The 57,671-nt window shown below is 38.3% G+C and carries 34 protein-coding genes (2 of these 34 running past the window's edge); 12 read left to right on the top strand and 22 right to left on the bottom strand.

From position 1 onward, the window contains the following. The 3 genes in view from AC1DNH_RS00960 to AC1DNH_RS00950 are tightly spaced (at most 26 nt apart) and all read right to left on the bottom strand, a layout consistent with a single transcriptional unit that may run on beyond the window. Window positions 1-676, bottom strand: partial view of a DUF5000 domain-containing lipoprotein gene (locus tag AC1DNH_RS00960; protein WP_477609532.1) — the 5' portion only. It extends 524 nt beyond the left edge of the window; only the first 676 of its 1,200 coding nucleotides appear in the window; it begins with the start codon at window positions 674-676; its stop codon lies beyond the left edge, outside the window. Between the two features lie 26 nt (window positions 677-702). Continuing rightward, entirely contained in the window at window positions 703-2,706 is a 2,004-nt protein-coding gene (locus tag AC1DNH_RS00955) for a RagB/SusD family nutrient uptake outer membrane protein (RefSeq protein ID WP_477582503.1), read from the bottom strand. A 23-nt stretch (window positions 2,707-2,729) separates the two neighbouring features. Continuing rightward, window positions 2,730-5,963 carry a SusC/RagA family TonB-linked outer membrane protein gene (locus AC1DNH_RS00950; RefSeq protein WP_477609530.1) on the bottom strand — a complete coding sequence of 1,078 codons (3,234 nt, stop codon included), beginning with the start codon at window positions 5,961-5,963 and terminating at the stop codon, window positions 2,730-2,732. Window positions 5,964-5,988: 25 nt separating this feature from the next. Here AC1DNH_RS00950 and AC1DNH_RS00945 point away from each other — a divergent pair, with 25 nt between their 5' ends. Continuing rightward, a complete protein-coding gene (locus AC1DNH_RS00945; RefSeq protein ID WP_477582499.1) occupies window positions 5,989-6,138 on the top strand; it encodes a hypothetical protein in 150 nt (49 codons plus the stop codon). Window positions 6,139-6,870: 732 nt separating this feature from the next. Here AC1DNH_RS00945 and AC1DNH_RS00940 read toward each other — a convergent pair. From AC1DNH_RS00940 to AC1DNH_RS00880, 13 genes are all read right to left on the bottom strand, one after another. Next, complete coding sequence (locus tag AC1DNH_RS00940; protein ID WP_477609706.1) at window positions 6,871-8,616, bottom strand: RagB/SusD family nutrient uptake outer membrane protein; 1,746 nt, start codon at window positions 8,614-8,616, stop codon at window positions 6,871-6,873. A gap of 12 nt (window positions 8,617-8,628) precedes the next feature. Beyond that, on the bottom strand, window positions 8,629-11,718 hold the full coding sequence (locus AC1DNH_RS00935; RefSeq protein ID WP_477625080.1) for a SusC/RagA family TonB-linked outer membrane protein: 3,090 nt from the start codon (window positions 11,716-11,718) through the stop codon (window positions 8,629-8,631). 30 nt (window positions 11,719-11,748) lie between these two features. Further along, window positions 11,749-13,452 (bottom strand): RagB/SusD family nutrient uptake outer membrane protein, encoded by a 1,704-nt coding sequence (locus AC1DNH_RS00930; RefSeq protein WP_477583089.1) that lies wholly within the window; start codon window positions 13,450-13,452, stop codon window positions 11,749-11,751. A gap of 4 nt (window positions 13,453-13,456) precedes the next feature. Continuing rightward, window positions 13,457-16,522 (bottom strand): SusC/RagA family TonB-linked outer membrane protein, encoded by a 3,066-nt coding sequence (locus AC1DNH_RS00925; RefSeq protein ID WP_477610766.1) that lies wholly within the window; start codon window positions 16,520-16,522, stop codon window positions 13,457-13,459. A 458-nt stretch (window positions 16,523-16,980) separates the two neighbouring features. Continuing rightward, window positions 16,981-18,606, bottom strand: a complete 1,626-nt coding sequence (locus tag AC1DNH_RS00920) for a RagB/SusD family nutrient uptake outer membrane protein (protein ID WP_477625079.1) — start codon at window positions 18,604-18,606, stop codon at window positions 16,981-16,983. An 11-nt stretch (window positions 18,607-18,617) separates the two neighbouring features. Further along, entirely contained in the window at window positions 18,618-21,644 is a 3,027-nt protein-coding gene (locus AC1DNH_RS00915; protein WP_477625078.1) for a SusC/RagA family TonB-linked outer membrane protein, read from the bottom strand. A gap of 254 nt (window positions 21,645-21,898) precedes the next feature. Then, window positions 21,899-23,740, bottom strand: a complete 1,842-nt coding sequence (locus tag AC1DNH_RS00910) for a glycoside hydrolase family 35 protein (RefSeq protein WP_477582655.1) — start codon at window positions 23,738-23,740, stop codon at window positions 21,899-21,901. A gap of 107 nt (window positions 23,741-23,847) precedes the next feature. After that, window positions 23,848-24,969, bottom strand: a complete 1,122-nt coding sequence (locus AC1DNH_RS00905) for a glycoside hydrolase family 43 protein (RefSeq protein WP_477582653.1) — start codon at window positions 24,967-24,969, stop codon at window positions 23,848-23,850. A 75-nt stretch (window positions 24,970-25,044) separates the two neighbouring features. Next, complete coding sequence (locus AC1DNH_RS00900; RefSeq protein WP_477609278.1) at window positions 25,045-26,292, bottom strand: DUF2264 domain-containing protein; 1,248 nt, start codon at window positions 26,290-26,292, stop codon at window positions 25,045-25,047. A gap of 16 nt (window positions 26,293-26,308) precedes the next feature. After that, window positions 26,309-27,442 (bottom strand): glycoside hydrolase family 88/105 protein, encoded by a 1,134-nt coding sequence (locus tag AC1DNH_RS00895; RefSeq protein WP_477582649.1) that lies wholly within the window; start codon window positions 27,440-27,442, stop codon window positions 26,309-26,311. Next, a complete protein-coding gene (locus AC1DNH_RS00890) occupies window positions 27,442-29,613 on the bottom strand; it encodes a glycoside hydrolase family 43 protein (RefSeq protein ID WP_477625077.1) in 2,172 nt (723 codons plus the stop codon). The genes AC1DNH_RS00895 and AC1DNH_RS00890 overlap by 1 nt, the downstream gene beginning before the upstream one ends. 15 nt (window positions 29,614-29,628) lie before the next feature. Then, on the bottom strand, window positions 29,629-30,894 hold the full coding sequence (locus AC1DNH_RS00885; protein WP_477611103.1) for a BNR repeat-containing protein: 1,266 nt from the start codon (window positions 30,892-30,894) through the stop codon (window positions 29,629-29,631). Window positions 30,895-31,095: 201 nt separating this feature from the next. After that, on the bottom strand, window positions 31,096-35,091 hold the full coding sequence (locus AC1DNH_RS00880; RefSeq protein ID WP_477625076.1) for a two-component regulator propeller domain-containing protein: 3,996 nt from the start codon (window positions 35,089-35,091) through the stop codon (window positions 31,096-31,098). A gap of 342 nt (window positions 35,092-35,433) precedes the next feature. Between AC1DNH_RS00880 and AC1DNH_RS00875 the strand changes: the two genes are divergently transcribed. Then, complete coding sequence (locus AC1DNH_RS00875; protein ID WP_477609894.1) at window positions 35,434-35,616, top strand: hypothetical protein; 183 nt, start codon at window positions 35,434-35,436, stop codon at window positions 35,614-35,616. A gap of 89 nt (window positions 35,617-35,705) precedes the next feature. On the opposite strand, the gene AC1DNH_RS00870 is transcribed toward AC1DNH_RS00875, so the two are convergent. After that, window positions 35,706-35,987 carry an Rdx family protein gene (locus AC1DNH_RS00870; RefSeq protein WP_029276323.1) on the bottom strand — a complete coding sequence of 94 codons (282 nt, stop codon included), beginning with the start codon at window positions 35,985-35,987 and terminating at the stop codon, window positions 35,706-35,708. A 463-nt stretch (window positions 35,988-36,450) separates the two neighbouring features. Between AC1DNH_RS00870 and AC1DNH_RS00865 the strand changes: the two genes are divergently transcribed. Next, window positions 36,451-36,870: an SRPBCC domain-containing protein gene (locus AC1DNH_RS00865; RefSeq protein ID WP_477581107.1), complete on the top strand. Its 420-nt coding sequence runs from the start codon at window positions 36,451-36,453 to the stop codon at window positions 36,868-36,870. A 53-nt stretch (window positions 36,871-36,923) separates the two neighbouring features. Here AC1DNH_RS00865 and AC1DNH_RS00860 read toward each other — a convergent pair whose 3' ends face one another. After that, complete coding sequence (locus tag AC1DNH_RS00860) at window positions 36,924-38,033, bottom strand: PepSY-associated TM helix domain-containing protein (RefSeq protein WP_477581105.1); 1,110 nt, start codon at window positions 38,031-38,033, stop codon at window positions 36,924-36,926. Between the two features lie 3 nt (window positions 38,034-38,036). Beyond that, window positions 38,037-40,388, bottom strand: coding sequence for a TonB-dependent receptor (locus tag AC1DNH_RS00855; protein WP_477581103.1), 2,352 nt, complete (start codon window positions 40,386-40,388; stop codon window positions 38,037-38,039). 177 nt (window positions 40,389-40,565) lie between these two features. Between AC1DNH_RS00855 and AC1DNH_RS00850 the strand changes: the two genes are divergently transcribed. The 4 genes from AC1DNH_RS00850 to AC1DNH_RS00835 all read left to right on the top strand — a co-directional run bounded on the left by AC1DNH_RS00850 (window position 40,566) and on the right by AC1DNH_RS00835 (window position 44,052). Then, window positions 40,566-41,339, top strand: a complete 774-nt coding sequence (locus tag AC1DNH_RS00850) for an SDR family NAD(P)-dependent oxidoreductase (protein ID WP_477581101.1) — start codon at window positions 40,566-40,568, stop codon at window positions 41,337-41,339. A gap of 591 nt (window positions 41,340-41,930) precedes the next feature. Continuing rightward, entirely contained in the window at window positions 41,931-42,737 is an 807-nt protein-coding gene (locus AC1DNH_RS00845; protein WP_477610583.1) for a phytanoyl-CoA dioxygenase family protein, read from the top strand. A 158-nt stretch (window positions 42,738-42,895) separates the two neighbouring features. Continuing rightward, window positions 42,896-43,585 carry a CDP-alcohol phosphatidyltransferase family protein gene (locus AC1DNH_RS00840; RefSeq protein ID WP_477610582.1) on the top strand — a complete coding sequence of 230 codons (690 nt, stop codon included), beginning with the start codon at window positions 42,896-42,898 and terminating at the stop codon, window positions 43,583-43,585. Further along, window positions 43,585-44,052 carry a GtrA family protein gene (locus AC1DNH_RS00835; RefSeq protein WP_477581097.1) on the top strand — a complete coding sequence of 156 codons (468 nt, stop codon included), beginning with the start codon at window positions 43,585-43,587 and terminating at the stop codon, window positions 44,050-44,052. Before AC1DNH_RS00840 ends, AC1DNH_RS00835 begins: the two co-directional genes overlap by 1 nt. A gap of 803 nt (window positions 44,053-44,855) precedes the next feature. Here AC1DNH_RS00835 and AC1DNH_RS00830 read toward each other — a convergent pair. The 3 genes from AC1DNH_RS00830 to AC1DNH_RS00820 all read right to left on the bottom strand — a co-directional run bounded on the left by AC1DNH_RS00830 (window position 44,856) and on the right by AC1DNH_RS00820 (window position 49,870). Then, entirely contained in the window at window positions 44,856-45,947 is a 1,092-nt protein-coding gene (locus AC1DNH_RS00830) for a phosphotransferase enzyme family protein (RefSeq protein ID WP_477581096.1), read from the bottom strand. 116 nt (window positions 45,948-46,063) lie between these two features. Beyond that, a complete protein-coding gene (locus AC1DNH_RS00825) occupies window positions 46,064-47,416 on the bottom strand; it encodes a Gfo/Idh/MocA family protein (protein ID WP_477581094.1) in 1,353 nt (450 codons plus the stop codon). 126 nt (window positions 47,417-47,542) lie between these two features. Further along, window positions 47,543-49,870, bottom strand: a complete 2,328-nt coding sequence (locus AC1DNH_RS00820) for a beta-galactosidase (RefSeq protein WP_477581092.1) — start codon at window positions 49,868-49,870, stop codon at window positions 47,543-47,545. A gap of 605 nt (window positions 49,871-50,475) precedes the next feature. On the opposite strand from AC1DNH_RS00820, the gene AC1DNH_RS00815 reads away from it, so the two are divergent. The 5 genes in view from AC1DNH_RS00815 to AC1DNH_RS00795 are tightly spaced (at most 39 nt apart) and all read left to right on the top strand, a layout consistent with a single transcriptional unit that may run on beyond the window. Next, on the top strand, window positions 50,476-52,290 hold the full coding sequence (locus tag AC1DNH_RS00815) for a type VI secretion system Vgr family protein (protein ID WP_477625075.1): 1,815 nt from the start codon (window positions 50,476-50,478) through the stop codon (window positions 52,288-52,290). Window position 52,291: 1 nt separating this feature from the next. After that, the gene (locus tag AC1DNH_RS00810; RefSeq protein ID WP_477581088.1) at window positions 52,292-52,459 is read left to right on the top strand and encodes a hypothetical protein; all 168 of its coding nucleotides are present in this window, start codon (window positions 52,292-52,294) and stop codon (window positions 52,457-52,459) included. Window positions 52,460-52,498: 39 nt separating this feature from the next. After that, entirely contained in the window at window positions 52,499-53,311 is an 813-nt protein-coding gene (locus AC1DNH_RS00805; RefSeq protein ID WP_477625074.1) for a hypothetical protein, read from the top strand. Window positions 53,312-53,322: 11 nt separating this feature from the next. Then, window positions 53,323-56,922 (top strand): PAAR-like protein, encoded by a 3,600-nt coding sequence (locus AC1DNH_RS00800; protein WP_477625073.1) that lies wholly within the window; start codon window positions 53,323-53,325, stop codon window positions 56,920-56,922. Beyond that, on the top strand, window positions 56,906-57,671 hold the 5' portion of the coding sequence (locus tag AC1DNH_RS00795) for a hypothetical protein (RefSeq protein WP_477625072.1). Its footprint extends 458 nt past the window's final position; the window shows 766 of its 1,224 coding nt (coding positions 1-766); the start codon lies at window positions 56,906-56,908; its stop codon lies off the right edge, out of view. The genes AC1DNH_RS00800 and AC1DNH_RS00795 overlap by 17 nt, the downstream gene beginning before the upstream one ends.

Raw genomic sequence — 57,671 nt, 5'->3', positions numbered from 1 at the left:
TAGATAAAACCGTTTCGTAAAGTGGCTTTAATGTAGTAAAAAGCGTATCGCTATAGTTTAACCACCGATCTCTAATGGTTATGGCAAATTTTTGGCTTAAAGTGTCTAAGCCCCTAACGGATTGATCGATATCTATAGCGGCGGTATAAATATTTTTTGATGTTGGTATATATTTACCTTTCGATAAAACCAAAACCTCTATGGCCAGATCGGCTTTTGATGGGTTAGTGCCTTTAAAGTTTAATCCGCCAAAATCAGCAACAGCTTTTAAACTTCTGTAAACACCCCAAATTGGGTTTTCCAGTGGTTTAACCTTAACGATAACAGGTTCTGAAGCGGTTTCACTTCTGTTTACACTATATACTTTTACCTCATGCTCATTGGTATCTCCAAATCCTTCTACCAATAAACTATTGCCATAATAAGAAGTTTTCACTTCCATTTGTTGGCCGTTGGCTAAATTGTATACAGCTTTTATATACAATAAATCTTTATCGCTAGGTAAGCTGAAGGTAATGGTTGCATTGCCTGCACCATTGGTAACGGAAACATTGGACACTTTTCCGGGAGGATTGGTATTTTTTTCCAATGGAACAATTTCTTCTTCCTTGCAACTCGAAAAGGCTACTGCTAAACCAAACAGCAACACAAGCAGGTTTCTATTCATTCTTTTCATATTGAATATTTTTATAAAAATTAATACTACCAACCTGGGTTTTGAACCAGTTTAGGGTTAACTGTTAAATCATAAGTTCTTAGTGGCCACAAATAATCACGTGGTGCCACAAAATTCTGGTTAAATATGGTTCTAACACGGTAATACTCTGAAGCCGTTGGCTGATAAACGCTCCATCCTGTGATGGATTGGTTAAACATTTCTGCAGCTCTTTTCCAACGCTTAATGTCCCAGTAGCGGCTACCTTCAAATGCCATTTCAATCAATCTTTCTTGCTGGATAATTTCGCGCATACCGTCTTTTGAAGTGTACTTGCCCGGATTGTTGGAATAAGTGGTCCATGAGGTTTGCACCGTTTGTAGTCCAGCTCTTGTTCTAATTTTGTTTATGTATTCGTAAACATCAGCAGAAGGACTGGCCAGTGTTTCGTTTAAAGCTTCGGCATACATTAAATAAAGATCTGCCATTCTTACCTGCGGCCATGGATAATCGCGATAACTGGCACCGTTGGTACCATTAATCATGTTCCAATCTACCAGTTTCTTGATAAAATAGCCGGTTTCGTTGTACCATCCAAAGTTGTTTGCACCGGCAACCTGATTAGATTTTCCTTCTAAAACAAATGTTCCCTCGTCAGAATTGGTTGGACTATCATATTTGTACCAAACACCACCATCAAAGCCTAAATCGGCATAAAACCTTGGTTCTCTATCAAAATTGATCCTCGCCGTGGTGTAACCTTCTTTAACATAAAACCGCTCACTTTTAACAGCTGTCCTTAGGGTATATTTATTGGTAAAATCGAGGGTTTTATCTTCATTGATCGGCACGCCATTTCTGCTATAAAACATTTCGGCAATTTTTAATGGTGGCGCCAACTGCTGTCTGGCACTACCAACCACCACAGTTGCAGCTAAACGCGGCATAGCAGCTCTTTGCATGTTAAAGGTTCTGCTGTTCGGATTTGCCCAAACATGCTCCAGGTTTACATTGAAACGCTCAGTTACGGCACCCTTAATGGTTAATTGCCTCAAGGTAGTATCTGATAGTTTAAAGGTGGTACCCGGAAACTGATATAATTTAAATCCAGCAGCTTCTGCACCTTCAATTGCTGCTTTGGCAGCATCGGAAGCTCTTTTCCATTTATTGGCATCGTAAGTGGTATTAAACAACACTACCCCATCCTTATCTCTAAAATTACTATAGTCGGTATTGCCATTAAACAGTGGGCTTGCAGCAGTTAACAGCAGTTTTGCTTTTACAGCAAGTGCAATGGGCCTTGTAATACGTCCAAGTTCAGTGCTTTTATCCGTAATAATTTGAGGTAGGTTAGGAATAGCCTGATCCAATAATCCAACTACATAGTTTACACACTCATCAAAAGGCATTCTTTTAACCCTCACGTCTTCTTCAGTAGCACTAATTCCTAAATTGACATCGATAATTGGAATTGGACCGTACATCCTTAAGAGATAAAAATTATAATAAGCTTTTAAAAACTTAACCTCCGCAATCCATCTTTGTCTTTCATCTAAGCTTAAATCTGGTATTTTGCTTAAATCCTGTACGTTTTCCAGAAAAATATTACAGTTTCTAATGGCTTTAAATAAACCATAATTACCATTTGGGTTATCGTTATAGTTGAAAACATTGCCACCACCCTGATAGCGCCCATTCCAGGCATCCAAATACGGATTTTCGGCACCTTGGCTACCCCTGGCCATCCGCCAGCCATAAGAAATAAACTCTCTTTCATCTAGCGAGGTCCATATTTCATCACCAGCCATGAAGCCAGCATTAAGCAGTGGTTCTCCATCTTTTGGAAGAAAGGAATAACAAGTAAACAGGTATTTTTCGGCCTCATTTCTTAGTGTAAAGGCATTATCTATTGTAGCTACGTTATCGGGCACAATATCCAGGTATTTTTTACAAGAACTAATGGATATCACGATAGCGAGTATGGCCAGCGTAAGTTTAGCTAAACCTGGCTTTGCCGTATCTTTTCGAAATAAAATATTGTTGATTTTCATATTTATCTTTTTAAGCTCAATCGTTAGAATGAAACATTTAAACCTAAATTATATACTGTTTGTACAGGATAGCCTAAGCCATTTCCGCCCATTTCGGGATCCCAAAGTTTAAAATTGCTAAAACTGGATAGGTTGGTCGCATTTACATAAACCCTGGCACTATTAAAACCAAGTCTTTTTTGCAGTTTGGTTTGCAGATTATAACCAAGTTCTACACTCTTTAATCTTAAGAAAGACCCGTTACGCATCCACCAGGTAGAAGTACGGGTATTGTTATTTACAAAATTCGGACTTAAACGCGGCCAGAATGCATAGCTATCTCTATTTTGCTCAGACCAGTGACTATTGGCTATTACCTCTAATAAGCCATTTTGTGTAACATTAGGATTGCCAGTTTCATTATTGAGTACGAAAGGTGAAATATTACCTGGATTAATGAAAAACGAAGACCTGGCCGAACCTTGTAAAAATGCAGAGATATCGAAGCCTTTAAAACCAAACGTACCTCCAAAACCATAAACGATTTCAGGACTGGTAGGTAAACCAATAGGCACTTGGTCTACATCACTGATAATACCATCGCCATTTACATCTCTATACTTAATATCGCCACCACCATAGTCTAAACCTGGCACGCCTGCAAACTGCACAGGTGAGTTTTTAGCTTCGGCATCATCAATAAATAAACGTTCGGCAATGTAACCGAATGATTGGGTAGTGGGTAAACCAATATGGTAGCGATAAGCCTCTTTGGTACTAAATGAAGGCTCATCATAAATTAATATCTTATTGGTGGCATAAGTAAAGTTTCCCCTCATTTGTAGGAACATGCCGTTGTGAAACGATTTGTTATAGCTGGCAGAGAAATCGACACCTTTACTTTCGGCTTTATTGGTATTCGCCCGTACAGATGCCTGTAAGCCCATTGAACTTGGAATAAACGTTCTGTCGGTTAAAATGTTCGAACGCTCGTTTTTATAAATATCGAATGTTAAATTCAAGCTATTAAACAAGGTCATATCTAAACCAATGTTGGTTTGTTTAGATTTTTCCCAGGTAATGAATGGATTAGAATAACGCGAAATTGAAATACCATCTCTATAGTATAAACCATCTTCGCCAAAGCTCGAACCAAATGTTCCATTGTTCATGTTTACTTCAGAAAGGTAGAAGAAACGATCGGAATCATTTCCAATCTGATCGTTACCCACCAAACCAAAGGTTGCCCTTAACTTTAAACTATTGATTACGCTTGTAAGTGGCTTAAAATAGTTTTCATTCGAAATAATGTATCCTAAACCGAATGAAGGAAAGAAACCAAAACGGGTATTTTCTGCAAAACGTTCAGAACCATTATACCCAAAGTTGAACTCGGCCAAATAACGGTTATCGTATCCATAAGTAGCTCTTCCTGATACTCCCTGATTACGCGATGGTAAAGATAGCTGAAGACTACCCGGATTTGCAGCCAGATAATTTCTCATGGTTGTAATCAACATCACGCCAACTGCATGTTTCTCTTTAAAAGTACGGTTGTAGTTTGCAGAAAACTCGGCATAAAAAGTCGAATTTAAATCCTTTTTACCTTCCGAGTAACCTAGATATTCGGTACCTACCGGACCAATTGATAATGCACCGCCACCGTTAATCAAGGTGAGTCCGATTGATTTATCTGGCTGCTCAGTAGCCGAATAATAAAAAGGATTGTAAGCGCGGGAAATATCAAAATAAGAATATCTACGGGCATAACTCATCATCCTGGCGGTTAAACCTGGTGTAATAAATTTTAAATCCTGCTTAATTTCTATCTGCGTTTGTAATGTAGAAGCATTTTTATCCTGATAACCTTTTACCATTTCGGCATAAGGATTCATATATAAACCACCTCTTGGTGAAATAGCATTACCAAATAAGGGGTGGTTGCTATAAGGTGATAAACTTGCCGGATAAACCGCAGGAAACATTACCGGATTAGACCAAATTGCCCTGTTAAATGTAGCCCCACCGCCTCCTACAGGACCGGTATAATCGTCAAACTGCCCGTAAACACGGATAATTGCTTCGGTGGTGTTGGTTAAGTTAATATTTACGTTAGAACGGACAGAATAATTTTTTAACTTGATATTACTATTAAAATTATTTAGATCGGCAACTTTTAATACCCCATTATCAATATTGTAAGTACCTGCAATATAGTAGCTCGCCTTAGTACCCCCACCAGAGATATTTATGTTATATCTTTGATTCGTGGTATAATCTTTTATCAATTGTTCTATCCAATTGTTGTTTGGATAAAGCAATTCATTTTCGCCCGCTGCAGTTGCGTCAATTTTAGTTTGGAGATATGGTAATATGGCCAACCTGTTACGGGTAAGCGCAGCTTCATTTGCCAGCTTCATATACGTTACATTATCAGCAAACTGGAAGTTTTTAGTATTTGAGGAAAGTGATGACTCGGCCCTGAACCCAAATTTTGTTTGACCTGCAACGCCTGATTTAGTTAAAATAAGTACTACACCATTTGCACCCCTGGCACCATAAACTGCCGATGCTGTTGCATCTTTAAGTACGTTAAAAGAAGAAATATCATCAGGTTGCAAACGTGCCATATCGTTCTGGCTTGATTCGATACCATCGATCAGGATTAAAGGATCTTGTTTACCTGCACCGAAAGTTCCTAAACCACGGATAAAAAACTGTGCATTATCTGCACCAGGTTCACCGCTTCTTTGATAAGCAATCATACCAGCTACCCTACCCGCCATCATAGTGGTTAGGTTACTTGTTGGCCCTTTAAGCTCTTTAGGATTAATGGCGGTGATAGAACTGATTACACTCGTTTTTTTCTGTGTACCAAAGCCCACCACTGCAACTTCTTCTAATGAATTGGCATCTGATGAGAGGGTTACATTAATTACATAAACGCCTTCGGCATTTTTATCGTAATTGGCAATGGCAACATTTTTGGGTTTATAGCCCACCAGTGAGAACAACAATTTACCTGTTCTTGGCAATTTGATCGTATACCGTCCAAACTCGTCGGTAGATATTCCACGGTTGGTGCCCGAAACTTTTACGTTTACACCCGGCAGACCGCCCACGGTGTCTTTTACTATCCCCCTAACCGTTACATCTGTTTGTGCAGATACTGTTAAGCTAGAAGTTGTAATTACTAAATAGATCAAAAATTTTAAGATTGACCTAAGGGTAATACCCTGCTGGTGTAGCGGGATTTTTTTCGGTAGTTTTTTCTTCATAAAAATGGTTTAAAAATGGTTAGCTATGTCAATATCCGGCCAGATAGATTACCATCATATTGCACTCGTAGAGGCATTAGGCAATCATCCAATCGAAATATTCGTCAGTATGGTTTGGGAAATAGCACAATGCCCTTATCCCTGGCAATTGGTTTTGATTAGTGTGCTTTTATAAAAAAGCATTAATGTTATTTTATTTTGCCAGCGGTTTTAAAAAACGGAATATTGAGTAGATTTAGCTTTCTTCATAATTTTGGGATTAAGGATGAATAATTTGTTAAGGGTAATACTGATTTCGGGCAAACCTTCAATCAGCAATTAGTTCGACAGCAATGGGGTATTTGTTTGTTTGTTTTAATCTTTTCATGATCGGTTAAAGGTTTAGGTTTTGCTTCTAAAAAACAGGATACAGCCGCTCTAAATTTGCTGCATCCATTAATTATTCTAGGTAGTTAATCTGGAATAATCTGGATCGATCTAATATTCTTATACTTGGTTGAAACAAATTAACTATAAAAAAAGCGGTCGTAGTGAGGGGTAATACGGTAATAAGTAGGGGTTAAATTGTTATTTTTAGGCCATTTCCAGTGATTTTAAGACTTTCAAGAAAAATTAAACGTTTAATTGACGTTTAATTTAAAACACATATTCAAATCACTTTCCCTGTTATGGTAAAAATTGGCTTGTACGATCTGCTTTAGATCTGTCTTTTGAAGTGCTTATTTTGATAAGGTGCAGCAATAAACGTTCTATACCGAAGATTATGGCTGAATAGCCATTTAGGCTGTATCCTTGTAAGAAAGGTTCCGGTTAGATGTGCATACTGATTTGCATATAAACAAAAAACTCTCCGAACCTTTCTTTGCAGAAAGATAAGGAGAGTAGTTAATCATTAAATTCAAATAGGTTAATAGCCAGGGTTTTGAAGCATTGAAGGCATCTTCGAAACTTCCGACTGTGGAATTGGCATTAAATAATGTTGTGGATTAAATACGTGCTGACGGATGGTATTCACCACCTGATAGGTATACACATTACCTGTTTTAGTAATATTGATTGCTTTATTAAAACCATTGTTTACATCAACAGCAATTTTCCATCTTCTAATATCATTCCAACGGTGATCTTCATTCATCAGTTCGATGCGGCGTTCGTTCTGAATAACTGCTCGCATTTCATCAACAGACATATTGGCCTTTAAACCATATAAATTATCAGCACCAGCTGTTATACCTGCTCTTTTACGAATGGCTACTAGTTTGGGATATGCCAGTGCTGTTTGTCCGGTTTCGTTAATGGCTTCCGCATAGTTTAATAAAATCTCTGCATAGCGGATTAACGGCCAGCCCCTTTCTGTATTGAAAGAACTGTTGCTTGATATATTTTCGTCGCACATTTTGCGGGCATAATAACCCGTTGTTGTTGGTCCTGTCCCGTTTGAAGTATACCCATCAGTTGCAGCACCGTTATAGGTATTTACCACAATTTTAGTACTGGTTGTGGTACTGTAATACAGCGATTGATTGTAGATAATGGAATAACCAAATCTTGGATCGCGGTTTGTGTACGGGTTTGCTGCATCATAGCCAGAAGTAGGGTCGGTAATTGCTTTTCCATTTTTCATTGGGAAAGCTGTTGCCAGTTGCTGTGTTGGTGTAGAATTTTTTGCACCTCCCCTTGATGGTGGATTATAATAACCTTCAAAATCACGGTTAGACGGTCGGTTAAAGCTGAAAATATACTCAGAATTAACCCGTTTTAAAAACACATTGTAAAAACCATAGCCCGGAGCAGTTACATTATCTTCGAACAAGCTGTAGGTACCTGTATTAATTAATGTTTCAGCAGCGTCGGCTGCTTTTTGCCAACGTGCCACACTATAACTGGGGTAACTTACAATTGGCTTTACAGCTGCCGATGCCTGGGTTATGGCGCCACCATTAAACAAAGGACTGGCGGCATACAATAAAACCCTCGATTTTAGTGCTAAACAAGCTCCTTTAGTTGCCCGGCCATAATCCTGTTCTGCATAATCAGTGGTAATGGGTAAAATATTTGCTGCAGCATCAAGCTCAGCCGTGATGTAATTAACGGATTCGTCAAATGATGACCGGGGAAGATCGATCACATCGGTAATGCCGTAAACATTATCACCTTCAAGCGGAATTCCACCAAAATTGATCAGCAGCAAGTGATAGTACCATGCCCGCAAAAATTTCAATTCGCCGGTAATACGTTTCTTCTTCGCTTCTGAAAGTGGAATAACGGGCAATTTAGATAACATCAGATTTACCCTACGGATATTGGCATACGGGGTTGTCCAAAAATCAGGCAAACTACCCCCACTCCAAAAGTTGGTTGGCGAAAGTGTCCCATTGTACATGATCACTGCATTCTGTGTTGGTCCTGAATAGGCATATTCCGCATCATCGGTAGCCATTTCGGTATTTCCGTGGCTGCTAAAACGCCCTTTTGCAAAACTATAAGACGAACTGCTATAAATCTGGGTAAGAAAACGGATAGATTTTAAACTATCTGAAAACACTGAAGCTTCAGTTTCTCCAGTATCCGCTTTACTATCTAAGAAATCGCTATTTTTTTTACATGCTGCTATTGAAGCACATAAACATATCATTAATATTATTTTTTTCATGTCAATCAATTATCAAAACGTAACACTTAAACCTAAATTGATCATTTTTTGTGGTGGATATTTAATTCTGTCCTGCCCTGAATTCGATTCTGGATCGAATTGATAACGTTTATCCAAGCTCGACCAGGTGAGGAGATTATATCCATTGATGTAGGTACGAATGCTTTGTACTTTTAATCTTTCGGTCAGCTTTTGAGGAAAATTATAACTGAACTCTGCATTTTTTAAGCGGAGATAATTCCCTGATATCATCCAGAATGTAGATGGATAAGCAGAAGGACTGCTTAAACCAGGACTTAAAGAAAGTAATGGATATTGTGCTGCATCTCCCAGTGCTGGTGTCCATGAGTTTTGGTGGATCGAAGTTAAATTTGAGGAAAATGCCTGAATGGCTTCTGCCACCCCACGAACATTAAAGTTGGTTGCGGCCTGAAACAATAAACTTAAACCGAAGTTTTTATAATTGGTTCGAAGTTCCAAACCGTAGTTTGTGTTTGGTAAATTCGGATCTCCATTTATAGACATATCATAACCATCAATTTTACCATCACCATTTAAATCGGCATATTTTAAATCGCCAATTCTTGGTGCAGTTTGAGGAACCGGACTTGAAGCAATTTCAGCTGCCGAAGTATAAAAACCAATCCACTGATAGGTTAAGATCTGGCCGATACTGTTACCTGTAAATGCCTGATAAGGGTAGGCTGGCAGAGGTTCATCACGATAAAGGATTTTATTTTTGGCCAGTGAATAATTTGCCCTCACAGAGAAATCAACATTGCCAATTTTATCCCTGTAGCTCATTTCGATCTCACCACCCTGATTTTGTACTTTACCCAAATTTACCGGTGGCAGGCCCACACCAAAAATTGATGAAACTGTACCTCTTGAAGTTAAAATATCGCTTCTTACATTGTGGAACAAATCGATTGAACCTGTGATCTTGCTTCCGAAGAGACCAAATTCCATCGCTACGTCTGTTTTCTTTTCCTTTTCCCAGGTTACATCATCATTACCCAATGTACCTTCTGAAATTCCGGTTTGTGTATTGTCTGAATAACCAAAAGATGCATTACCTCCATTGCTGTAATTTTGTTGGTAGTAATAGTTAAAACCATCGCCGATGCGGTCGTTACCTACAATACCGTAGGAGCCTCTAAACTTTAAAAAATCGATGAACTTTACGTTATCCTTCCAGAATTTCTCGTTCGATACCACCCATCCGGCAGATGCCGCCGGAAAAAAACCATACTTTTTCTTGCTCACGAAACGATCTGAACCATTGTAAGCCGCATTAAACTGAAATAAATATTTATCATCATAATCATAACCTACACGACCGGTATAACCTTTAAAGTTGTTTGGCACAAAATTGTAAACCGCATTATCATTGTATTTGATTACCGTATTGATATTGGTTAATGCTGTTCCATAAACGTGGTGGCTGTTAAAACTTCTATCGTAATTTAATATGGCCTGGGTAGTTAAATTCCTGATTGTACTGCCCGCCCCATAGCCGATAAAATATCTTCTTACACGATAAATATTCGGATCTCTGGGTTCGTAGGTATTGTTATCTGAATTGTAGATAAAAGATGGAAACTGATCTCTCGTCATACTTCTGGTATAATCGTAGGTACTTGCGTAAGAAAGCACCCCTTTTACCGATAATCCTTTGGTAATAAAATCTAATTTCTGGTTTACATTGGCCACTAAATTCATGTTATTACCGTATTTGCGGTTATAACCATAATGCGTAATCCTTCCTACAATATTATTTTGATTGTAGTTCGGATTCTCGTCTCTTTGCCACTTGCTATAGCCAAAACTTCCATCGGGATTGTAAACCGGATAATTGAATGGAGCTAGCGAAGCGAAACTTACATAATCGTAAAAGATATCGTTATAACCAAAAGCACTACCTATGTTATTGGTATTGGTTACGCCCAAATTACCATACAAATCGATTCTGATATCCATTGTATTGGTGGCCTTAATATCCAGATTTGAACGGTAATTGTACCGGTTATAGTAGAAATTGGAGTTTACACCTTGCTCTTCGCCGTAATTCCGCAACATACCATCCTGATATAGGAAACCCGCTGAAACAAAATACTTTACTTTTTCTGTACCGCCCGAGATATCAAAATTACCTTTTACCTGGCTACTGAAATCTTTGAACAAAATCTTTTTCCAGTCGTTGTTAGGATGTCCGTATGGATCAGAACCATCCTGATATTTCTGTAAATCGGTTTCCGTAAATCTTGGCGCCAAACCATCATTTGCCCTGGCCTGGTTATATAACTTTGCCGATTCGTAAGCATCTAAAAACTTTGGCATAACCGTAGGCTGCATTACACTGTATTCACTTCTAAAGGTAATCTGTGGTGTACCCAGTTTACCTCTACGCGTAGTAACAACCACCACCCCGTTTGCTCCTTTGATACCATAAATCGCTGTGGTTGCAGCGTCTTTAAGGATACTGATGTTTTCTACTTCGTTGGCATCGATGGCTGCAAACTGCTCCGGGCTGTATTCAATATCATCTACAATGATTAAAGGTGTGGTAGAACCGCCATTGTACGAACTGATACCCCTGATAAAAAATGTTGCCCCATCTGATCCTGGCGCACCAGAACGTTGTTGAGAAAAGAAACCAGGCAACCTGCCAACCAAGGTGTTTTGTAAACTGGCAGACGGATTTTGACGGATATCAGCCCCGGTTATGGTACTCATGGACCCTGTTAAGGTTATTTTTTTCTGTTTACCGTAGCCGATAACCACAACCTGTTCTAAGCCCTGTACATCATCTTCTAACTGTACGTTAACGGTTTTTCTGTTGCCAACCACAACTTCTTTCGGAGTTGAGCCAACAAATGAAACCACTATGGTACCGCTTGTTCCCTTTAACCGGAGGGTATAATTCCCTTTCCCATCGGTAACTACCCCATTGGTTGCTAAGCCTTTCTCTTTCACAGAAGCGCCTACTATAGGTCCTGTAGCATCGCTAACAGTTCCCGATACGACCTGGTTTTGTGCCATAACCAAATTGGAGGTTAAAAGCACAAGCAAAACCAGTAAATATTGATATATATATTTCATGTTATGATCTTATATTGGATTTGTACTGATTTACCAACCTTCGTTTTGAAGTAATAGACTGTTTTTGGTTGTTTCTGCATAAGGTACCGGCATGTGGTAAAGTTTATTGGTAAAAACTGAAGTCACTACCGGAATATTCTCGTACGTGAAAGTGTTGTTGGCATTTTTGGTAATCTTAGTACCATTCAATGCTCCACTCAGTACGGTCGGTGCAATTTTCCACCTCCTGATATCCCAGAAACGGTGTTCTTCAAAAGCAAGTTCTACCCTTCTTTCATTCATAATCAGCGTTCTCATACTCTCCTGAGAGATCCCTACAGGAATGCCATAACGCGTGTTTGTGCCGGCTGTTATGCCTGCTCTGGTACGTAAAAGGATAATCTGCTTAACGGCATCTTCTGTTCTGCCTACCTCGTTTAATGCCTCTGCATAATTGAGTATAATTTCGGCATATCTGAAAATGATAAAATTATGCGATTGGTTGGTGTAAGTGCTATTGGTAGCAAAATTCCCCATAAACTTGCGCATGTAGTAACCTGTACGGGTTTGCACCGTTGTTCCTCCTGGTTTATCCAAACCACCCTCGTAGGTTTGCACCCCTCGGTTTAACCAGTTTACGCCGTTATAAAAAATGGTATAATCTAACCGAAGGTCTCTGTTGGTATAAGGCGCCGCCGGATTGTAGCCCGATGCCGCATCGCTAATCGGCAACCCGCTCCGCATGGTAAATGCATTCACCAAATCGGCCGTCGGACTTGTTCTACCATTACTCAATGCGGGTGCTCCATAACCGGATGGTGCATTGGTGGTTTCTATACCCGTATTTACCGCAGCCTGTTTGCTCAGTATAACTTCAGTATTTTTATTGGTTAAAAACACATTGTTAAATACAGGCTGGAGTTGATAATAATTTAAAGCATTAAGTTCTACCGCGGCATCAATTACTTTTTGCCAACGGGTAGCATCGGCTGTTGGATAACCTGTTAAGGCTTTTAATGTTCCATTTGATTCTACACCGCCACCATTATATAAAGGACTTGCCGCATATAAATAAGCCCTGCATTTTAACGCGATTGCTGCTCCTTTAGGAATTCTGCCCCAATCCGAAGTGGTATAATTTGCGCCTGTTTCTAATCTTAAGCTATCTTTAACTGCATCACATTCACTAATGATATAATTTATGCAATCAGCAAAACTGTTTCTTGGCAATTCGAGGTTATCTTCGAGGGTAAAAACCTTATTGCCGATTAACGGAACACCGCCATATCTTTTTAATAATTCGAAATATAACAATGCCCTAATGTACCTGGCCTCTGCTCTCCAATATTGTTTGGTAAGCGCAGCAACCGGCACCACATTAATATTGGCCAGAAAAATATTAGCCGCTCTAATGCCGTAGTAACTGTTACCCCAATAAGGATCGGGATTGTTTAGCGTACTTATCCTGCCATTTGTAAAATATTCTACCTGGGTGTTGTTTCTTGACGGAATGGCATCTCCTGAAGCTGCATCTAAAAAATCGCCGTCTATCCGGTTAAAACCATTTGGCATATAGTTGTATACACTGTTTAAAAAGAAACCTGCCACAGTTCCGTTTTTATCCTGATCATCCCAAACTAAATCTGACTGAATCCAATCGCGAGGTTCGGTTTCTACCTTTTTACATGAAGTAATGGCCATAGCCACCTGAAAACCAAATAGCGCAAGTATGATATATTGTTTAAAATTTTTCATGTGATTAAAGTTTAATGTTGATACCCATATTGATCGATCGCTGGATTGGATAATTGCCATTATACACCTCCGGGTCTACGCGATCGTAAGCGGCTAGTGTTAGCAAATTAGTAGCATTGCCAAATACCCTGATGCTCTGTAAACCAATTTTCTTGGTCCAATAGTCCGGTATCGTGTAACCTACCTCAACATTTTTTAAGCGTGCGTAATTGCCCGAGTGCTGCCAGAAAGTAGAGGTAGCTTCGTTATTGATGTTTGTACCAATCGATAATCTGGGCATAACAGCGGTAGCTGCTGTTTGAGGAGTCCAACGGTCGAGATTTTGTTCCCAAGCCTGTCCAAAACCATTGTTTTGAAAGGCCCACTCCGTATTTCCGTTCAGGTAAATGGTGCGGTTCATTGCCCCTTGTATCAACGCACTAAAATCGAATCCTTTAAATTGAAAGCCTAAATTTAAGCCATAGTAAAACAATGGTTTTGCATTACCGATTGCTGTTTGATCCAGCTGATTGATGATTCCATCTCCATTCAGGTCGCGGTATTTAATATCACCAGGCTGTGCGGTGTATCCTTCCAATTTGGCGCTGTTATTTACTTCAGCGTTATTTTGAAATAAGCCATCAGCAATGTATCCAAAGCGCTGGCCAACGGCCTGCCCTGTTCTGGCCATCCAAGGGAAAGGTTGGTTTACCTCATTTTGATAGAGCACTTTCGATTGTTGCAATCCACCTGTAGCAGCAACGTAATAGCTAAAATCATTCACCGTTTGCTGGAAATTCAGTTTGAAATCCCAACCGGTATATCTGCTCTGGCCAATGTTTTCTAATGGATAGTTCTGTCCGATAAGCGCAGAGTTTTTACCTCTTTGCATCAACAGGTCATAATATTTATTACGGTAATATTCGACAGTAAAACTCAACTTGTTATCTAAAATCGCACCCTGTAAGCCTATATTAAACTTATTTGCTTTTTCCCATGTAATATTCGGATTGGCTAAAGGCTGTTCATAAATACTGGTATTAGAACCTGGAGTAGAACCAAAATAAGTAGCTGTTCCATCAAAATACCTTTGGATGTAAACAAAGTAACCAGGATTATCGTTTCCGGTTTTACCGTAAGAACCATACAGTTTTAAGCTGCTTAACCATTTGGTATCTTTTAAAAAGTTTTCCTTATTGATGTTCCAGGCTAAAGCCATGGCAGGAAAAAATCCATACTTATAATCGCCTGATGGCGGATAATAATTTGATCCATTATATCCAAAAGCCACATCGGCAACATATTTCTCATCGAAATTATACGATGCCTTTCCCGAAATTCCTTGTACCGTATAAGGAAGATCTGAACCTGTAAATGAATTATCGTGGTTAGCGAGTAAAACTGCACTTACGCCATGTTTGTTAAAATTGCGGTCGTAACCAAGTGTTAGCTCCTCATAATCTGAGTGCCCCTGGTAATTAATGCCTGTATAATTGTTTTGTGTACCAATGCTACCATATTGCGTATAAACTTTGGTAGTTGGATTATAGAAAAAACTGGCGAACGATTTATTTCTATAGGTATTCTCAGACAATGTTGCATAAATTGAGGCCTTAGCTTTTAGCCAAAGTCCTTTTGTAATTTCATCAAATGTTCTTTTCAAGAATAAATCGGCCGATACATCTCTTTTATATGTTCCGATATAACCTGAAGAAATAGCTTGGGCATAAACGTTGTTCTGATAAGATGAAGTGGTAGCAAAACTTCCATTTGGATTATAAATTGGGTAGGCGTTGTTCGGTGTACTATAAATGGAACCCAATATTGATTGCGAACCATAACCGGGTTCGTTTCCATTGATTAAACGCCCCATCAGATTAATCCCTGCTGATAGTTTCTTACTGATCTGCAGATCTACGTTAGAACGGATGACATAACTTTTGTAATCGTTGTCGGTATTGTAAGTATTAAGATCTGAAGTCCTGAAAAGTCCATTTTGATCTACATGCTCAACAGCGACAAAGTATTTTCCAAAATCATTACCTCCCGATACATTTAAGGTATAATGATTGAAACGCGAAGTGGGTTTAGTTACCAAATCTTTCCAGTTTACATCGGGGTGGCCTTGTGAGTCGCTTCCGGTTTGGTAAGCCTGTAGGTCTGCTGATGTATAAATTGGTGTTAGGCCATCATTCACCCTAGCCTCGTTGTATAAACTGGCATATTGAAATGAATTTAAGCCTTGTGGGAGTTTAAGTGATTTTTGAAATGCAGTTTGCGCAGTAAATGAAATGGTTTGCTTTGCCTTAGATCCTCTTCTGGTCGTAATTAAAATTGCACCACTTGCTCCTTTTACACCTAACATTGCTGTTGAAACAGCATCTTTTAAAACCGTAATCGACTCGATCTCTTCCATATTAAAAATGGTGAGTTGCCTTGGTATACCGTCGACAATAATTACCGGGTTTTGTCCTCTCAGCGACATCGTGACTGCATCAGAACCTAATGATCCAAGTGAAAGTAAAGAAGCGGTTCCATCAGTCCGGCCTTCGGAGCCTAATCTGCCCGAATTTTGATTGGTATATAAACCTGCTAAACGTCCGGTAATGGCCGATTTTATAGAAGTTACAGGAGTTTTGGTTAAATCTGTTGTATAAACAGCATCAGTTGCCATGGTAGATAACGATTGTTTAACCGTTTGATCATAGAGTATTCTAACTGGTTTTAATGCTGCAACACCTGGGTTTTTGCTGCTCACCATAATCACATTCTGGCCTTTCCTGATCTCAAGTTTTAGCACCAATGCGTTTGAAGTATAAACTTCAATCAGATCGCCAGTGCCATAGCTTAACTCAGCAATACCGTTGAGATCGGTAATGGCACTGGTTTTATTTTTCGTGTTAACAAGCTTAGCGCCTACAAGGGGAAGCTGATTTTCATCAACTAGGTAGAGGGATGGAGCCTTTTGCAGTGTATCAATATTCTGCTTAAAATTCAGGGCAGATTTAGCCTCGTTAGAAGCGTGCACCGGGATGATTTTAAACAGCAATAAAAACACAACCGAAAATTTCAGTAGTAATTTTTTTTGCATACTAAGAGATGGTTGGTTTAAAAAATTCTGCTCAGGTGAGCGGGTTTGTTTAATGGTTATTTTAAAAAAGTATTAGTTAAATGCTTTTCAATTTGCAGGGAAAGATGTTAAATAAAATGTCGTTTGTTTTTGCTCATATCTTATTTGTTTGTTACTTGGTCTAACAAAGTAACCATTAAATTACCCCTCAACTGAGGGGTAATACGGTAATAAATAGGGGTTAAATTGTTATTTTTAGGCCTTTTATGCTATTTTTCTGCTTTTTGGCCAGAAATTAAACGTTAAATAAACGTTTAACTTTAGAAAAGAAAGATCCAATAGTCCATCTTCTTAAAGGGATATTGATTTAACAGATTAACCAGTTTACCTTGCTTTAAAACCGGATGGAAACAAAAACTCTCCGAACCTTTCTTTACAGCAAGATCCGGAGAGTGAATTATTAAGGTAACCCGGATGGTTTAATAGCCCGGGTTTTGAGTCAACACGGCATCTTTATTTAATTGTATTTCACTTAAAGGAATTGGCAATAACAAATTTTTTGTCGTCAAACCTGTAATCGGTTTTGATGCATCGTTCGCGTTTAAACGAAGTGTACGTTCTACTAAAGTTCCGGTTCTCATCAGCGTCATCCTCCTATTTTCCTCTCCAATCAACTCTCTGGCTCTTTCATCAAGAATAAAATCTTTAGTCATTTCAGCTGCACTAACCTGAGCCGCATTTGCCCTTGTTCTAAGTACATTTATTGTTGTGGCAGCTTCAGCTGTTTTACCTTGAGCAACCTGAGCTTCAGCTAACAGAAGGTAAGTTTCGCCCAAACGCATCAAAATGAAATCTTTGATCATCGCATAACCAAAAGTATCATTAGGATCAAAAGCGCCCCATTTGGTTGTACTTGGGCAAATATTGACTAACGTATCAGGACCGGTAAAAGGAACCTGTTTGCCATATCTTGCAGCATATATAGGATTCGGGTCGTTGTAATAATATCTTCTGCGGATGTTGTATTGAGAGTTCCTGATATCGTTACCTTTATACAAACCATAAAGTACCCAGTTGCTTAAGCGCAACCTACCAATCGAACGCCCGCCTAACGAATCGGCCAAAGCCATTCCTGCAATGTTGTAATAAGCAGCACCCCATACCCTTCTTTGCTGTGGATTATCGGTGATACCACCAACTACCGCAGTTGGATTTTCCTGCTCTAACACCCAAATAGCCTCTGTATTTCCCTGAACTCTTCTTTCATTTCCATATTGGAACATGTCTGAATAATAATCTCCTGGCTGGCCAGTTTTAACACCATAACGGTTTCTGATGAGACTAAATTTTCCGCTACTGATAATTGCCTGTGCCTGTTGCTCAGCTAAATCAGGTTTCCCGATTCGGAGATAAACTTCAGCCAAAAGTTGCATGGCCATAAATTTATTTGCCCTGCCATACATTTTGCCTTTGGTATTAGTTTTTACCGATTCAATATCAGGAAGATTTGCTGCAGCAAAAAGCAAATCTGCTACGATGAGGTTGTTTACATCGGCTATTGGTGCCCTTACAAAATCTATTTTAGGTCCTGTCAATGCATGCGTAACCAGCGGTACACCACCAAACAAAGTAGCTAAATTATTATAAGCATAAGCCCTGAAAAACTTAGCTTCGGCACTTACTGAATTTTTACCTGCTGCACTTAAAGTGGTAACACTTGGATTTTCTATACCATCTAAAATAATATTCGTTAAGTTAACCATGATATAGTTTCTATTCCAGGTGCGGCCGGCACCAACATCTAAAGATGTTAATAAAGCGTAGTTATAGTAAGGTATTTCTACACCTTGCTGGTTATTTGTTGCATTTGCAACATCGGTTCCTACCTGCCAAACACTTGGCCAGCCTTGTTGATCGGCCCAGGAGAATATAGTACTGGTATGATTATATAAACCAATTAGTGAGGCTTCAAACCCAAGTGAATCGGTAAGTGTTAATGGTGTATATGAAGAAAATGGTTTCTCATCTAAGTAAGATTTTTTGCAAGATGAAAATGCAATAAATAATATGGATAAAGATGCGAATATGGTTATATATTTTTTCATGATGATGATAATTAACGTAATGAAACATTTAAACCCAGAACGAAAGTTCTTGTTATTGGATAATTATTTGTCCAATCTGCCGCGAATGCCTGCTGATTAGCTCCAGAATTCCCTGATCCTCTACCATAAGTAGTTTGCTCGGGATCCCAGCCTACCCAATTGGTGAAAGTGTGCAGGTTACGGCCACTTGCATAAACGGTTAAACTACCCAGGTGAAGTTTATCTAAAATGTGTTGTGAAAATACATAGCTTAATGTTACATCCTTGATTCTGGTGTAACTCGCATCAGATGCATAACCGTATCCTAAAGTATTATTGTAAGACAAAGCCGGGCGGGTTTGGCTTTGGTTTTCAGGAGTCCAGTAACCGATCTCAGCTGGCGTATTTCTTCTACCTGTTTCATCGCCATAGGTTAAATCAGGATTGTTTCTCGTTATACCCTGCGCAGTTTGAATAAATACGCTTAAATTAATATTTTTATAATGAAAAGTGTTGGTTATACCACCGGTCCATTTCGGGGCGGTTTGTCCAAGAATGGTTCTGTCATCACCAGTAATTTTTCCGTCACCATTTAAATCAGCAAACTTTAAGCTACCTGGTTTTGCTGTTGGATCCTGCTTAGAAACATCTTCGCCCGTTTGCCAAACACCAGTCATTTTGTAATCATATACGACATTGATGGGCTGTCCTATAAACCACCTGTTTCCCAAGTCATCTTTACCATCGCCATACAAATCGTCGATCTTATTTTTATTGGTCGCAAAAACAACCATTGTTTCCCAACGGAAGTCTTTTCCTGCAATGTTTTGAGTATTCAAAGTTAGCTCTAAACCATTATTGGTCGTTTTACCAATGTTTTCTAAAACTCTTGAGTAACCAGTAATAATTGGCAAGCTTCTATTCAGTAACAAACCACTTGTTTTATTCTGGTAGGCTTCTACACTACCTGTAACCCGGTTATTAAGGATTCCAAAATCTAAACCAATGTTTGCCGTTTTGGTGGTTTCCCATTGTAACATGATATTACCCAAATTATTTGGGATAACCCCAATTGTACTTATTCCGTTAAAAGGAGAACGGGAAGAACCTTCAGTGGTGATGGTATTATAAACACCAACAGCTTCATTACCAGTTTTGCCATACGATAACCTCAATTTCAAATTGCTGATAAGTTTAACATTTTTCATGAAATTTTCGTTAATAACATTCCAGCCAATTGCTGCCGATGGGAAAACACCATACTTGGTTGTATTTGCACCAAATACGGATGAACCATCTCTACGTGCCGTTAAAGTAAATAAATAGCGGCTATCATAGGAGTAAAATAAACGGCCCATCTGTGAATTCAGCCCATATCTATCGCGATAAGAACCACTTGTTTGTGTAGCACCTGCCCCTAGGTTATCCAAACCTAATTCATCATTAATAAAGCCGGTAGCACCTGCTGTGGTTGAATTGTATTTACGTTCTTGTGCACTATATAAGGCAGTAAAATCGAAATGATGCTTTTTAATATCCTTAGAATACGTTAAGATATTTTCTATAGTATAACTGTTGGTAGATGCATTAACACTTCTTGCAGTTCCATTATTATCATTTGCTAAGCGCCCTATGTAACTACCTGATCTTTCAGGAAAATAAGTATAACCAGCGTTTAACCTAAATTTAAGACCTGTTAATGCACCAGGAAATTTTACTTCGGCATAACCATTTCCATTAATATTGGTTGTTCTACCAATCTGTGTTGTTTTTAAGCCTAATAATGGATTGGTGTAAAGCAACTCAGGACTCATTGGGAAGATTGTGTATGATCCATTTGCATTATACTCCTGACCATAAGGACTCATTGCGGTAGCGAACAACAAATTTGCCCTTCCACCATCGAAATTGTTACTGGTTAAAAATAGTGATGTACCTACAGTTAAAAAACTGGTAACGTTTACATCTAAGTTTGATCTTAAGCTGACACGATTGAACTGGTATCCTTTTACCACTCCTTTTTGATCTAAATAATCTCCAGAAATAAAATATTTCACGTCAGGGGATCCGCCAGAGATACTTACGTTATGATCCTGAATTTTACCTTGCTGTGTAGCCTCGTCTACCCAATCGATAGTAGTACCTGCATTGTAAGCAGGAAGTTCCCCGATATTTGGAACCGGTCTGGTTTGGGTTTGATTGGTTTGTTTAAGAAAATCAGCATATTTCTGCAGATATTCTGCTCCACTCCGGGGTTCTAAAATATGGGCCATATTATCAATCCCCACATAACCGTTATAACGAATTACGGGTTTACCAGTTGTTCCCCTTTTCGTGGTAACTAAAATTACGCCATTTGAACCATTTGTACCATAAATAGCTGTGGCGCTCGCATCTTTCAAAATCTCTACCGATGCAATATCGTTGGGGTTAATATCGTTTAACGAACCACCTGTTTTAGTTAACGGAACACCATCTACCACTACATAAGGACCTGCATTGGCTGTTATCGAGTTTTGTCCGCGGATTAAGGCACTAGGCTGACTTCCAGGAACAGATGATGTAGTGGTAACATTTACCCCTGCTACTGCGCCTTCGATTGATTGAAGGACATTCGTTACAGGTAGTTGCGACAACCTTGCTTTAGGTACAGAAACAATCGAACCAGTAACATCAGAACGTTTTTGCGTACCATAACCTATTACAACTACATCTTGTAAGTTTTTATCCTTATCCTCTGCAAGGATGATGCTCAATTGCGTGTCATTAGCTACCAATATGGTATTGGTTACATAACCTACAAAAGTAATCACTAAACTTTCTCCTTTTTGGGCTGATATTTTGAAATTTCCATTGGCATCGCTGGCCACCACCTGAGTAGTTCCCTTAACACTAATGGAGGCACCTGGAATGGGGTTACCTCGATTATCTTTTATTTTTCCAGAAATTGAGATTTGAGCAGTTTGTGCAATTGAATCGTTTGATTTACCTAAGGATAGGATTAAAGCAAACAAAAACATTACCGCACACTTAGATGTGGCTAGTAGTTTTCTTTTCATTTTTTAAGATTATTTGGTTAGTTAATAATTGAACCGCGAGAGGAATTCAAAAGGGTAGTCTATCAAAATATTTTATTAAAATATTAATCAGACCTGATGTGGAAATTATGCATGAATGGAGATGGATTGATTACAACAAAGTAACCATAAAATCCTAGTGGAGTGAGGGGTAATACGGTAATAAGTAGGGGCTAAATTGTTACTTTTTGTTAGAATTTGGCTTTTTAACCCCTATTTTGAAGATTTTTAAACGTTTAGTCTACGTTTAATTTTTTTATTGTATTTAAGATTGGTTGATCTATTGCCTTTAAAATATTCTGATCAGGTTTAATCAGTTCTAAAACCGCGATATCATTCTTGCCTTTTTTTAACCATTCTTGAGGGATATATAACGTTTGTTGTGGCCCGATTGCCCAGTATTTTCCTAAGTTGTGTCCATTAACCCACACTACCCCTTTTCCCCAATCGGTCATATCTAAATAAGTATCCGCAACTGTCGAAATTTGGAAAGATCCTTTTTGTAATGTTGGTCCGTTTCCGCTTTGTTTTGAAGGGGCAGCATTAGCAGTATAACCAGCAATATTATTAAAAGGGAAGCCGTACATCGACCAGTTTTTAACTTCGGCACCATCAAAAGTTACCTGTTCGGTAATTCCTTTTTTGTTTTCTAACAGATACTTTCCAAAGTTTACCCTACCCATATTTTCTACAAAAATATCGAGCTGTACTTCGCCTTTCGGGAGTGTTAATGCCAAAGTATTTTGGTTTAACCTACGGTCTAAAATACCTGCTCTTTTCTGGTTAATAAAAATCAGCGCATAATCCCGTAATTGTTTAATCTGAAGTTCGCCTTTTTTACCTCCCTTAATGGTAGTTCGGTAAAGCACATAACCATAATCCTGGCTAAGATCCTCGAAAGTTAAAGGTGTGCTATTTTTCACTGCTTTTGGCAGCGCATTAAACAAAGCTACTTTACTTCCCAGTTTAAAAGGCGCAATTGCGATACTTGGTTTAGCAGCTGGAATTGGCGGTAAATTTTGTCCTGTTGGAAGATGTTTTTCGATCACACTTCTAAACGCCTTGAATTTTTCAGTTGCATTTCCAGCCTCATTTAAAGGCGCATCGTAATCATAACTACTGGTTTGTGGTTCGTAAGGTGAAATATCTTTATAGTTTGCCCCATTCATAAAATCGCGCGTTGTACCGCCATGGAACATGTACATATTGATCGAAATACCTGCTGCTAAAACAGAATCTAACTTTTTGGTGTATTGTGCTGCAGGAACGGTGTGATGAGGTGTTCCCCACCAATCGAACCATGCAGGATACCACTCAGCTATAAAATATGGGCCTTTCCCATTATGGTTCTGATTTACCAACTCCCTAATTTTTGCCGGATTATCGATTCCGTTTACAGCTGGTAGTAATCCGTCTAAATGTCCATCTTTTACATCTGCAGCAGGATCGCAGGTATAAAGCAATCCATCAAAACCTGCTTCGATAAACATTTTTCTGTTGATATCTAAATAATTTTTATCAGCAGCGTAAGAGCCGTATTCGTTCTCTACCTGTACCATAATAATATTACCACCATGGTTAATCTGCAATGGTGCCAACTGTTTGCCTACTTCAATAATATACTTCTTATACTCATCTAAATATTGTTTTTCGGTACTTCTCACCACAAGGCCTTTTTCGTTCTGTAGCCAATAAGGATAACCACCGAACTCCCATTCGGCACAAACGTAAGGACTTGGTCTTAAGATAACCCAAAGGCCTTCTTGTTGGGCGATTTTCACAAATTCGGCAATATTATTATTGCCCGAAAAATCGAATTTTCCTTTTTGTGGTTCGTGCAGATTCCAGAATACGTAAGTACCAATCGTATTTAGCCCCATTGCTTTGGCCATCTTCATACGGGCCCGCCAGGCCTCTTTTGGTACACGGGGATAATGTAACTCCCCAGAAATTATCTGAAAGGGTTTTTCATCCAATAGAAAGGCTGTTTCTCCTAGCTTAAACGTATGTTTAGCTTGCTGGCCAAAAGCTGATAAGGAGAAACATATCGCCACCAACCATAATAATTTTGCTTTCATTTTTTAAAGTTGTTTTAAGATGACCCGAATTTTGGGCAAAAACAATCCCATTTGCGCATTTTTACGCAATTCATCGTCTAGATTTATATAAAAATTTTGTTTTTTCTCTACTTTTTAAACACGCTCAGATCCCATTCATCTGCCCAGTTTATCGAAATTTTATCGTTCTCAAATTTGATTGGCAACCACAAGTAACGGCCATCAATGGCGTTTTTCGGTTCCCATTTATCAGCCATAAAAATAAATTCTCCTTTTTTGCCTGGTGCTGGCAATACATGCGTACTCTGCCCGCCATAGGTTAGCTTAGCCCCTTCGCCCTGGCATGGATTCCCCATATAAGTCCAAGGTCCCCAGATGGAGCTTGCTTTGAACCATCTGGCCGGATTTGGCGCCCATCCTGTACAGCCCGAACCAACCATATAGTAGGTTCCGTTTTTCTTAAACAAAGCTGGTGCTTCTGTTTGCTGCCCCACATAAATTCTGATAAATTTTCCTGTATGCCCTAAATAATCAGGGGTTAACTCAGCCAAATGCAACGTAAAATTTTCTTCTGAAGAGAATATATGATAGGCTTTTCCATCATCGTCTACAAAAACTGTCATATCTCTTGCCATTTGCCCACCGGGTAAATCCCTACAGAAAAAACCATCACTTTTATTGGCCGGTTGCTGGCAATTTACCATATCTTTTTCTGCTGTTCCTGCTGCATAAAAGGGCATTTTCTCCGGATTTGGACGATAACTCTTGATAAAAGTATATGGACCAGTTGGGCGATCGGCTACCGCAACACCCGATCTTGCAGCTGCATAACCTTTGCCTAAAAGTTCTAAGTGAAACCACATCACAAACTTTTTGGTTTTCTTGTTATACACCACTTTTGGGCGCTCCAGGATCGAGCCTTTAGCAATATCACTTTTCAGGTCTTCTGAAACCGGAAGTGCAATACCTTCATCTTTCCAATTGTATAAATCCTTTGATGAGTAGCAATGTACGCCTACCTGTGCCGTATTGCCTTTTTCACCTTCAATCTTATGCTCACCAAACCAATAGTAAATGCCTTTATATTCGACAATGCCTCCGCCATGGGCGTTAATATGAACACCTTTATCATCCTTCCAAAGTTTACCGGGAGTAAAAGAAGTATATGTTTGTTGTGCTGAAACATAACTATTTAGCCCTAAACTGAAGGCGATAAATCCTAAAACAAAACTGATTCTCTTATTCATCATTTTAATCAAATAATTTTTAACGTTACAAAGACGGTAATTTACCCACCTCTTTTCAATTGTATAGCTATCTGCTATTTATTTTAAACTGGCACTGTGATCGTTTTCAAAATTTTCTCCACTCCAGATCTTTTGCGCACTCCATTTCTCTGCTGGGTTGGCCCAAAATGCGTCTGCTTCTGGCAAACCTAATGGCAAAAAGATATTTGAAGCAATGTACGGGCTGCCCTGGTTGTTATAGAAATCGCCCAGATTTGGCTGATCGCCATATAAACCTATCGTTAACCAACCATTTTTATAGGTAGTAGGGCTCTCTAAAGTTTTTTTGATTACGGCGGTTAAAGCGCAACGTACCTGAGCCGGACTTAACTGTTTTGGCAATGCTTTTCTCCAGGCCATATCGGCCAAATGATGAAATGCAGCACCACGATAAATGATGGAGCGACCTGTTGCTGGGTAAGTGCCATCAGCGTTAATTAATCTTTCCTGAATAATAGCATACCGCTCATTGCGCTTCTTAATCTTCTCGAACATCTCTTTATAACTGTTCGTTTTAGCACCAATGATATTGGCCAAAGTAGCCAGATAAGGGTGAATAACATAACTATTATAATAATCGAAGGCAAACGATGTTCCATCTGTGTACATTCCATCGCCGGTGTACCATTGTTCCATTTGCTGCAGTGCATAATCAACACGCATAGGATCCCAACTGTAACCGAATCTGGCCAGAAAGGCTTCGTTCATAGCGGAGAATAATAACCAGTTAGAAAAAGCAGGCTTAAATCTTCTGGTTGTAACGATCGATTTCATCATCAGTTCCTGGTTCTTCTTGTCCAGATTTTCCCATAACCAAGGTGCACGTACCAAAGCCAATGCAACATAAGAAGCATCTACCAGTTGTTGCCCACCGATATCGAAATTCATAAAATCTTTGGCATTAGAATCTAAAGCATTTTTTAGTCCCTGAATGGCCCACTCCCGATACTGTTTCCTTAAAGCTACTTCTTCTGTCGAACCTCCTTCTAACTGCAACCATGGCGCAATACCACTTAAAACCCTACCCAAAACTTCTACATATTGTACTTTAATGCGCTGTTCTTTATTATCAATATGGATAGAAGTAACTTTTGGCATCGCAATACGCAGGCTGTCTTTAGCCAGGTTATACAAAACGGGTTTCACCATCTTATCCATCTGTTGCAACCAAAACTGCCGATCGGTTAAAACCGCGTTTTTGGTATTCTTGGTTTTCTTTTGCGCAAATGCGTAACCACCAGCCAAGACGATCAATAAACCCGTAATTAAAATATTTTTAAGTCTCATTTTTTCCTATAAAAATTTAGTTTTTGTTTGATAAATAGCGGTACATTTCGCAACCAGCCAATAAAAAGGCCCCTACACCAAAATTCGCTGTAGAATTTACATCAACCACCTGCCCCGGAATGGCTTTCTCTCCTATCGGCTGTACATACCCCAGTTTACCGTTAGGTTGTAATGCGGTTTTGGTTAGATATGTCCATGCTTTTTGTGCTGTAGATAAATAGTTTTTTTCTTTTAAATAACCGTTGTTTATCCCCCATAACAAACCATAAGTAAAAAAGGCTGTTCCACTGGTTTCTGGTCCAGGGGCATGTTGCGGATCTAGGATACTTCTGGTCCAATAACCTTCTGCCTGCTGGCTTTTAACAATTGCTTTGGCCATATTCTGGTACTTGCTTAGGTATTCGTTCCGATGTGGATCGTTAAGGGGCAGATCTTTTAACACTTTCGCTAAACCTGCAAACACCCAACCATCGCCTCTTGCCCAAAAATCTTTTTTGCCGTTTACACTTTTATGCTTCGGATAAACATATTTGGCATCCCGGTAATAAAGTTTTTCCTTTTTATCGTACATAATGCTATTTGCATACATAAAATATTCGTACAGCTTATCGAGGTATTTTTGGTCTCCAGTTACTTTATAAAGTTTGGTCATAACAGGCATTACCATGTACAAACCATCGGCCCACCACCAATAGTCGTTATTGGGTGTGCTCATTTCGTATTGCATTACCTCTTTTGCCCTTGCAATTTTATATTCTTCGGGTTTTAAGTGGTATAAATCGATATAGGTTTGAAAACAGATCTGCCAATCGCCAAACAGCACATGCTCATCTGTTTCGCCATATTTATATTTCCAGTTGGATTTATCAGTTGATTTTGCGCCCATCCATTTGTTATAAACGGCCCAATCTTCTGAATATTTACGGTAAGCTTCGTTCTTGGTAATTCCATATACCTCCATATTTCCGGTATGGTAAGCAGCATGATCCCAAAAAGCACGTACTTCGGGTTTATTGTTGCCTTGCCAATAGGTATTTGCGCGGTTGATCATTTCGAGCACTTCCTCTTTTGAAGTTGAAGTTTGTGCATTTACAGCTGTGCTGCTAAAAAACAACAATAAGAAAAGCGCCTTATACAATTTTAAATTCATTAGTGTATTGGTTTAATGCCGTTTACGGTTGGTATTACAGGTTTAATAGTTCCATCAGTATTAAATTCCATTTTATCGATGCAAACTTCACGGTTGTAGCCTGCAGCACTCCCCATTGAGATTCCTTTTGGTCGGGTAAAACGATGGTAAACCATATACCATTCATCTTTTCCGTTAACTTTGATTACACTGTTGTGCCCTGTTCCGTAAATACCTTGTGCTACATCTTTTGCCAGAATCAGATTATTTTCCGGAATGGTTATTTTTCCTATAGGCGAATCAGAAAAGCCATAACGTACCCGATAATTTTCGCTCCGTGTATCATCTTCAGACCATAAAAAGTAATACTTTCCATCACGATAAAAAACTTCGGTACCTTCTCTGAAACCATTGTTTGGTGTAATAACTTTAATCTCATTGGTATCAATCGAAACCATATCTTCATTTAATGGTGCAACGGCCATATACCCATTTCCCCAATATAGATAACTTTTGTTGGTTTTAGGATCATTAAATACATCAGGATCGATCTCCTGACCACCTTTTATTCCTTTTGGTTTGCTTGAAATTAAAGCCTTACCGCTATCTTTGAACGGACCGGCTGGATGATCAGCAACAGCAACTCCAATTTTCTGTGCTGCTGTGAAATAATAGAAATACTTATAAGCGCCGTTTACTTTCTTTTCGATAATGGTAGGTGCCCAGGCATTCTTTTTCGCCCACGAAACATCTTTCTCAAGGTCTAATATTTTACCTTCATCTGTCCAGTTAACGAGATCAGTTGATGAAAAACTTTTAAAATAGGTACCACTCCAGTTGTTAAAACCATCGCTGGTTGGATAGATGTAATATTTGCCTGTTTTATTGGAATATAAAATTTCCGGATCTGCGTAATAACCTTTTAAAACTGGGTTATTGGATACAGCAACACTTACCAAATAAGTTTTAGGTTGTTGATTGGCAATACTTACCTTAATTTTTACAGGGCCTTTAGTAAAATCTAATTTCCCTTTTGGTGCGATACTGATTTGATTAAAGGTATTAAACTGCGGATCAAAGGCTTTTAAATCTGTACCATAATTTACTGGCAGATAAAGTTTTTGGTTCACGGTATCTAAAACAATATTATTTTGGTTGATTGCCTTATTCTGTGCGCTTTGCAAAACAGATTCGACAGTATACCACTGATTGAGCAACCGGTTTAACTCTTGTTGATTAATAGGCAAAATAGTTCCGTGCCTTGGGTGAAAATCCATGGCAATATCTTGATCCACTACACTAAAATTTGCCAGATCTTTACTTTTGGTAAACTGATAGCGGCCTTTCATATATACATCGTACATCAGGATATATTCGTCGCTATGATTCAGTTTAAAAACACCAGCTCCTTCTACAGCCTCTTTTGTCTGTTGTAAATATTTATCCTGCTGCACATAACCTGTGGTGAGTTGATGGGAAACCGCTTTTTTTATGCCATTGCCATTTCCTTCTGTTTTAAAGAATAAATTGTATTTCCCTTTATCGTAAATAATGTCGCCATCAATACAAGAACCATTGGTTGGGCTAAAAAAGAGCTGTTTTGGGGCTGTTTCCAAATCTGTAAAATCAGCATTGGCGTAAGCATAATAAATTTTATCAGGCTCCTCGCCATGCTTCATCGACCAATAAACCATATATTTTTTGGCTGTTTTATCGTAAATGGTCTGTGGAGCCCAAACACGTAGCAGATTTTCGTTATTTGGAAAACGTTTTTGAATATTAACAACTGACGATGTCCAATGGATCAGATCATTTGATTTAAGCAATACCATTGCCCTGTTCGAATTCCAGCCATTGGCCGAAACCATATCGGTAGCCACCATGTAAAAGGTTTTGCCATCCTCGCCACGCAAAATATGTGGATCGCGTATACCTCCGGTACTGCTGATTTTTTCGGAAGAAATGATTGGATTATTATTGTTTAATGCCTTGTAATGGTAAGCATCGGTGCTCACCGCAAAACGGATCGCTTCTTCTGCTTTAGCGTTTCCGGTAAAATAGGCAAATAAATACGCTGTTTTTTCTTTGGGTACCTTAGCTGTTTTTTTGCTTTGTGCCTCTACCAGATTTATTGATAACAAGAACAAAACAACAAGTAGAGAAAAGTTATATTTTATAATGGAATGTTTCATTTTAAGGTTAATTCATTATTTATTTTCTGGTTTCCAATCTAGGGTCTGCACTATTGTGAGTGGCTGGTTAGCCTTTCCTTCTCCATCTACCTGGGTAACATGCTGCAGAAACAGGCTCAAAATCCCTTTGCTTTTCCAAAGTTCGGTATCATAACTGGGTTCCCAATCGCCAAGGCTTTTTTGAGTAAGATCTTCAACCTTCCAATTTCCTGATCCGAGCTCACCATTCAAAGCAATTGAAACCTTATTACCTCGTTCAGCATCCCTAAACAACAATCCCGCAGCATAATATTTTCCATTTGGCCAAACGATAATCTGTGGCCGCGAAATCGGAATCTGTTTGGTACCTCCTCCACTTAAACTAAAAGCCGTTTTTCTAAAGTTAAGGTTGCTTACTTCCCAATGGTCGTCTGTTTTAAAAACCAGGTGATATTGTGGTATGGTTTCGTTCGTATCGCGCCAATAACCTGCAATAAATACCTTGCCTTTGGCATCGGCAAACATCGATGTCTGATTAATCAGCTCGCTTTTTTGCGGGATTTTAAGCGCATATTCTGCATTGGTGGCAGTAATGGGAAGACTATATTTTTCATTGGTAGATTTTAACCAGGTTAAACCTCCATCGGTTGATTTGGCATAACATAAATCATGGTTACTGGCTACATCAGGGCTTTCGCGCCACACCCACGACAAATGGATGGTTCCAACCTGATCTATAGCTACCTGCCAATATGCATTTCGCTGTCCTTCGCCATCGATCATCCCATCCTGTATACGTGTCCATTTTTTGGTCTTCAGACTATAACGGTTTATCATCAGGTTTCCGTTTCCAGAGCCACCATCGCGGTAAAAAAATAAGAGATCGCCGTTTGCCAGCTTATAAAACTCAGGATAACTGACTTTATTTTCCTTTACAGAAAGCATAACTTTTTTATTCCCTAAGGTTAATGAACCTGCTGAAACTGATTTGGCATAATTTAGATTGTTATTATGCTGGCCCCAGGCAATATGAAGGAAACCATCACCATCTACCATAATGCTAATTGATTTATGAGCGTCGGTGGCATCACCTTTATAGGGCGTGGTAACTAATACCCAACGGGTTGAGCCGATTTTGCGTTTGGCCAGTACCACATTTTGTTCTTGATCATAATAAGCAGCATACTGGCTATCTTTAAAGCTGATTAACGAATTTTTACGGAAAATAACAGTATTTACCGAGTTGTTTGCCCAGCCGTTACTGGCAATGGTACTCAGTTGTGTTTCTTGTGCAACACTCATCAGGTTGATACCGATGAATGTGCAGATTAAAAATATACTTTTATTTAGGGATTGATACATTATACGTTTTAGGCTGCTCGGTTTCTTACATTTGGTGAAGCCGAAGTACCGAAATTTTTAAGCTTTACACAGGGGGTTAAATCATACTTTGCAGGGGGCGTTTTAAGATAAACGTATTTAAAAGCCAAAATAGCGTAACTTTTATGTTGTGGCATTAATATTATAGTATTTATGAAAACTTTTCCGGTGTTTCTTTATAAATTCTGACGGTGTTAATTTAAACAGCTTTTGAAACTGTTCTCTAAAGTATTTACTATCATTTATACCTACTCTAAAGGCAGCTTCGTTAATATTTAAATTGGTATTGATCAACAATTCGGCAGCCTTTCTGAGTCTGATAAAACGGATAAAACCATTTATAGACTGACCTGAAGTGGCCTTGATCCTTTTGTAGAGATTAGAATGGCTCATTCCAAGATCAGATGCCAGTGTTTTTACGTTAAAACTGTCTTCCATCAGGTTTTCTTCTATAATGGTAATGCACTTTTGAAGAAAGCCCTTATCCTCCTGAGATACTTTATGGGCATCACTCTTTAAGGTTATTTCATTGTAAAAATAAGACTGAAGGTTGGTCCTGTTTTTAATAATGCTATTAATTTTAGCTGTAAAAAGCTCTTTATCGAAGGGTTTACTGATAAAATCGTAGGCACCAACTTCGATTCCCTTAAGTTTTACCTCCGGACTAGGGTCGCCGGTTAACAGAATTACCGGGATATGGCTCAAGGCAGAATCCTCTTTAATCGCCTTACAGAGTTCGATACCGTTAAGGCCATCCATGTTTACATCAGATATTACGATATCAGGCAAATATTCTTTACAGAGTTTTAGTCCATCTGTACCATTTTCGGCCTTGTAAATTTTGAAATTATCCTGAAAAATATGCTTGATGTAATCAATAATTTCGGGGTTGTCATCAATAACCAAAATCGAATGTAAATCTGAAATGAGCAATTCGAGGTTGCCCACATTCTCGGCATCGTTATTTTCTGCTTCTTCCTCTTGCGCAATGAGCTCATTTACATAGGTTAATTCGTTTTGGAAAACACCGCTTTGCTGCAAGTTTGGCTCCCCAACCGGAATATCGATCAAAAATATGGTACCCATTCCCTGATTGGAACGGAACGAAATTTTCCCTTTATGTAATTCTACAAAGTTTTTGGCCAGGTAAAGACCAATACCGAAACCCATCTTCAGCGATTCGTTCGACATTACTTTATAAAATTTATCGAACAATTTTTCACCCACATGCGCCGGTATGCCCGGACCACTATCGCTCACCTCAATCTGCACCCGCATACCGAGGGTTTTAACGCTAAATTTCACAAAACCGCCTTTTGGGGTAAATTTAAGCGCGTTAGAGAGCAGGTTAAAGAAAACGATTTCGAGCTTGTCTTTATCTGCATAAATATCCAGTTCTTCCTCCTCGCACTCAAAAGTATATTCGATATGGTTCTGCTTTGCCAAATAATTAAAGCAGAGGAAAATCTCGTTGGTAAATTTGTAGAGGTTGATCCTTACAATCTTCAAGGCGTCGTTCTCACTTTCCGTTTTTCTAAACAGCAATAGCTGATCTACCAAACTTAACAAACGCCTCGAATTGCGGTAAACAATATTTAAATCGTTCTTCTCTTGCCCTGGGTCTTTCTTATGGATAATATCTTTAATCGGATTAACAATTAAGGTTAACGGCGTTCTCAGCTCGTGCGAAATATTGGTAAAGAAATTCAGTTTTTTCTCATTCAGATCCTTTTCACGCTCCATTTTAAGGTTGGTAATTTCTACCTCGTGTTTTAATCTTCTCTGGCGGTTGCGATAGGTTTGAAAAAGATAAAACAGGGAAGATCCTATAATAAGGTAAATGGCATAGGCCCACCAGGTGCGGTACCAAGGGGGTAAAATCCTAATCATTACGATCTTTTCGTTGTTGCTCCAGGCACCTTCGGTATCGGTACTTTTAATATGCAGTTTATACTCACCTTCATTTAACCTGGAATAATAGGCTGTGCTTAATTTGTTTACATAATTCCAGTCTCTATCCCAACCTTCGAGGTAATAGGCATAAGAAATCTGATCCTGAAAAGAGAATTCTATTGCTGCATAATCGATAGAAATCACCGCAGCACTAAATGGGATTTCTATGCGTGCTAAATTAACAACAGAAATATCGTTATAACCTGAATCCTGATCGAGCGGAATATTGTTGATCCGAAAATCAGTCAGCACCATTTTTGGTATCCTTTTATTTTTCTTGATGCTATCGGGCGAAAACAAGTTGAAGCCACCAATTCCACCAAATAAAAAGTTACCGTTTGCAAGTTTTAATGCAGCATTATAATTAAACTGATTGCTTTGTAAGCCATCGGTAGCATAATAGTTTTTAAAGCTTTGGTGTGCAACATCAAATTTTGATAAACCATTATAAGTACTACACCATAAATTACCTTGAGCATCCTGGAGGATATTGAGCACCGAATTACTTGGTAACCCATCGCTCTGGATGTACCGCTTTATTTTTTTGGTTTCGGGATCAAAAAGCAATAAACCTCCACCTTCGGTGCCGATCCATATTTGATGATTAAAATCTTCCTGAATGGCCCTGATGGCAAAATTGATCTTCGTATAGCTATGTTTTTTGTTTATTGGATCGATTTCGATCAGTTCGGTATAGTTCCCTGCCCAAAGTCTTCCTTTCGAATCCTGGAACAAGCTGTGGATATCCTTTAGATTATGGTCAAAAAGTTCAAATTTATCGGCAATTTTATTGTAACGATACAATGCACCACCTTTTGTAGTGCCTACCCAAATATTTTGTTGTTTGTCTTGATAAAGCTTCCAAATGTTAATGTCATCAACGCCTTTATAGTTATTGTAACAGTTATAATGAACAAATTTCCCGGTTGTTTTATTAAAACGATCTATCCCGCCGCTAAAACTGGCCACCCAAACGTTGTGATCTGCATCGTTTAAAATACTGGTAACAAAATTACTTGTTAAAGAGTTTGGATCGCTGGTTTTGGCATAATTAGCAAAAGTATTTTGCTTTCTGTTCCAAACACTTAAACCACCCCCATCAGTCCCGATCCAAATGTTTTTGTTTTCATCTTCGCTAAAGGAGAGTACAAAATTGTTAATTAAGGAATTGTTTTTTAATGGATTATGTTTAATGGTGGTAAACTGCTCATTTTCTGGATCGATGATATTAACCCCACCACGTAAGGTTGCAATCCACTTTCTAGATTCGCGGTCTTCGTAAACCTGGGCGACAGAATTACTGCTGAGTAAGCCTTTTTCTTTTCCTGCAGATAGGTAATTTGTTTTTTGATTTTTTGTATTGTAAACAGCAATTCCTCCCCCATCAGTCGAAATCCAGAGTTTTTGTTGCCGATCAAACAACAAACTCATAATATTCTCATTGCTTAAATGCTGGTTAAACTTGGTGAGGCTACTATTGGCTTTATCAAATTGAAAAAGTCCGTGCTCTGTTCCAATCCAGAGTGTTTGGTTAGTGCCTTTGGTAATGCATGTTACTGAGCGTACTGCAGCAGTTACTAAACGAAGTCTATGTTTATCATTATCGTATCTGCAAAGCCCCACATCTTTTATAAAAAGCCATAGGGTTTGTTGTTCATCAACATATAAAGCTTTTACAGTGAAATCGAAATTTTTGCCGTATGGGATCCGTTTTGCAATGGTGCTATTCTTTTCGAGCATAAACAGGCCTTTTTCTTCAGTAGCTACATAAACAGCTAAAGCCTTACTTATTGCAATGGAATTAATAGCATAACTTACCTCATTTTTTCTTCCCTTGTCTAGATAAATCAATTGATGAAACTTGGAATCGGCATAATCATAATAAGAAACGCCCTTTTGCGTACCTACCCAAACCTTGTTTTTCGCATCTCCATTCAGTACCGTAATGTGGTTATTTACTAATGAATGTTCGTCTCCCCAGCCATTTCTAAAAACCTTAAAATGATAGCCATCGTAACGGTTTAATCCATCATAGGTACCCATCCACATAAACCCAAAATGATCTAGATACAAAGAGTTTACCACATTATTAGATAGGCCACTTTCTACCCCCAGATATTTAAGGCGAATAGTTGTAGACTGGGCAAAACAAATAACTGCACCCATCCATAAAAAAAATATGGAGCAAGCAGTTTTTTTCTGAATAAGGAGCATAGAGAAACCGTACCGTGGTATGCATGGCAGGAAACGAATATACATATTTTCCTAAAACTCAGCTATCGGGTATTGTTTAGGATTAAATAGTAAAAATCGTAAGATTTCTCCTACATTAAAGACAGCTCTGTTCTATCTTGATGTTGTTCAACCAACATTTTAATAATTCAACCTACAACACCTAATCATTTACAGACCGAAACCGTAGTATTTGTTATTACACATAAACGTGAAATGTATATTTTGAAACAAAAATCCTATCTAAAAAAAATATATTGGCTTATTTTTGTTACTATGACACATATTGATGCATTGACTCCCATCCATAGGCTAGAACAACTGAAAGTTGGCGATCTTATTTCTGACACATGGGGCAGTTCTGGCGCCATTAAAACTATTGAAGTTTTAAAAGGAAGAACTTCTTTAACCTATTATTTCAGAATCAAATCAGGCAAACTGATCCTGGCTTTAAGATAACAATTTACTAAAATCCTGTTCGCGACTGAATAATCATGTAGTCGCCCAACTATAGATCAATTACTTAGATTCATAAATTTAAATGTTCGCTATTTAACATCAGAGTGGCCAAGGTTCATGTCTGGATTCACTTCATCACGAATAAGCTGTTTTAATTCTTTAATTTCAGGAAAGCGTTGCATCTGCTTTCTATCGAAAATTAGTTTCTCGCCAACATGAACAGTAAAAACGCCCGATGTTTCACTCGGAATTAAAGTTACCCCCTTTAGCTCATCAACAAAAGTGGTTAAAATTTCTTGCGCCATGTAAGCCGAACGTAACATCCAACCACATTTGGGGCAATAGGTTATATTAACAAGTGCTTTCTCCATTTTTATTTTTTTTACAAGGGTACAAAAAATATGGAGGGATGGAAAATGAAGATGTTAATGGCTGTTGAAACCGATTAAGCATCTGCAGATGTGTCTCCTCTTTTGTTCTTGTGGTAAAAAAATCGTTATTAATATCTAATTCAGCCAGACAATACTGAATAAAATGAACTAAACAAGTTCGCTGCTTAAAATGTTGTCAAAAGAGAAAAGGGTAACCACATCCATGTTTACCCCTTTCAAATTACTCCCGTGTTAGAGGAATTATAACTACACCAATGAAGCAATTTTTGTTTGCTTCATCTAGATAATCATACACCTAAAGTCTGAAAAACAGATATAAAAATTACTGTTTTTTTATTTTAGTTTTCTTTTAAATCCCTGCTCAAATCACCTCTAAATTTGTCTTTAATGCCCACTTAAATTGTTGGTACGAGCAATTATTTTTATAAAAAATTAAAGCGCCATGGATTTTAAAAATACTTTAACTGCCAGTATTCAGATATATAAACCCATTAGTCTGGTTTGGAAAATATGGAATGAGCCCGAACATATTGCCAAGTGGAATGCTCCATCAGACGAATGGATCAACAAGAAAATTGAAAATAACCTGGTAGAAGGAGGTGGTTTTTTATACGTTATGGCTAAAAAAGACGGAACTGAAAATTTTGACTTTAGAGGAACTTACACCGAAATTATAGCGCATGAGCGAATTGCTTATACATTAGATGATGAGCGGAAAAGCCTGATCACTTTTACAGGAAATAACCCCGTTACGCTTACTGAAATCTTTGAACCCGTTGCAGGCCTTGATTTGACCATGCAACAGGAATTCTGTCAATCGGGACTGAACCAGCTTAAAACATATGCTGAGCAGCTTGGTTAAATGACTTCAGGTTCTAATACAAAAGTGGTTTTACTGCGATTTAGATGCTCCAATTATTTTGAGGTAAGGATGGGTTTAGCTTTCCTGGGCTTTTTCCTTTTCTTCCACCAGATGATAAAACCAGTAATCGGCAAACTCGCTGCAACCAAAGCCGCTAAAAAGGAAAGAATTTTATTTGGCAGTCCTAAAAGCCTACCCGTGTGGAGATCGTAATTGGTGGCTTCTATTAAATCGGCCCCGTTAAAATCTTTATACGGTTTAGCCCTGGTCATTACGCCTGTAGCTTCCTCATAAAAAAAGGTATTCTGGTTGCGTGCCCAGCGGTAGGGATAAATCATTCTTAAACGCAGTTCACCTTTACCACGCAGCGAAAAACTAGTGGAAATAGCACCAGGGTATTTAATTTTAGCTTCAGTATAAATTTTATTGTAACGTAGAGGTAGCGAATCGATGTGTGCAGGTTTGGTTAAAACGATGGATTTGCCCTGCCCTAATTTGCTCCCGGTAAAAAAGCTAGCCGCATTTTTCACCTCTTTAAAAGCAAAATACAAACCACTCAAAGCAGTAACCAATAGCACAACTGATGCATAAAAGCCCAATACGTTGTGTAAATCGTAATTTAGCCGTTTAAACGATGCTTTTCTTTTAATGGTTAAAGATTGTTTTAATAACCGCATCTGACCAGGAAACCAGAGTACCAGTCCCGTAATCAGCATTAGCACGAAAATAACCACCGACCATTGCATGATAAACTTTCCTGTTTTTCCTAACAACAGGGAGGTATGGATATGCTCTACAACTTGAAGCCAATCTTCGCCACCTCTTTTTATCAAAACGGCAGTGTAAGGGTCAAAATAATAAACAATACCCTTCTTGGTGGTAATTTCTACCGTTGCATTTGAAAACCCATCTTCAATTCTGATCAGCCTTAACTGGTCTTTGGGTGATAATTTTTCGAAGTTTGAAATGATATGATCTAAACCTACAAAAGGTTTCTCTTGAAGCGCTACATAGCGAAAATCTTTTTGTGTAAAATCTCTGATTTCTTCTTCAAAGATATACAACGCACCAGTTACGCTAATAATAAATACCACAAGGCCAGTCGCCAGGCCGAGCCAGAGATGAATGTTCCTGATGGTATTTTTAAAATTTCTGTTCTTCATTGTCTAAAAAGCGTAGCCTAGTGATAGGTTAAATCTGCGCCCATTCCCTCTCACATAATTTACATTGCTGCCATAAAACTGAGAAATGGCAGGATAATAAACTTTGTTCAATAAATTCTCTACACCTACCGATAGTTTTAGAGGCTGCGTAACTTGATAAACTGCTGCAACATTAAATAAGTTGAATGCTTTTACCGGACCTTCGCCAATTAAATATTTACCTGCCGCATTGGTTTTAAAGCGGTCGCGATTTCCTACACGCATCCAGTTTACATCCAAACTTAAGTTTCTAATACCTGAATATTTAAGGTAAACGGTGGTTTTTGATGGTGGGATGCGGGTTGTGTTTAAATATACATCTTTCTCTCCGTTAAAATTACCATCATCATCTACATCGCCTTTTCCTTCTACCTGTGCGTAATTACCACCAATGCTCAAATCGCGTAGAACCTGATAATCTGCCTGGATTTCAAATCCATATACACGCTCTGGAATACGTTGAGAGATGTAAGTTCCATTAACTTCTAAAAGATTGGCACCCAGTTTAGAAGTGCTGTAATAATAAGCAGCACTGAAATTCAGTTTACCTACGGTACTGCTAAAACCAGCTTCGTAATTGTTTACAATAATTGGTTTAGTTTCTAACTGCGACAAGGTATTGCTTTTTGCTGCCCTTAACACCCTACCCAGCTCAAACACCGAGAAAGATTGTGCATAACTGATAAAAGGATTAAAAAACTTGAATTTAGAGTAACGAGCGCCAGCATTAAATACTAAAGCATTATAATCTAATTTACCCCCTTGCACCGCTATACTTCCTGCACCGTTTGCACCGGTAGCCAGGGTATTAAAATCGTCTACATCAATGTTAATATTTTCTACCCTTAAGCCTCCCTTTATGGTTAAATCATTAATGAAAGTTGCAGAAGCCTGTAAGTAAGGTGCAAAGTTCACCATATTCATATTAGGTACCCATAAACGGCCATCTGTTAAGCTTTGAGCAGTTTTATCGTTCATTAAATCCAAACCATAGTTCAATTGCATTGGTACCCGATCTGCAATATTAAAAGGTGTATTCAGGTTTACCCTTGCACCCTTTTTTGTTGAAGTAATGGCCGATTGGCCACTGCCGAAAAATGACGCTGAGTTAGAATAAATGGTATAAAAGTCCTGATAATATACATTGGCCGTTAAATCTGTTTTACCGAAAATCTGCTGATTGGTATATTGTAAATTAGCATTATGGTTAAATCTTGTTCCTTCATCTTCACCCAATCTTGTTCCATAAATACCAATAGCCGGCGATTGACCGTAAACACCATCTTTGGTTAGGTATTTAGAATGCTGTCTGGAGCTGAAATAATTATACATCACCTGCAAACGCTGTTTTGGAGTAAAGTTATATCCCAGTTTTACAAAACCATTGTAAGATTTAGTCTCACCTAAACCATACTCAGGCGAAATTACCAAGCCTTCAGCATCACGGAAAACACCGGTTTTTTCGAACATACCACTTACCAGATAATCGAACTTACCTGTTTTGCCGTAAAGCTGTTGCGAAAAACGGTAGCCTATGGTGCTATCGCCTTTTAAGTTTCCTGTAATTCCGGCTTGAGAATAACCTCCGAACGATTTTCCTTTATCGGCTTTTTTAGTAATGTAGTTAATCAAACCTCCTTCTGCACCATTACCATAAATGGCGGTGGCACCTTTAATAACTTCAACACGCTCTATAACCGAAGGATCGATACTGCGGATATCCCTTCCTCCTGCTCTTAATGGTGTAGATTGCGGAATACCATCAATTAATACCAAAACATTTCTACCGCGCAAAGTCTGACCAGAGTTACCCGTTTGATTGGTAGAAAAACCCAATCCAGGTACGCTGTATGAAAGGATATTAGCTAAATTCGGGCTAATTGCAGATTGTGTATTCAATTCCTTTGTTGTAAGCACCGTTACCGAAGAGGGTGTTTGCGACAAAGATTCAGGTCGTCTACTTGCCGAAACAATTACATCGTTAAGTTCTGAGTGCTGCTCTTTTAAAACAATATTTACCAGAATTGTATCGTTTGCAATAACCGATACCACCTGTTCAAATTGATCGTAGCCTGTAATCGAAACCCTGATCTGCTGGTTTCCTGCGGGAACATCCGTTAACTTAAATGCACCGGATTTACCTGAAGTGGTTTTAAGATTTTGCTTTTTAACCTGTATGTTGGCAAGGGGTATGCTGTTCCCTAACGAGTCGACAATTTTTCCGCTAATTGTTCCCTTCCCTGTTTGTGCAAAGAGGGTAACTGTAGATAATATTATAAGCGCAGTGGCGAAAAATTTTATGTAATGGTGTTTCATGCAATATCTAAATTTCGGCAAAGCTAACATTATTTAGACTTGTTAAAAATAATAACTCAAAAAAGATACCTACGTGGTGTTTAATCATTCATCATTTTAAAATAAATAAGGCATAAGATTTAATTTATTTGATATTTGCGTTAAACCGTTTGAAGTAAAAAAATGTTGGAAACAAAGATGAAGTACGCGCTGATAACCGGAGCCAGTAAAGGTATAGGAAGATCTATGGCAATTGCGCTGGCCAGGAGAAAAATCAACTTGTTACTTATTGCCCGTTCGGCTAATGAATTGATTTCTTTACAAACGGAGATCAAAAACCAATATAACGTTGAAGTAGATATCTTGTCGATTGATCTTAGCCAGGTTCAAGCCCCAAAAGCAGTATACAATTGGATAACAGAAAAGAATTACGCCATTAATATCCTGATTAATAATGCAGGTTATGGATTGTGGGGGAAATTTGAAGAATTGGATTTAAGTGCCCAGGTAGAAATGTGTCAATTAAACATGATTACGGTAACTTCATTATGCCATTTATTGCTTCCAATCCTTTCAACAGAAAAAAAGGCTTATATACTCAACGTTTGCAGTACTGCAGCCTACCAGGCGGTGCCAACCTTGGCCATTTATTCGGCAACTAAAGCTTTTGTTTTATCTTTTACAAGGGCTTTAAGGTTCGAGCTTAAAGATGGCCCGGTTTCGGTAAGCTGTTTGAGCCCAGGCCCTGTTGATACAGGTTTTGCCCACCGGGCAGGTTTAGATGCCTTTAACAAAATGGCCGAAAAGTTTAATATGAGGCCTGATGAGGTAGCTGAAATCGCATTAAAAGGAATGTTTGCCGAAAAATCTGAAATTATTCCGGGTTTTACCAATATCATCAGTGTATATGCCAATAGGATCCTGCCAAAGGGATTTATCGAAAAAATGGCCGCAGGGATTTATAAGACTTAAAAGGTCTGGGGTCGGAGGTCTGGAGTATAACGGCATAGAAGCTCAATGGTTGTGCAGTCAGATGTTGATCTTTGCTTTTATGAATTGCCTCGATGCATGAGTGTCGGATGGTAACATCCAACACCACGCATAAAATGGATGGTATAGTTAATACTCTATCCACTCTGTGATTTTTTCTCTGTGAACTCGGTGGTAAAGAAAAGGTCTAGGTGCAGTCAGATGTTACCATCTGACTGATCGTGTACCTCATTTCCATGAATTACTCTTTTCAATGTATGAGTGTAGGATGGTAACATCCAACACCGCGGATTATAATAAAAACGGCTCCAGTAGCCTTTATTTGTACATCTCTGCCCTACTGCAACTCCTTCCAAAAAAAATATTTTAAAAAATTTCAAATAAAATTCTTTGGAATATTAAAAATATGTTACGTTTGTATTAAATACTACCAATCCTATAGACTATATCGAATAAAACAAACTTGTTTTATTTTCCTCCAGTACCGAACCACTCGCCAATGCGAATGTGCTGTTGCTGCGCATAACTCTATCTCCAATTTATCCTTTTCCTAAATCTTTTAATTTTTTACAAATGGCCACATCGTATCCAACCTTTACCTTATCTGAACAATTAACACAAGAACAGCTTGATTTTTTTAACACACATGGGTTTATCCATTTCAAGAATTTCATCAAACCCGAAACGGTTTCTTCCATTATCGACGCTTCTAAACAAGTAGAACAAAAATGGATACAGCAAGATATTAAAAAAATAAACGGCGTGCCGATTAAATACGGGAAAGATCTTGATGGCTCAGCAATTGTACAGCGTTTTGCTTTTATTAATCAACAGCATCAAACACTAAGCGGTCTCCTATTAGATCCACGCTTTAACGCATTGCTTCAATTGGCGGGCGATGGCGCGCGTTTAGGTACTGAAGAGAAAGATGGCATGGTGTTTAACCATTACATTAACGGACCAGAAAGCAAATTCAGTAAAATGGGCTGGCATACGGATGGTTTAAGGGATATTTTTTATGGCGCTAAACTAAACCCGATGCTGAATGTAGGCATCCACCTGAGTACCTTAAAACCTGAAAATGGCGGATTAAAAATTATACCTGGCACCCATAAACAAAGTATTTACCAGATGCTCTTTCGCAAAAAATATTTCTTAGATAATAAACCGGATGCTGAAGAGGTATCGATATTGCCCGAAGCAGGAGATTTAACCATCCATGATGGAAGACTCTGGCACAGGGTGGCAGAATCGGCCATTCGAGGCGAGGAAAGCAGGAGGCGTGTAATTTACGTACCCATTATCGCAGGTAAATACGCGCCAAAAAATGAGAATAGTCCAACAGTATTTTATCAGCGCTTCGCCGGAATTGTAAAATAAATTTATGTTATTTGCCCTATTGTTTACTTACCTGGTCAGATCGGGGAAGCTAAAGCGAATAACTGATTATTCTAAAGGTATTCCAAAGAAGATCAGTTTAAAATTTTACCGACCAGAAACAGCCATTCTCTTTGGCGTAATTTTGGCTGGCACTTAAATTGGAGGCTATTATTAAACTAAAAGAAGACCATTTAGATGGCAAAAGGGTATTTGCAGACCGTGAAAGGACAAATATTTTAAGAAAAGGCGAACAAGGGCTGATCCTTTTTTTGCTTCAAAGGGTTCCTAAGTGGATCACGCCCAATATGATGACAGGTATTGGCATGTTTGGATCGCTGATTGTGTTTTTAAGCTTTATTTTGGCTGTTTTTTATGCAAAAAGCTATTTGTTGATCGGAATTTTAGGTTTTATGATCAACTGGCTTGGTGATTCGCTTGATGGCCGATTGGCGTACTTTCGCAAAATCCCGCGCAAATGGTATGGCTTTGCACTCGATATTGTGATGGATTGGCTCAGCATTATCCTGATCGGTTTGGGCTATTATTATTACGCTAATGGTGGCACACAGATTTTCGCATTTCTTTTTGTGGTATTGTACGGTTGGTCGATGATTATTTCTCAACTGCGTTATAAAATTACAGGCTTTTACCAAATTGATTCTGGCTATTTAGGTCCGACGGAATTGCGCGTAATTATTTCGCTTATCTTAATTGCCGAAACCTTATTTACAGGTGCCATTACTTATTTCGCAATTGCTATGGTATCGCTGTTATTGGTTATCAATATTATCGATACGTTTAAACTTTTGAAAGCGGGCGACACTAAAGATGAGGAGGAGAAGGCATAATGACCTGGGCATCTGTTAAACTTTTTCTCAAAGCACAGGTATCTGCTTTTTCTGGAGGCGTTACTGATTATGGTTTAATGATTTTGCTAACAGAATGGTTGCATATTCATTTTACCATTTCGATCTTGATTTCTGGCACCATGGGTGGGATTGTTAACTTTTGCATTAACCGTTTCTGGGCATTTAAAAGCAACGATGGTTATTGCAGTTCTACAAGCGGACAGCTAATCCGGTTTTTTACAGTGGTTTTGGGGAGTATTTCATTAAAATCAGCAGGTACCTACTTATTGCACCGAAGTTTAAATCTGGATTATAAACTTGGCAGGCTTTTGATTGATAGTATTGTTTCTTATGGCTTTAACTATCCGCTGATGAAGTATTGGGTATTTAAAATCAATAAATTAGGCATTTCTGAAGCAGAAGAAGAAAATTATTTTGAAACACTTGGGGAAGAACAAAGAGCGTAATGGCATGCTTCTACCCTCACGGTATGTGCAGTATAATTTTCTATACCAAAATACATTAACAAACGTTTGCGCTTTATTTTTTAAATAAGAACAATTAGATGGTCTCTGATTGTCATCCTTTCAGGCGAGGTACAGCGTAGTCGAAAACCACGATCGCTTAACGAAGCTAAATCTAATTAGACAGATCTCCTTCCCGATTTATCATCCTACATGTTGACACATCTTCTTTATTCTTTTTCGCGTTATGCTAGCTTGCTTTAATAACACACAGGTTCTAACCGAAGAACGCCGTCAATCCCAAGAGCCGGAAAATCAAAAAAACAGGAGCAGTTCAGACAAACCGGCACTAACAAACCTGAAACGCAGTGGTTTTGTGTTCATAAACAACAATTCAAAGCTTTGAAAAGAATTGAACACAAAACGAAGTGCCACTGTTTTTTTGATGTGCGTGGGATTGTGCAAAAAGGCTCATTGCTGGATTGACAAAGCGCTTTGGATACTTTGGCGCTCCAAAGTATCATGCCCCGCGGCAAAGAGCGAAAAAAACCAACATTTGTTCCAAATTATTGTCTCTGAAGGAAGCAAGAGCAATTAATAGCAGGAAAGATGCTGAAATAAATTCAGCATGACGAGCGCCTTAAGAATATATACTAAAAAACAAATCCAGACTAACAAAAATGTGTACACTTTAGCCTTTAACGTAGTGACCGCGCTACAGTCGAGATGACGAACCTTATAAAGGTAAAAAAGATGTCCAGCCCAAACGATGAAGCATAAAAACTGAACACCTTGCCTTTACCTTATTAGTTTAATATTATTTTAGAGTCATTTATTCTATTTTGATTAATTTTCTTAATAATCTCTTCAAATTTCGATTCTTTGGCGACGTACTTATTTAATAAATCGATCTGATTTAAGCCCCTCACCAAGTTGTGCTCAGGATAATTTGTTTTATAGTAAATATCGCCATTTAAGAAATCGGCTATAAACCTTACCGCTTGCATGTAAATCATAAATTTACCCGAATAAATAAAGAACTGTTTTTCGGTAAAGGCCAAAACCTGATCCATTTCTTCCATATAACCTTTATGTATTGCGGCAAAAACGTCTTCTCTAATGGCTATTTTACTAAAATCCTTTTCCTCTTCATTGGCTTCTGAGAGATAAGTACGCATCATATCGCCCACATCGCTGATAAAGTATCCGGGCATTACGGTATCTAAATCGATTACACATAAGCCTACCCCGGTTTCGGCCTGTAACAGTACATTGCTAATTTTGGTATCGTGGTGTACAACACGTAAATTAAGCGCACCGCTATCTACCATGTGTACATACTGCTCTTCTATATTGTAATGTCTGATAATCTCTTCTATAGCAAATTTCGCCTCACTAATCCTTTCATCGCTAGCTTGTTCTAAAGCTTTTTTAAACTGCTCTACACGTAAAGGCAGGTTATGAAAATCTTCTATAGTGGGCTTTAATTTTTGTACATTGAAGGCACAAAGCATCCTGGTAAATTTACCAAACTGCTTAGCAGCGTGGTAAGCCTGCTCAGGCTGATGCACAAAATCAATAGAGCAAGAATTTTCCACAAATGGAAAAATCCTGTAAAAATGATCGTCAATAACCACAAAATCATCTCCATTTGTGGCCGTAATTGGGGCAACAAATAAATATTTAGGGGCTGTTTGATCAAGATATTTTTTTATTGTCTCAATATTTTGAGCAATATTTTGAGGCTGGCGAAAAACTTCCGTATTCACCTCTTGCAAGATATAGGCTAATTTTTCACTGTAAACTTTCCAGGTATGGTTAATTAAGCCCGAGCCGAAAGGTTCAATTTTAAATTTTTCTGCGTTAAGTCCATAAGCACCTAATACTGCTTGAAACATAAGATGGTAATATATATTTGAATAAAAATTGTTCCAGGCAAACCATTTGATCAACCTGAATAAAGTTGCTTATTAAATTATGCGGGTAAGCCATATGGCATTACCCGCAAACGAGACTAAAAACCACTATCGTCTAAAGCGAAAGTATTTTTTCGATCTTTCCATTTTCCTTTTGTAAAATCAGGGAATTTTTGTGGCATATTTCCTTCTTTTAACGATTTGGTAGAAAGTGGCATAATTACACTCATTGTAACTGAATCATAAACGTCAATAGGGGTTTGTTTTTTCTGTTTTACCGCCTGGATAAATCCATTAAATACAAACCAATCCATACCACCGTGACCAGCGCCTACAGCTTCTGCTTGATATTTTTTCCAAAGCGGGTGATCGTATTTATCAAACCATTCCTGAGCCGGATCCCATACATCATCTTTCTTCGATTTATGATCGATGTATACTGATTTGTTTACATCCATCCAAAGGCCCTTTGTTCCCTGTACCCTGAAACCGATAGAATATGGCCTAGGTAAGTGGGTATCGTGACTTAACAATACGGTTTCGCCGTTTGCACAGTTGATCATCGTAGTGGTAACATCACCGTTTTTATAATTAATTTTAGCGTTAGGATGGCCAGGAGAAACTTCTTCTACGTAAGCGGCCAAACCTCTTGCTTTAGAGCTGAACGATACCAGGCTGGTAAAGCTATTTCCCCTGTTAATGTTTGCATATTGCATTAAAGGGCCAACACCATGGGTTGGATATAAATCGCCATCCTGATCGATATTGAACTGCGTACGCCATTGTGCCTCGCTTAATGCTTTTGGCCCGTACTCTACCCCACCACCATAATAATCTTTACCGTTGTTAAAAAGTACGTTTCTTAAATTATGTTGGTAACCACCTTCAAGGTGCACCAATTCGCCAAAAACACCTTGTCTAACCATGTTTAAAGCCGCCATTACATCTCTGCGGTAACAAACGTTTTCTAAAGTCATGTAAGGCATGCCTGTTTTTTCTGAAGTGTTTACAATATCCCAGTGATCTTGAACACTTAAACCTGCAATTACCTCGCAACCTACATATTTACCAGCTTTCATGGCATCAACTGCCTGGTCGCGGTGAAACTGCCATGGTGTTGCAATAATTACGGCATCAATATCTTTACGGTCTAAAAGTTTTTTATAAGCATCTAAGCCACCGGTGTACTCTGTTGCCGCTGGTCTGCCTTTTTTGGCAATATAATTACGACAGATTTTGAGTGAACTTTCCTGGGTATCGCAAATTGCAACAATTTCTACATCGTCTCTTAAGGCACCTTCAGAAATATGGCTCATACCACGTGCACCCACACCGATATAACCTACTCTTACTTTTCCGCTGTCTGATGATGCAAATAAACTTCCGGTTGGCAGGATGGTTAAACCAGCAGCCGTAAATGCACCATTTTTGATAAAATCTCTACGTTCCATTTGTGTTATTTAATATTTATTGTTTAGTTTTTTAATTGATCCGGTTAATACTGAACAAACGTTTTACTTGCTATTCTTTCGCACTTTTTCGCGCCAAATACCACTCACTTACAGCGCATTAATGGGCTAAAGGTTTTTAAAAAGTTTTTGGCTAAAATATAATCTGTAATCTTTAATTCTTCCATTGGCATTATCCTGTCTGGGTAATAGCTTTAATCCATTTATGCTGTAATTTTTACCCAGGTCTATTACGATCTGGTGTGGTGGTTTTGGCGATTTAGATTCCCACTGCGTGTGCCAGATGCTGGTAAACTGCAAATCGAAAACATTAGCCGCATTTCCGTCATCGCCACCCAGTTCTTCACTATCGGCATATACTATTTTCCAATCGCTGCGCGGAATTTCGTTCCCCTTTTCATCAAGCAGTACAATTTCTGCAACCGTGGTATAAGGCTGTCCTTTTTGCTCGGATAGTGCTTCTAAACAAAAATAACGCGCGGTTACAGGTTTAAAACTAACCTGCTGCCATTTATTATCGTTCGCAAAACTGCCTTCGGCATAAGCTTGTTGTGCATCCGAAACCCATTTTTGGTTATCTTTTTTGTGCAGTTCGGGCTGTTTTTCGTTCACCACATCCAAAATGGGTTTATCTAAAAAGCTTAATGCAGGTTTTTCTGTTCCGAAGAGGTCGAACACCACCACTTCATTTTTGCCTTTTTTGAGCCAGCTGCCCGGTACAAGCATGGTTTGCGTCGGCCCGATATTCCAGTACCTCCCCAAACACATTCCATTTAACCACACTAGGCCTTTATTCCATTTACCCATATCGAGGTAAGTATCTTCTAATTTATCGGCATTAAAACTTCCTTTGTAAAAAGCAGCCGCAGCAGGTTGATTGCCAAGCTTTTCGTAACGGAGCGGAATATTTACCTCACCAAGCCTGATGGGATAATTTTTCCAGCCCTTTAAAACAGTCTGTTTTCCATTTTCGGTTAAGTATACCTCGCCATGGATCCCTTTCCGATCGAGCATCTGGTAGCCGTAGTTTACCCTGCCTGTGGCTTCTACCAAAACCCTTAATACACTTTTGCGCGTTCTGGCCGGAATTTCGATGCTGAATTTATTTTTTCTCCTATCCAGTTCGCCAATCTTTTTACCATCAATATATACCAATGCATAATCGTGAATGTCTTTAAACACCAGGTTCGATTTTTGGCCCGCGTTTAAATTTGTTTCGTATACCACACAACCAAAATCCTGGTCTAAATCTTCCATCAGCATTGCGGTATCGGCCAATACAGGTTTAGGCAGGTTTTTAGATAGTACAGCTATTGAGGAGAACGTAACCGTTTGTAATTGCTGGATCTTATTTGCTGCAGGTACATCTGGCAATACCTCTCCTTCTTGCAGGTAATTGGCAAATAACTTACGTATGGCGTAAAACTTTTCGGTTGTATTACCGGCCTCATCAATAGGTGCATCGTAATCGTAACTGCTGGTTTGCGGCAGGTAAGGCGGTGCATTGGCCCCACTGTAAGTACCAAAACTTGTTCCGCCATGCGCCATATAAATACTAAACGATGCTTTATTATCGAGCATGTATTTTAATTCGGCTACAATGCGTTGGGTATCGCCTTTGTGGTGCGGCCTGCCCCAGCTATCGAACCAGCCCGGGTAATATTCGCCACACATTAACGGCCCTGTAGGCTGTATGGCCCTTAAGGCTTTAAAATTAGCTTCTGGTCCGCTGCCAAAGTTTACCACTGCGAACAAACCTTCAGGGTGGTCGTTTTTTAACTGCGAAGGCCCATCGCAATGAAATAAAGGAACGGTAAAGCCAGCTTCTTGCAGATTGGCTTTAATGATGTTCATATAATCTTTATCGTTGCCGTAGCTACCATACTCGTTTTCTACCTGCACCATAATAATGTTGCCACCGCGGCTAATCTGCAATGGGGCAAGCTGTTTGCCTACGGCTAAAAGGTACTTTTTGGCTCTTTCTAAGAAATAGGGATGTTGTGTGCGCAAGCGGATGCTTTTATCTTTAAGCAGCCACCAGGGGAAACCGCCAAACTCCCATTCGGCACAAGAATATGGCCCTGGCCTTAATATTACATATAAACCAACCTCTTTTGCCAGTTTACAAAATTCGGCAGCATCGCTCTGCCCTGTCCAGGTAAACTGACCGGGCTGTTTTTCGTGTATGTTCCAAAATAAGTAAGCACAAACCGTGTTTAAACCCATTGCTTTGGCCATTTGCAAACGTTGTTTCCACTCGGCTTTTGGTATACGGGCAAAATGCATTTCGCCACAGCGTATTACATATGGCTTGCCATTAAGCTCAAAAGATTCGGCACCTATGGCAAAGGTGTTTTCTTTTTGGGCCCAGCTATTAATAGATAAGCTTATTAACAGCCCTAAAACAAGTGTTTTTGTAAGCAAATGGATACGCATTTGTGCTGGTTCTTTTCGGTTTTGTTGATTTGTATTCTTTAAAAGTAGAACAAGCAAACGAGCATTACAACATAAATATCAGCGCAAACGATTGACTAATTTTTGCGTTACCAATTATTTAAGCCCAAAGCAAACCGTCTATTTACTTCGCTTATTTAAGCTGTGCTGCAATGCCTTTAAAACAATTGCCTATTGCCTGGCAAATGGTAATAAAGCTTTTCGCCTTAGCCCTTTTACCGCTATCTTAAAGGCTTTACATTTTAAAGGCCATACTGTAGAAATAATAAAGAATATGAGGAAGTATTTCCACACAGGCAGCGCAAAATGGGGAAATATGGTAAACCAAACTCGTTTCGTTTTAAGCTATAAAAAGTGCACTTATTTTTTTTCAACAAAGCACATTCTCAAAAACAAGTGTTAGAAGTACTTAAAATGGGCTTTGCCATGTAAAACCGATGGAGTAACAAGCGCTTGCCTATTAAACATTAACGCAACATTAAAATTTGGTTAAACTTTTGTCTAACAAGTTATGAGCGGGTACCATCAGCAATAAAAAAGAAGATGAGCATTCGTGTTTATTTATTGTTTTTTCTAATAGCCCTCATATGGAAAGAAAACTCATCACCGAAATCAATATAGAAGACAAAGCCATAACACACTTTGATTCATTCGATCTGGAGCAACAATTTAACGGGCATCATTATTTCGAACTTCGGTTTAAGCAGAATCAGTTTGGCCTGCCGAGTTTAATCAATCTTGACGATAGCCGCGATTTTGTAGGTAAAACACTTACAGCCTCATTCGGATATCAGGTTAATGGACTACAAGAATTTGCTGGCTTGGTTACCAAGGTAGAACTCGCACAGAACCATGGCTACAATGGCGTTTTAATTGTAAGTGGCTATAGTCCTACTATTTTAATAGACCGTGGTCCGGATTTGGGTTCTTACTTAGATAAAGATCTAAATGAAATTGTAGCCCTAGCCACAAAAGATACCTCAGTAAATGACCTTAAAGTCACATGCAATGCCAGTAGGAAAAAACCTGTCGATTATCTTATTCAATACAAAGAAAGTGATTTTGAATTTCTGAACCGCTTATCGGGCGAATATCATGAATGGTTTTTCTACGATGGCAAACAGCTCAACTTTGGCAAACCAGATGAGCAGAAAGAAGTTGTGCTTTTTTATGGTCGGGATGTACAGAATATTCAGTACGCCATGGAAATTTCACCGATCAAGCATAAACGCTTTGCGTATAACCCTAAAGAGGATGGAATGCTGCACAGCGAAAGTACAGGCATAACACATGACATATACGATCTTGCTCATGCTATACAGGCTTCGAACCGCACTTATAGTAAAACATTTAACCAGCCTTCGCTCATCCGCGTAGAAAACAGTAACGACATTAAAAGCCATGTAGAGAATGAAGAAAAAGCTACCATATCAGAACTTCTAAAAATCAGTGCCACGGGAGATAATGCAGAACTAAGTATTAGCAATATTGCTGAAATTAACATGAGTGTTAAGCAGGGTAATGCTTTTATAACCGAAAGCCTAGGTAAATTCTTGATTACCAACATTCATCATCATATAGATGTTGCAGGCAGATATGAAAATACCTTTACAGGCTTGACAGCCGCCACCGAACGCATTATGGTAAAGAATTATAAAAAGCCAAATCCAAATATACTGTTGGCAGATGTAATGGATAATAATGACCCCGAAGGGCAAGGCCGGATCAAAGTAAAGTTTAAATGGGAATGCCAAACGAATGATATCACCGAATGGCTGAGGGTAATTACCCCAGATGCGGGAAGTAGTGAGCAAGTAAATACGAACAGAGGGTTTGTTTTTATACCTGAAGTTGGAGATCAGGTTGCCGTAACTTTTGAAGAAGGAAATATCGCCAGACCAATTGTATTAGGAAGTGTTTTCCATGGCATTAACGGCACCGGTGGTTACGAGTTTAATCATTTAAAAGCAATTGCAACCAGGAGTGGCCATTTAATAGAGTTTAATGATGCCGTTGGTACCGAAACAATTACCATTACAGATAAAAACCGAAATATTATACGCTTTGATACTAGTGCATCGAGTATTGAGATTTCTGCTCCCGAAAATATCAGTATCCGGGCTAAAAACATAGATATCAATGCCGAACAAAATATATCGATATCTGCTGGAGAACATATCTATAGTAACGCAGGTGGAAATATAAGCAGCAATGCTGGTGAAAATCATTCATTAATGGCCGAAAATATTACCATGGTAGCTAATGATAGTATTAATAAAACTGCTACACATATCGAAAAAACAGCAGAACAGATTAATTTGAATAGTACCCAAGAGAATATTGAATTTCATAGTGCCAAAGAGATCGTAAATAAGAGCGGCAGCAAGGTTAAATTATTTTAAGATGGGAACAATTAAATACATCAGCAAAACAATTACCGAAAATATAGGAAGTGCTAAATGGTTTTCTACCCAAGGAGGTATAAATTTTAATGCGACAAAAGAAGTAATTCTGCAAAGTAAATATAAGATAAAGTATGATCGATATGTGCCCTCAAAACAAACAGGGTAAACTAATCTTACCGTATTAATTAAAAACAAATGTATGCCCATGAATAAAATTGATTATAAATCTTTGGAAAAGCCTTTAAATATGCTTTTCAAGGTAGAAATCTCTGAAAAAACAGCATTTAAAGATGAGTATACCTTTAAACTTTTTGATATAGACATTTTACCAGATAAAACATCGTTTTGGTCTGGCCGTCAGAATATCGAAATTATACGCAAACAAAGTTTGATCGATGCGTTACCTGGTAACGATGCTGATTTATTCGTACAGCAGATTTCTGCAGCATTACATCAATTAACCTTAAAAATTGGGTTTAACGGAATACCAGTAAGTGTTGAAAAACAAAATGAGCTATGGCAAAAATGGTTGGCCATTAGAGAAAATGTGGCTAATACTTATACTGGAGATTGGATCGATTCGACCTTAATAACGGTTGACAAAAAGATGTTACCTAGTGAAGCATTAACCGAATATATCAAGCAAGACTTATTTCTTAACGAATATTTCAGAGGAGTTTATGATGCAAATTTTGTAGAAAACAATTTTAGTCAAAAAAGAGAAGTGTACGGTCTATGTCCTTTCCCTATCCCATTTAACGAAAAGTGGACACTTCAAACATCAGAGAATCAAAAACTGATTAAATTTTCTGGGAACTGGACCAAGAATGTTGATCAACCAGGATTTGATAACTGGTTAAAAACGAAGACAGATAATGATATGCCAGAAGTTAGTGTCGAAGGGTTTTATCAGATAGATCCAATTACTGGTTGGTGCAATGCCTTAGAAAGCACTTATTCATTAATAGCAAATAGTAGTTATATAAAAACACTAAAGATTACTTTAACAACCAATTAGAATTAGCCAAAATGGATTGGAGTACTGATGCTGAACCAACAAATAACGAAGAAAACCTAACAGATGATAAGATTACAGATAACCTAACTGTATCTATAGCATCAGACAGGCAAGTAATAGATGAGCCTAAACAAAATGGAAAAATTACCGAACTATTGGTATGTCATGGGGCTAAATGCACCTGCGATCAAGCGGTAGATCCCGCTCCGAAAAAGATGAACGTACTTAGCCATAACAAATATGTGATTAACGATAGTGGTGAAAGTAAATTTATTGCAACCACCTTAGAAAACAAAGTGCTTAACCTAAACTTTGGGCAATGCAAAGTACCCGACCCAAGTAAACCTGTACCCTGTACTGCCAGATTGCAATGGAAAGATTATTATGAAAAAGTAGAATTGCCAAACGGTGCTTATGTACTGACCAACAAAAGCACAGCTATTTGTACTGCAAAAGGTGGAAATGTAAAAATAGTTCAACATGGCCAGCAAGCCAACATTACTGCACAGGAATTAGAAAATGCCAAGGCTGGCAGTTGGGCCGCTGATGGTCCCCTGCTTACCGAAGAACTGATTCATACCGAACAAGCGGCAAAAAATGAAGATGAAGATGGTGCAACAGTAAAATCGATAATACCTTTATCTTACCACGATCAACAACCGCTCAATACGCCTATTACTTTTAAAGCCGATTTTGCTGGCAAAGCAACCGGTGCAGATAAGCAAGGAGTAAACTGGGTAGTCTATGATACAAATGGCATCCCCTTGCAATTGCGAAACGATGCAGGCGAAACCCTCACCATTACCTTTAAGAAAGTTGGCACCTATTTAATTGAAGCTTATGGCAAAACCAACGGTGATAAAAGAATAACCAGGCCTTATACCATTAAAGAAAACGAGATTGAAACCGTGACCACAGTTGATGGAAATACAAAAGTAAGAATAAATGTACCTATAACCTTTAGGCTTCAAAGCCTTTTTCAGTCTGTGGCCCTACCAGGCGACATCAGTACTATTACTTGGGAGGTAACCAAAACAGGAGGAATTGGTATTCCTACGCTATTAACCCAGACAGGGAACATCACTCAGGTAATCTGTAACGAAGAATGCAGCTATGTGGTATCTGCATGTTTTAATGGTATTCCAAAACAATCAAAACAGATACAGGCTTTAAAAAATGATATTACTTCAATCATCACTTCGACACAAAGCACAAGAATAAAAGAAGAGATAACTTTTAGCGTAAAAGACCATTTTAAAATATTGCCCACGTTACCGCAGGAAATTGCTTCTGTAAAATGGATATGCAAAGATATTGATGGTAAACCAGTTGAAGTTTTTAAGTCAAAAATAGGTGAAACCATAACCCATCAATTTGACGAACCGGGTGAGTATACTGTGCAGGCATATATGGTACAACCAAGCGCAAAAGTAGCGGTTAAAATAATAGTTGCACAGCCCGAAGTTATATTGGCACAGTGGGAATATCCCGAAGGTGGTAAAAAAACAAAAACAGGCTGGGGCGAACCAAACCATGCCTACATTAAATTTAAAGCGGCAGAAGGTTTAATTGTAAATTTAGAATATGGTTATTTAGATCACAGCAGCAAAGCGAGAGCCATCCACGTGATTACAGGCTTCAGAGTCCCTCAAAATCAAATATTAGATTTAGAGAAATACAATTTCATCCCCAATGCAGATAAGTATCAAAAACTGCTAAAAGAAGGGACAGCATTTTACTTCAAAGTATACTCGACTGATAAAAAATATGAAATCTTAAATGGGAATATTCCTCAACCGCTGCAAAAACTAAAACTGGTTACCAAAGAAGAAATTGTAAGCATCGAATTTTTAACCGACAACAAACCGGTTATCCAAGCACTATACGGCAGCAAAATGAAATGCCGCATCCGCACGCGTAACCTAAGTGCAAAAAATGTATCTGTAAAAATTTACAGAAAAGAAAGCCGCCTTGGATTCGACAATTTAAGGAAAGATACACTTGTACACCATAAAGAATACCCTTTAAATGATAACGGTATTGTTGAGTTTGATTTCATATTGGCCAAAAGCTGGGAGAAAAGTTATAGTGAAAAACTGCATCGTTTTTATGCCATGATAGAAGAAATGGAGTTTTTAGGAACAAGCAATACTTTAGTAGCCTTTAAAAATGATGTACCAGCAAATGGAGGGAAAGCATTGGTGGGCGTGGGGAATCAGGAAGACAACAGTCATAGTGATTGCCCCAGATGTAATAAAGACATTACTACGGTAGAACTAAAACAAATATTTAAAGATGCTGATGATGCCACGCTCACAACGGTTGCCATCACCTACAACAAATACATGGCCGATCTTGGCCTGAATACCTGCTGGGTTAAAGCACATTTTTTTGCCCAGATCCGGGTAGAATCCGGAACTAAACTGCATTTGAAAAGCGGAGAAAACATGAATTACAGTGCAGATACGCTGATCAACGGTAACTTAAATAAAAAAACTGGAAAAAGGGACAATCCGCCTTTTTCGTATTTTACAAAACATAAAGAAGATGCCTATAAATATGGAAGAACCAAAGATCATGAAGCAAATCCGCAAATGATTGCGAATCTTGCTTATGCGGATAAAAACCGCAGTGTTGGAAATAGAATTGGCAATACACAGGAAGGAGATGGCTGGAATTTTAGGGGAAAAGGCTTGATACAACTAACAGGAAGAGAAAATTATAGCAAAGCAAACACTTATACTTTAAAATATGAGCAGGTGGATATCCTTAAAAATTCTGATATTGTAGCTAAGGATATTAAAATTGCGGTACTAACTTCAATGGCGTTTTATAAGTGGAATGGGTTGATTACGAAATCAAATGGGGCACTAGAAAACAAACCAATTTCACAAGGAATAGGTAACGAAGTTGGAGACAGTTATACACTAAAGCAAAATACTTTTGATAATTATAGTTCTAAAGTATTTAAGGTAGGTGAATGTAGCTGGAAAAATATTGACATTAAAATATTGGGTAATCGCGCGCCTTGGATGGAAATAGCATTAAATGAAGCTAAAGTAATGAGAGGTTGTTTGGAGTCAGAAAATCCGATGTATACAAAAGCAAAGGAATACTTGTCTTATTGCAAAAACACTGCTGAGCCAACAAATGGTGAACAAGGTGCATGGTGTGCAGCTTTCATGAATTGGTGCATTAGCAAAACTAAAAATGCAAAAACTAAACTTCCATATAGTCATTTAAATTCAGCCTCATCCTTAGCTCCTATAAGTAATTCTAAATACAAGAAAATACCTGAGCCCATATACGGTTGTTTTGTCGTTTACAAACATACTGACGGTAAACATGGACATACAGGATTACTATTTGGAAAAAACACCAGTGGAAAATATATACTTCTCGGTGGCAATCAAAATGATTCAATCCGATTTAGTGAATATGGTGATTATACAAGTAAAAGTAAGCAGAAAAAATTATACGGCTTTTATATACCTGTGGATTACACTATTAAAGACATAGATAAATTAAATAGCAATGATATTTATGGTGATATACAAGCATTAAATATAAAAATTGGCATTAAAAACAAACCGGATGGAAAAACTAATTAAAAGAAATCATATGTACATTAAAAAAACGTTAATCTACTTCTCTATTATTTTATTATTAATTGCCTGTAAAAATAAGCCCGCTAAAAACAATCAAATAGTTAAAGAAACAGAAATGAATTTAACAAAAAATGAGATTAACGAAATTAAACAACATCTTGAATATMAAAAACAGATGGTAAGTGATGAACTAGATCCAGAAGATCCATATGAATTGACACCTAAAGATTTAGAGTTAGCATCAAAAGTATTACTTCTAGGATTAAAGAATAGTGGTTATAAAGTAGTTAACGATGAAATATTTTATCAAAAGATTAATGAAATATTTGGCATAAAGAACTTAAAAAGTTCTAACAAAATAAATATAACAGACAACTACATTACTCTCTTTGGTCAACAGTATAAAGATTATAAAGAATTATTAAATAGTGAGATGGATGTTTTCGCATATAATGAAAATTATTATTTAATGAGAAAGGAGCATTTATTTACCGAATTTCAAACGCTAAAAGACTTGATTAAAATAAACGATGATAACACTTTTAAAATCACAATTCGACCTTCTCAAGTTCACAGAAATAAATATATCTTCAATTATGACCAAGCTAGTTTAGCATGGCTTTTAAATAACGAAAAGTATTTCCTGACCGCACTTTTAACAAACTTTGGCTATGACAAGGAGCCAAAAATAAATAAAATGGTATTGGATTCCATTTATAAAGAACATACACAAGCAAATCCCACAAGAGGTC

This window comes from Pedobacter sp. 01N310, assembly GCF_056399805.1.
Note: the sequence above shows the minus strand (reverse complement) of the source record. Positions and strands in the feature narration are given on the sequence as shown.

What these genes read in the sequence shown, in the direction of transcription:
- AC1DNH_RS00955 (WP_477582503.1), bottom strand. Translation starts at nt 2,706, where the DNA reads ATGAAAATCAACAATATTTTATTTCGAAAAGATACGGCAAAGCCAGGT.
- AC1DNH_RS00950 (WP_477609530.1), bottom strand. Translation starts at nt 5,963, where the DNA reads ATGAAGAAAAAACTACCGAAAAAAATCCCGCTACACCAGCAGGGTATT.
- AC1DNH_RS00945 (WP_477582499.1), top strand. Translation starts at nt 5,989, where the DNA reads ATGTCAATATCCGGCCAGATAGATTACCATCATATTGCACTCGTAGAG.
- AC1DNH_RS00940 (WP_477609706.1), bottom strand. Translation starts at nt 8,616, where the DNA reads ATGAAAAAAATAATATTAATGATATGTTTATGTGCTTCAATAGCAGCA.
- AC1DNH_RS00935 (WP_477625080.1), bottom strand. Translation starts at nt 11,718, where the DNA reads ATGAAATATATATATCAATATTTACTGGTTTTGCTTGTGCTTTTAACC.
- AC1DNH_RS00930 (WP_477583089.1), bottom strand. Translation starts at nt 13,452, where the DNA reads ATGAAAAATTTTAAACAATATATCATACTTGCGCTATTTGGTTTTCAG.
- AC1DNH_RS00925 (WP_477610766.1), bottom strand. Translation starts at nt 16,522, where the DNA reads ATGCAAAAAAAATTACTACTGAAATTTTCGGTTGTGTTTTTATTGCTG.
- AC1DNH_RS00920 (WP_477625079.1), bottom strand. Translation starts at nt 18,606, where the DNA reads ATGAAAAAATATATAACCATATTCGCATCTTTATCCATATTATTTATT.
- AC1DNH_RS00915 (WP_477625078.1), bottom strand. Translation starts at nt 21,644, where the DNA reads ATGAAAAGAAAACTACTAGCCACATCTAAGTGTGCGGTAATGTTTTTG.
- AC1DNH_RS00910 (WP_477582655.1), bottom strand. Translation starts at nt 23,740, where the DNA reads ATGAAAGCAAAATTATTATGGTTGGTGGCGATATGTTTCTCCTTATCA.
- AC1DNH_RS00905 (WP_477582653.1), bottom strand. Translation starts at nt 24,969, where the DNA reads ATGATGAATAAGAGAATCAGTTTTGTTTTAGGATTTATCGCCTTCAGT.
- AC1DNH_RS00900 (WP_477609278.1), bottom strand. Translation starts at nt 26,292, where the DNA reads ATGAGACTTAAAAATATTTTAATTACGGGTTTATTGATCGTCTTGGCT.
- AC1DNH_RS00895 (WP_477582649.1), bottom strand. Translation starts at nt 27,442, where the DNA reads ATGAATTTAAAATTGTATAAGGCGCTTTTCTTATTGTTGTTTTTTAGC.
- AC1DNH_RS00890 (WP_477625077.1), bottom strand. Translation starts at nt 29,613, where the DNA reads ATGAAACATTCCATTATAAAATATAACTTTTCTCTACTTGTTGTTTTG.
- AC1DNH_RS00885 (WP_477611103.1), bottom strand. Translation starts at nt 30,894, where the DNA reads ATGAGTGTTGCACAAGAAACACAACTGAGTACCATTGCCAGTAACGGC.
- AC1DNH_RS00880 (WP_477625076.1), bottom strand. Translation starts at nt 35,091, where the DNA reads ATGGGTGCAGTTATTTGTTTTGCCCAGTCTACAACTATTCGCCTTAAA.
- AC1DNH_RS00875 (WP_477609894.1), top strand. Translation starts at nt 35,434, where the DNA reads ATGACACATATTGATGCATTGACTCCCATCCATAGGCTAGAACAACTG.
- AC1DNH_RS00870 (WP_029276323.1), bottom strand. Translation starts at nt 35,987, where the DNA reads ATGGAGAAAGCACTTGTTAATATAACCTATTGCCCCAAATGTGGTTGG.
- AC1DNH_RS00865 (WP_477581107.1), top strand. Translation starts at nt 36,451, where the DNA reads ATGGATTTTAAAAATACTTTAACTGCCAGTATTCAGATATATAAACCC.
- AC1DNH_RS00860 (WP_477581105.1), bottom strand. Translation starts at nt 38,033, where the DNA reads ATGAAGAACAGAAATTTTAAAAATACCATCAGGAACATTCATCTCTGG.
- AC1DNH_RS00855 (WP_477581103.1), bottom strand. Translation starts at nt 40,388, where the DNA reads ATGAAACACCATTACATAAAATTTTTCGCCACTGCGCTTATAATATTA.
- AC1DNH_RS00850 (WP_477581101.1), top strand. Translation starts at nt 40,566, where the DNA reads ATGAAGTACGCGCTGATAACCGGAGCCAGTAAAGGTATAGGAAGATCT.
- AC1DNH_RS00845 (WP_477610583.1), top strand. Translation starts at nt 41,931, where the DNA reads ATGGCCACATCGTATCCAACCTTTACCTTATCTGAACAATTAACACAA.
- AC1DNH_RS00835 (WP_477581097.1), top strand. Translation starts at nt 43,585, where the DNA reads ATGACCTGGGCATCTGTTAAACTTTTTCTCAAAGCACAGGTATCTGCT.
- AC1DNH_RS00830 (WP_477581096.1), bottom strand. Translation starts at nt 45,947, where the DNA reads ATGTTTCAAGCAGTATTAGGTGCTTATGGACTTAACGCAGAAAAATTT.
- AC1DNH_RS00825 (WP_477581094.1), bottom strand. Translation starts at nt 47,416, where the DNA reads ATGGAACGTAGAGATTTTATCAAAAATGGTGCATTTACGGCTGCTGGT.
- AC1DNH_RS00820 (WP_477581092.1), bottom strand. Translation starts at nt 49,870, where the DNA reads ATGCGTATCCATTTGCTTACAAAAACACTTGTTTTAGGGCTGTTAATA.
- AC1DNH_RS00815 (WP_477625075.1), top strand. Translation starts at nt 50,476, where the DNA reads ATGGAAAGAAAACTCATCACCGAAATCAATATAGAAGACAAAGCCATA.
- AC1DNH_RS00810 (WP_477581088.1), top strand. Translation starts at nt 52,292, where the DNA reads ATGGGAACAATTAAATACATCAGCAAAACAATTACCGAAAATATAGGA.
- AC1DNH_RS00805 (WP_477625074.1), top strand. Translation starts at nt 52,499, where the DNA reads ATGAATAAAATTGATTATAAATCTTTGGAAAAGCCTTTAAATATGCTT.
- AC1DNH_RS00800 (WP_477625073.1), top strand. Translation starts at nt 53,323, where the DNA reads ATGGATTGGAGTACTGATGCTGAACCAACAAATAACGAAGAAAACCTA.